This window comes from Planctomycetia bacterium (assembly GCA_021413845.1).
GTDB lineage: Bacteria > Planctomycetota > Planctomycetia > Pirellulales > PNKZ01 > PNKZ01.
This window is the reverse complement of record JAIOPP010000115.1, coordinates 1-57671: the sequence shown is the minus strand read 5'-3', so window position 1 is coordinate 57671 and position 57671 is coordinate 1. Positions and strand designations below refer to the sequence as shown.

The following is a 57671-nucleotide window of genomic DNA, read 5'->3' as shown; positions in this document are numbered from 1 at the left end:
TTCGAGCGTGTTGCGCAGCGCCATTTCCGACCGCCACGGCTTGTCGGTGAGATGCACGACCGTCGGCTCGACTTTCTTCCCGGTCTTTTTGGCCTCGGCATTCGCAGCGGCTTGTGCTTCGCGTGCCAGCTTGATGCGCTCGTGTTCTTTTTCGAGTTGCGCGAGCGTGCGGTCATCGGCGATCGAACCGGTCAACGCGCCGCGAACGATCTGGTCCCAGCCGATGTTGCGTTCGAAGCGATTTCGCATCCAGTCGTAGATGCGATACACCGACTGGTCGTACATCGTGCGATTGTCGGCACCCATCGCATCGCACATCTTGTTCGCCCAAACGGCGGCATGCAGCGGATCGACGAGCAGACGATCGATCTCCGCGCTCCGCTTGTTCGGCGACTTGTCGGACGTAAAACGGCGCACCTCGTCGGGAGACGGCAAGCGACCGACGACGTCGAGATAAACGCGACGCAGGAAATCGTTGTCGGAACAAAGATCGGCCGGCACGACATGGAGCCGACGTAACTTATCGACGATCAGTCGATCGACGGAGTCCGTCAGAGTTTCCGCAGGGAACTTCGTCGGCTTCTCGGCTACCGGAGCGAGGACGTTTGCGTAGCCGATCTGACCGGCGTAGTGTGCGAGGATGTGCGTGTCGCCGGGGCGGCGCGTCGAGATCACGGCGCCGTCGGTTTCGGCAAGGCTGGCGTCGAGCGATTCAAATCGTGCAAACGAGGAAACGTCACGCCGGGTGCCGTCGCTGAAGCGGGCCGTGACGCGTAGCGGCGCGCTCTTCGTCCCGACGGCAACTTCGAGGACGGGCGGATCGACTTCGACCGCCGTGACGCGCGGCGCGGTCGTGTGATCGGTCTTCGCACCGGCTTCGATCCACTTAAGCAACAATGCGTACTCAGGGCTATCCTTGCGAAGCCGGAGGCCGCCGCCGTGCGGCATGCCCATGGTTGGTTTTTTCAGCAGCAAGCTATCGGCCGGAGATTGGCGATCGATGCGTCGGTCGAAAGCGTCGTGGATCGATAAGTGGTCGGCCTCGGCGTCGGCCGCGAACAGCGAAAGGCGGAAGTTTCCTTTGCCGGAAAACGAGCCATGGCACTCGCCGGCGTTGCAGCCGAGCTTGTAGAAAGTCGGCACGATCTCTTGTGCGAACGAGGGGACGTGCGATGGCACGTTTGGCGAAGCGGCCGCGGTGACGTTGGGAAATACGACCGCCGAAAAGAACAAGATCGACAAACCAAGCATTGACTTGGAGCACCTAACGGAAGCCACGGGGCGTCGGCTACGCGCGACGCAGCCTGATTGGCTGTGCGCGCAGGTATGAAAAAGGGATGGCAAGTGGGCGGATTCCTGGGCGGGAGGCTCGCGAAGGAGCCTTGGTTCGTGGGCTTTTATCATACTCGAAATCGGCAAAACAGCCAAACACCGGAGCGTGCAGTTCGTCGGTATTTCGAACTATATATAATGCGCATCGTCGACCGGCTTGCGGTACGATCGACGCTCGTAGCACGCCGTCGCTCGCCCCTCTTGTCTGCCCGCTTGCTCCTCCATTTGACATCGGAGCCCCGCCCATGAAATCGCCGCTAAAAGTTCTCGTTTGGGCCTGTGTGCTCGTGCTCGCCGCGCAGGCATCGCAATCGGCCATCTCTGCCGAACCGGCCGTGGCGACCGCAACGAATACGGCTCCTGCACCGCGCAAGCCCGCGCCACGGCACGAATTCACGCGGATGGTCGGGCATTGGGCCGAGTATGCCGACCCTCGCTACATGCCGTTTATCGCGGATGCCAAGCCGGATCTGGCGCAATTTGGTTTCTACGGCGCACACTTCTGGTCGCTCGCGCACACACCGCAATACAACGGCTATCCGGCCCATCTCCCGGTGCAGGGTTTGAAGGAATGCGGTGCCTGGTTCGCCGAGAAGAATAAGGAGTTGCACGCAAAGAACGTCAAAGTAATCGGCCACATGAACGTGAAGTTCCTCGTCGGCGATCCCGATGGTCCGGAAGGACCGCGTGGCTTCTTCAAGTTCTATCGTGACCTGTGGGACGAAAAGGAACTCGGTCCTAAGCCGACGACCGATCTGCTCTCGATGCTCGAAGTCGATAAAGACGGAAAGCTCATCGCAAACAACAGCTACTCCATAGGCGGCATGAAAGAGTATTGGGCTTGCTTGAACAATCCCGACTGGCGGGCCGTGCTCAAGGCGTGGGTACGCTACGGCATCAAGCAAGGGGTCGACGGCTTCGTCGCCAACTATTTCTATCGCCACGATTGTCACTGTCGGCATTGCGTCGCCGGCTTCAAGCAACATCTTACCGAGCGCTACAACGCCGACCAATTGCGTGAGAAGTTCGCTATCGCCGATCTGAAGGGGCATAAGTTCGAGGAGATCGTGAGTTGGCATAAGCCCGAAGAGTCGACGCCGCTCCGGCGTGAGATGCTCGCGTTCTCGCAGATCGGCAACAAGCGCGCGTTCGACGAAGTGTTCATCGAGCACGGGCGATCGCTCAAATACGATCTAATGGCTGCGCAGTGGAACCATCTCGGAAACTTTTCGCAAATCAACGGCGATGAGCGCTGTTTGCTGCCGGGCGATCTTTGGGGTCGCAACGAAGACTACACCTGGTATAGCACCGGTGGTGCCGCTTGCTACAGCGATTTGAAAGCCCATTTCCTCGGCGAAGGAACGCTGCAAGCCCGTTACATCCGGGCTGCTCTCCAAGACAAACCTTATACGCTCGGCAAGTACGAGCATACGCGGATTCGCGTCACGATCGCGGAGCTTGCCGCAAACGGTGGCGCACCGATGGGCTTTTACACTCGCTTTACGGAACCGGAGGCGCGCGAGGTGATCGTGCGCTATTACAACTTCATTCGCGAGCTCGACGACGTCTTTCGCGGCAGCGGCTCGCATGCCGAGGTGGCGCTGCTATATCCTCGCACGCATGTCCACGCGGGTGATGTCGCGGCGGTCGAGAAGTTCAAGCAGATCGGCGCGCAGTTGCTCGACGATCACGTTTTATTCGACGTGCGAACCGACGATCTTCCGGCCGCGGCTTTGAACGGGTACTCGGCGGTAATCGATCCGACGAAAATCGATGCCGCCAAGTTGTCGGCAGTGCTGCCGCAGAAGCGAACGCAGCTCGATGCACCCTGGACGGTGCGGCTGTCGGCGAATCGTTCGTTCGGCAAGACGGGAGCAGGCGGCGAGTTGACGTTGCATCTCGTCAACTACGACCGTACCGAGCCCGACTTGGTAAAGAACAAGACCGGTCAAGGAGCGATGGACGAGAAGCCGATCGCTGCGAAGCCGGCGACGTTGCGGTTCGTCGTTCCGCCGGATACGCAGATCGGCAAAGTGACGGCGCACTCGCCGGAATGGAGCGAGCCGCGCGTCGTAGAGACGAAGCGCAGCGGCGACGTTCTCGAAATCAAAGTGCCGGAGTATCTCGTGTATTGCGTGCTTCGGTTGTCGGCGGCGAATTAAACGCAGCCGTTAATTGAAGACCGCTTGCAGGCGAGCGAAGCTGGTTGCGTTTTGGTATTCGCAGCCCATGAGAAACCGGTCTTCCTGTTGGATGACCCAACGGACGACGACGTCGACCCCTTCGAGTTCATCCATCGCAAAGCGAAGACGGAGCACTTCGGCGAGCTGAGCCGACTTCGTCATTTCCAAGCAGACGCCGCCGGCGGCATAGTTTCGAATCACCGCTTTTTCACGCGACCAAAGTCGGATGCCGCCGCGAGCGATTCCCACCTGCATCGACGTCGCGCGACGATCTTGATCGCGACGGTTGAGCCGGCCTCCTTGGGCGATGTGCTGCAGAATTCCTTCCGGGATATTCGGCGAAAGCTGACAGCCGACGATGCTGGAACTTTCCCCTTCCGGTGCCGCCCAGCAAACACGCGCCGACAAATAAAAGCTTAGACCGAGTCGATCGACGACGAGCTTGATGCGCACCGTCTTGTCTTGCTCGAGCGCCGTCGGCACGGCTAGCTTCGCACCGCTTGCCGATAGATTGATGAGCGTCGCTTCCACCTCGATCGGCGCGGAGCGATAGTCGTCGGGCTCGATAATGAGCGTTACGGCGAGTTCGCCATCGATTTCATAACGAGGTTCAACGCGCGATGCGACGGCGACCTGAGACATGGACTTATTCCTGCAAGCGACTTGAGAGCCCGCGGCAATGATTCGACGCGAGCAACCCTACGTCGCGGCTTACCACATGAGATTTGCAAAAATAAACAAACGGATCCGATTGTCCCGGTTATGCCGTCGGTACCGGCATCGAACTTCTTACGGCAATCGCTAGGCTACTCCTTTCGCGTCGCGACGATGTATTCGCCGACGCGGGCCGCGTAGTCTTGATCGATCTTGAGCATCGCGCTGACCTCGGTCAGGAATTCCACGGCTTGCGCACCGACAGCATCGACCGCCAAGACGGCGGCATGGCGCACGGCCGGGTTGTCGCTCCGAAGTCCTTCGACGTAGATCGGGCGCACCAGGGCGAGCGTCGAGGCATCGATGGTCCCATCGGCCGTGCGGCGCACTTCAACAAGCGATTGAGCCGCGGCGATCCTTACTGAAAGTTCCGACGCTCGAATCCCGTGCAGCAGCATGTCGCCGGCGTTGGGCAACTCTTTCCAAGGCCCACCGAGAAACTCGGCCGAACGAATACGCAGCGCCGTAAGTCCGGGACCATGATCGCGAGCCGCGCGCACGACCAACAGATCGTGAATGATCGAGCTGGGGTCGTGTTTGCGGGCCCACTCAGGGTCGAATTGAATTTTCCAAAGCGCATGAATGCGTTGCGCGGCGTTATGCATCTCGGAGTTCTCGCGCCAGCGCAAGCCTTGCCGCTGAAACGTGAGCAGAGAAGTCTCAGGGAGAAATCCGAGATCGTGGATTTCGTCGATCCAGCGTTCGTGGGCGCTGCGCAAGCGAGCGAGCGTTTCCTGATGCGTAGGATCTTTGGCGAGATTATTGATTTCATACGGATCGGCCGCACAGTCGTAGAGTTCTTCGCGAGGCTTTTCCGGCGACATGAAGAGCGTCTGTGCGCCGGTGAGCTTTCCTTCCGTAGCGAGCCTACGCCATTCTTGCATCGTCGGCATCTCGTTCATGTAGCCGATGTTTTGCGCATAAGGCTTCCACCATTGGTAGTTGCGGAGGTACTTGAATCGTCGATCGCGCACGGAGCGGATCAGGTCGACACGCTCATCCATCCGATCACGCGCCCCGTAGACGTATTCGCGAGGCTTCGAGGCTTGAGCGGTGCCGAGAAACGCTTGACCTTGCATGTGTGCAGGAATTTCGATGCCGGCAATCGACAGCACGGTCGGAGCCAAGTCGACGAAGGCTACGAGATCGTCGCAGACGGTAGCCGGCTTCGGCATTTCGGACTTCGTCGCTAAGTGCCGGAGCTTCTCCGGCCAACGCACGATGAGCGGGACATGCGTTCCGGAATCGTAGAGCCAGCGTTTTCCTCGCGGCAGTCCGCGGCCGTGGTCGCTATAGAAAAACACGATCGTGTTCTCGGCGAGGCCTGCTGCTTCGAGCTCTTTGAGGCGTTCGGCAAATTCGTAATCCATCGCCGTGATGTTGTCGTGGTAGCGAGCCCAGTCGCGGCGTACGGCCGGCGTGTCGGGATAATACGGCGGCAACTTCGCGAGCGCAGGGTCGTGTCGCTGCTTCGCGGTGAGGCGTGCCGTGTTTTTCTCATAGTCGTTTTCCGGCGTGCGAATCTGGCTTTCATGGGTCACGAGGAAATTGAAGACCGCGAAGAACGGTTGGCCTTTACCTCGATTGCGCCAATATGCATCTTTGCTCGATGCGTCCCAAGCGGTCTCCGGTGTCGGAAAGTTGTAATCGGTCTTCGAGTTATTCGTGCAGTAGTAGCCGGCCTCGCGGAGATACTCCGGAAAGCACTTCACGTTCGGCGGCAGCACGGTCTTCGAGCGCATGTTGTGCGATCCGATCGAGCACGGATACATTCCCGTGATGATGCCCGAGCGGCTCGGCGCGCAGACTCCGGCATGTGAGAAGCAATGCGTGAAGCGAACTCCTTCGGTCGCGAAGCGATCGATGTTCGGCGAGCGCGCATACGCATCGCCGTAGCACCCGAGATCGGGGCTCATGTCTTCGCACGTCAACCAAAGGATGTTCGGCCGCTCGACGGCTGGGAGCGACGAGGAAACAGCCGTGCAACCGGCCAAGAGCACAAGGAATAGGAGCCGCCCAAACGGAGAGTGGAAAGACGGCGAATGAGGCATCTGCGGTCTCCAAGCGGCAAGTTATAGGGGCGGTTGGTCAACGTAGTCGGCATCGGTTAGCACGACAACCGTCTCAGATCGCCTCCTGTGAATCGCAACGTCGGACCGCACCTTGCGGAAATCTGTCTTAAATCCTCTTGCAATCCATCGGCGACTTCCGATCTAATGGAAGGCGAGCGTTAACCCGCAGTTTTGTCCGCCTCCCGCCTGCTTTCAGCCCCCGCCCTGCTTCGCCTTCCTAGGAGTATCGCCATGCTTACGTTCAATGGTAACGGCAGTCGGTTTTGCAACGGTGTTTCACGGCGCGATTTTCTTAGTGCCGGTGCGTGGGCAGCCGGAAGTTTGACCTTGGCCGATTTACTGCGTGCCGATTCCGTTCCCGGCGCGAAACCACGGGCCAAGTCCATCATCAATATCGCCTTGCCGGGCGGGCCGTCGCATCTGGATATGTTCGACCTCAAGCCCGATGCGCCCGCAGAAGTGCGTGGAGAGTTTCGGCCGATTCAGACCGTCGTGCCGGGCTTCGATATCTGCGAACACTTCGGCGATCTCGCACGCGTAGCCGACCGGTTCGCGGTCGTGCGGTCGATCAGCGATGCTTCGAACGAGCATACCAATAACCAATCCGATACAGGCTGGCCGGCGAGCAGCTTGGCAAGCTTCGGCGGTCGTCCGGGCATCGGTGCCGTCGCGTCGAAACTGCTCGGTCGTGTCGGCGATTGCCCCGTCGCTGCCGTTTCGCTTACGGGACATACCTCGCCGGGATTCCTCGGCCAATCGTTGCGAGACTTCAACCCCGGCACCGCGGCCCGACAAACGCTGAAGTTATCGATGCCGGAATCGCGCTTGAACGATCGTAGTGCGCTGCTCGGATCGCTCGATCGCTTCCGTCGCGAGGCCGACGCGAGCGGCGCTATGAAGGCGATGGATCGTTTCACGCAAGACGCGATCGATGTCGTCACGTCTCCCATCTTCTCCGACGCCTTGGAATCGAATCGCGAGCCGGTTTCGTCGCGCGAACGCTACGGCAAAGACGACATGACACGCCAGATGAACGAGAAGATTCTCGTCGCCCGTCGGCTCGTCGAGGCCGGTGTTCGGGTCGTCAGCTTCACCTGGGGCGGTTGGGATACCCACTCCGCCAACTTCACCACGCTTAAACGCCAGCTCCCGATGCTCGGTCTCGGACTCACCGCACTGATTCGCGATCTCGAAGAACGGGGCATGCTCGACGACACGATCATCATGATGAGCGGCGAGTTTGGACGCACGCCTCGAATCAACGGCGGTGCCGGTCGCGACCACTGGCCGGCTGCCTCCTTCGTCTTCGTTGCCGGAGGCGGCTTGCGGACGGGGCAGTTTATCGGATCGACCGATCGACTAGGTGCGAAGCCCGCGGAACGACCGATTCAATTTCAGCAAGTCTACGCCACGGTATATCGGCAGCTCGGAATCAACGTCGACACGACGCAATTGATGGACCCGGCGGGCCGGCCGCAATATATCGTCGAGAACCGCGAGCCGATTTCGGAATTGATCTAATACGGCAGCGGATTCTAGAGCGGATCAAGCGGATAGATCGGGCGCGGCAATCGCTTCCAGCGGAAGGCCGTCAGGTCCGATTGCGTGGTTCCCGGCGTGTCGACCCGAATCAGTTCTTTGCGCCACCGGCCGAAGAACTGGAAGTTGCTTGCCGTCTTCACGACGACCATCTTCGCGTCGGACATGTCGAGCCCTAGGTGTGTATAAAGCACCGGATGGTTGACGGCGAAGCTGCGATGATCGAGCAGCGCAACATACACGTTGCCGATCCTGAGCAGCGCCGTCTGCTTAAGATCGCATACGCCTCGGTCGTAAAGATCGACGACGAAGCCCGCGGATACGGCAGCCACTTCGGCATCGACCGTGACCGGCTTGCAAAACTCACGGTCGAGCTTGCCCCCGAGCTCGATCGTGATCCGCGCGCCGACGCCGGCCGCGCTCGCAGCCTTTACCGCGGCAGCGTCGACCATCGGCACGAAGGCCGGAGCCGAAAGCGGTTGCGCGAGCAGAGCACTTAGGAGGCAAGTGTTGTCGCCGGGAGCGCCGCCGTATACCGAGTCGCCGGTGTCGGACAGGATCACCAGCCCGGCCTCTGCGGCAGATGCAAGCCGCACCGCTTCGGCCGGCGCGACGCGCTCCGAAGCCCAAAATCTCTCGCGCAAGTTCCAGGCAAGCTCTCCCATTTCCGCAGCGAGCGATTCGGCCAGGTCCATGTCTCCGTCGGTATGCACCACAACGGCCCAGCCCCCTTCGGCCACGTCGAGCCACGGCTGCATCGGGTACGGCGACACATCCAATACGCCGGGCTGCGCTTCAAGTCGCCGCGCGTGATCGAACCACTCTTTCATCGGGTCGACCGCGGTAAGGAACTGATCCTGCGGCGTGATCATCGGAATCTTCCGCCACGCCCTGGTCGGGTGAATTTCGCCGCGCAGCATCCGAAACAGAAGCCGCGCCGCCTTGCGTCCGGTAGCCGGCGGATCGTGCGGTTGCGTTTCATGGCCGACAAGCAAACTCGCGCACTCGACCATCAGCTGCGTAACGTTCGCGTGGTGATCGAACGCGACGACGATCGGAATGTCCTTGCCGACCACCTCGCGAGCCCCTCGCAGCACATAACCTTCGACATCATCCTCGCTCTCCGACGCCGCCGCACCGTGCAACGATAAAAACACGGCGTCGACCGGCAGCGACTGTTTTAATCCGGCGATGAATCGTTCGACGAGCTGGTCGAGCGTCGCGGCGGTGATCGTTCCGCCGGCGCTCCCCCAGGCCCGCATGATCGGCAGCACTTCGACATCGCGCTCTTCATTCTCGGCTACATCGAGAAATCCACCTAACGGCCCGACGCCGCGCATCCGTTCGAGAACTTCCTTGCCGTAGTAAAGCCCGTAAGCCTCGAAGTCGCTTAAGTCGGCGAGCATTGGGCTGAACGAATCGGTTTCTTGCGCAATCTCGGCCAAGGCGATGCGTAGCTTGGTATTCGTCATTGGATCCAGTTTCGAAAGGAGGTCTCATCGGCATTGCGCCCGCTCACCACGATCACGGTATCCCCATCGCCGCGCGCCTTGGCGGCTCCGCTCAAGAGCGCGGCGGTCGTGATGGCTCCCGACGGCTCGGTGCGAATGCCGTGATTATGGTAGAGCCATCGCATCGCTTGTCGCGTAACGTCGTCGTTCACGGCAACCGCCGTAGTTACATGCCGTTCGAGAATCGGCCAATTGTGTTCGCCGACATCGTACGACAACAGCCCGTCACAGATGCTTTTCGGGCGTTCGACTCGAACTCTCTTCTTCGCGGCGAACGATTGCGCGAAGTCGTCGGCGCCGCTCGGCTCGACACCGATGATCTCGGCCTCGGGAAAACCATCGGCGATCGCGAGGGCATGCCCCGCCATAAGCCCGCCGCCGCTCACTTGGCAGAGAAACTGCGCGATGTTTCGGTCTTGTCGGCGCAACTCTTCGACGACTTCCAACCCACCGACTCCGTTCCCCGCGATGACATCCGGATCGTCGTAAGGCGAGGCTTGCACCGCCCCTTCTTGTTCGGCGATCTCGCGCGTGAGTCGGTCGCGTTCGCCGGTTTCGTGATCGCGAGCGATGTCGTAGGTCCGAACCTCCGCACCGAACGAGCGGGTCAACTCGAACTTTGTCCGTGGCGCCGTGTCGGGCATCACGATGATCGTCCGCTTGCCGTAACGCATGCCGGCGTAAGAGATTCCCGCCGCGAAGTTGCCGGAAGAATGCGCCGCAACGGGGCGATCGCCGATACGGGCCAAGTTGCGATCCATCCAGTTCAGCGCGCCGAGCAGCTTAAACGACCCGACCGGCGTCCAACCATAATCCTTCAACCAAATTCGTCGCTCGGCGGACAACCCGAGCTCTTTCTGCAACGCATAAGACCTAATCAGCGGCGGCGGAGAGATATGCTTGGCTATCACCTCGGCGGCTGCGCGGATATGGTCGATCGTAACCGACAGAGTCGACATCGCGGATGGGTCTCGCATCGCATTCTTCGGTTAAATGTGGGATGCCGGGCTTGAGTGCGTATCGCCTACTTTTCGATACGCACTTTATCTTCGCCGATCAGCCGCACCAAGTCGGGAAGATCGTAAAGCTGCAACACTCCGTGAATGGAGCCTTCGAGAATTCCGAGTGGTGCCGATTGCTTAACCGTACTCGACCAATCGTGCGGCGAATTTCTCAACGTCACCGATGCGAACAACTCCGGTTGCAACGCCGCGGCATGCAATGCCGCGATTCCGGCATGTCCGACGCCGATGACATGCACGCGGCGCGGCGACGTTTTTTCTTTCTGGTAGTACGCTACGAAATGCGCCGCGGCGATTGCGTCTTCCGTGCGCACGCTCGTAAGCGAACGTCCCATGAGATAAGCGAGGTAGAAGTTTTTCCAGTCTCCAAGCAAAGGCTCACGTTTGCCGGACGCGGTCTCCCCTTGCCCGCTCAGATCGATCGAGACGACGGCGTATCCCTTCTCGACCAGTTGTTCGATTGCGCCGCCGGCTTCGGAATCGCCCGACTTACCTGAGTCGTGGAGATACAAATAGGCATCGTCTTTCGGTATCTTCGGATGAAAAGTAAGGCCCGACAATACCGCGCCGGTCGGAACATTCAAGACGAGCTTGTCGATATGATACTTCTCACGCTGTACGCGTCCGATGTCTTTCATCGTCGGCGGTGTGATCTGGTCGAGCGGTCGCACGGCGGCGACCTCGCGCACCTTCCCGCGCATCGCTTCTAAGGAGCCGGCCTTCCATTGGGCTTGCCGACGAACCGCAAGTTCGCTTTCATATTCCGCATTCAAATCGAACACCGAGCGCTCACCCGGTAATCGCAACACTTGACCATGTTCCGTGCAGAGCAAATCGTTCTCCGGATGCGTCGTAAATGTCGCAGCGGGCACCACATCGTCTTTGTCGAGCAACCAGCGCCGCATCCAGTAGACGATCGTCGCCAAATTCTGCGGTTGAACTCCGTGTACTCCTTCGATCTCGACCAAGTCGACCCGCTCGGGAAACCCCAATCGTCCGTAGATTCGCTTCGCTTGACGGTAGTTGTCCCACGAACCGCGAATATCGAAGAAGTCTCCGGTCGTCGAGCTGATCAACGTCGGCCTCGGGGCGCGCATCAACACATAGTCGGGCTGATCCAAGCCGAACGAGATTTGCCCGAAGATGTTTTGCTCGGCGTCTTGCGGACCGATCGTTTCGATCAGTTTGCGCATCGTCGAGAGATAACAAGCCGGCGCGGCGCAAGCGATCCGGTCGTCGAGCGCCATGACATAGCTCGTCATCGTGCCTCCGCCGGAGCAGCCCGTCATGCCGATGCGCTTCGGATCGATTTCCGGGCGAGTCTCGAGGTAATCGATCGTGCGCATCGCGTCCCATGCGCGATACGAGGCCGTGTTGCGGCCGACAAGAATCGAGCCGACACCGACGAGGAAGTGTTCCGTAACGGTCCCCGGGAATTGCGGTGCGCCGTTTTCATTGAGAATTTGTGAGCGCTCCCCCTGCCCGATCGGATCGAAGCAAATCGCGGCCATTCCGTTTAAGGCCATGGCGATGCCGAAGCGCTGATTGTAGTCGGCGGTCTTGCCGGTTCGGCTGTGTCCGCTGGAAACCAGCACGGCGGGAAACGGTCCCGGTCCATCCGGTAAATAGAAATTCGCCGCAACGGTGTGGTGCGGCCGACTCTCATACAACACGTTTTCGACTCGATAGCCCTTCGCTTTCAACGTCCGAACGGTTCGAGCGTTGAGCGGCGTTCGCTCGGGAAAGCCGCCGAGTTGCTTCGTGAAAAACGTTCGTAGCTTCGCCTGGTATTCCCGAATGTTCTCGGGCGACTTCAAGCCTTCGAACACGGCGGTGCGACCATCGAGCATGGTCAACGCCTGCGATTGAAGCCGCGCATAGAGTTTGCTAGCCGTCCGTTCGCTGTCGCTGAGACAATTCAAATCTTCGGCCGCGGAAGCGAGGCAGACATGCAATACAATCCAAACGCAAAGCGCAGGAACGATCCGTTTCATCCGGCCTGGCATGGCAGTCTCGCCTAAGTTGTGGAGTTTCGCGAAGTGCGTAGTGGAAGCGATGGCGTGCCGAAGTGCAATCCGCTTAGATGCACTGCCGAAAATAAATTGCGACGCCACCCCTCGGCTACGTCGTCACCATGTCGTCGCGGCGGCGCGGATTGAATTCCAACGAGACGGAGTCAATCCGCAGATACGCATCGCGCGAGTTGCCGTCCCCGGGAGCGACCACCAGAGGGCCGGCTGAAGATCGTTCGACGATGATGGCGACCCCGAGGCCGTTGCCGATCGAGAAGTTCACATTCGGTTGCGTCGAACCGAGAAACTTCGTGATCGAAAACTCCTGCGGCTTTCCCTTCTCGTCGAATACCGGAACGAACGTCTCGCTTCCGAGTTCATCGATGTCGGTCGGATCTTTCGCCATCGTCTTGTAACGAAACAGCACCAGACGACAGGCGAAATTCGCATTGAACGCTTGAGTGAAGAACTCTGCCGACTTGCCGCCGCCGGAGGCCTTCACTTTGAAAGTGAAATGCCCGGCCCGCGCGTTGCGTATTTCCTGCGCGACGACCGCCTTCGCACCGGTCGCGAACGGCAACTCTGCGGCATCGCCGCAAGCCGTGAAACCGATACGCAAATGGGGTGCCGAACCTTCGGCACGGTCGACCGCGAACATCGCCGGGTCGCTTGCGTCGCGAATCGGCTTCGCGCGCCAGCCCTTGTCGCGCGATTCCTTCGAGGCCGGTAAAAGGGGCGTACCGCTGCGGAAATCGGTATCGAACAAGAGCCTCGTATCGAACGGCGGCACGAACGCCGGGTCGCCGCCGGCTTCGCAACGCGCAGCGGTTACACAGCCGTTGCCGATGAGCCGCGACAACGGTGAGCCCTTGGTGATCGGATGCGGGCGATCGTTCAAGTCGTGGAACATGCCGGCAGGATCGACTCCCAGTAGATGGAAGATCGTCGCCGTCAGGTCGTGTGGGCGAATCGGATCGACCGTCGGGTGCGCGCCGTTCTTATCGGTTGCGCCGAACACTTGCCCGCCGCGAATGCCTGCGCCGGCCATTGCGAAACTGAACACGTTCCCCCAGTGGTCGCGTCCGCCGCTCTTATTGATCTTCGGGGTCCGGCCGAACTCGCCGATTGCCACGACGAGCGTTTCATCCAGCAGGCCGCGCGTTTCCAAGTCGTCGATCAGGGCCGTAAAGCCGACGTCGAATTGTGGGCAGAGGCAATCTTGCAACCGATCGGCGTTCTTCGAATGCGTGTCCCACATGGGATTGTCGACCGCGCTATCGCCGACTTCGCGCGGCCAATTCACATGCACGAGCCGCACGCCGGCCTCGACCAGCCGCCGCGCGAGCAACACCGTTTGCCCCCAAGAGTGCCGGCCGTAGCGATCGCGCACGGCATCGGTTTCCGTCGCAAGGTTGAAGGCGGCCCGAGCGCGGCCGGAGGTAACGAGATCGTATGCCTGCTGCGAGAGCTTGTTCCAGGAGTCGACTGCGCCGCTCCGTTCGATTTCGGCAAACTGCCGATCGAACTGGCGCACGAGATCGCGTCGGCGATCGACGCGCAATTGCGTGATGTCGTTCGGGAGAGACAAACCTTCGACGCTGTAGCTCGCCGCCGAAGGATCGCCCGTAAACCGCTCGGGCTCCCAGCGCCCGCCGAGAAAGCCGGCAGTTTGTCCGGCCGGCGTCACTCCTTCGTTGAGCCGCATCATGTCGGGCACCCAAACGCTGGTGAGCGCAGGAAGCTTTTCGCTGGGGCGAAGCATCTTCACGATCGAGCCGAAGTAAGGCCAATCGGTCGGCTTGATTTGTCGCGCGCTGCCGGGACCATACGGATTGCCTGTAAGCACCCAATAGCCGCTGACGTCGTGATTGTTGTCGTTCGTATGAAGCGAGCGGACGATCGCGAGCTTATCGGCAATGCGCGCCGTGCGCGGTAGCAACTCGCAGAATCGGATGCCCGGCACGTTCGTCGAGATCGGTTGGAACGGGCCCCGAATCTCGAGCGGAGCGTCCGGCTTAGGGTCGAATGTTTCGTGCTGCGGTGGCCCCCCTTGAAGCCAGAGAAAGATGACGCTCTTGGCCCGACCGAACGTCCCTCCGCCGAGACCTTGCGTGAGCTTCGGGGCTGCTACCTTAAGAGGATCTGCGGCTTGGGCGTCTGCGGCGAGGAGTTGGGGCAACGTGAGGCCGGCGGCGCCGAGGCTGCCGATGCGGAGCCATTCGCGGCGCGAGATTCCACCGACGCCGTGAGTGCCATCGGCTTCAGGTCTTCCGCCAGTTCGCTTGCCGTCCTCGAATGAAAACATGGCCCCTCTCCCGATAAGATCGCGAATCACGGACTACCCGGCCACGATCCTGTTCGCAACGCATCGGCTATTATCGATGAACTGCGGGGCCCTGTGCAAGAGGGAAATGCTCAACGGGCCGACGCCGATTTCGCGGGTCTCGGCGTCAAGGGTTTCTCCGCGGCATCGTACTTCGCGAACCAAGCCAACGCCCGACGGTAAACGTCTGCTTGATGCGGCAATTGATAGAGCCCATGCCGTTCGTCGTGATAGATGACCATCTCGGTTTCGACGCCGGCTTTTTTCAGGGCTTGATACCACATCCGGCCCATCGCGAGCGGGCAGCGGCGATCATGATCGGCATGCAGCACCAGCGTCGGTGTGCGCACTTGGGCCGCATAAGTGAGCGGGCTATGCGCGCGCATCTTGGCGGAGACGTCCCAAGGCAAGCCTCCCATTTCCCATTCGGTCCAACTTGGTAGATCGCTCAGCCCCCACATCATGTTGAGATCGGTGACCGAGTTCTGAGTCGCTGCGGCGCGGAACTGCGTCGTATGGCCTACGAGCCAGTTCGTCATGAAGCCCCCGTAGCTGATGCCGTATACGAATTGCCGCTGCGGATCGACGATCTTGCGGCGGACGAGCTCGTCGATGCCTGTAAGAATGTCTTGCATATCGCCGCCGCCGAAGTCGAAGCGATCGGCATCGAGAAACTTGCGACCGTATCCGGTCGAGCCGCGAAAGTTGGGCTGAAAAACAGCGTAGCCGTGAGCCGCGAAGAGCTCGGCCGTGAAGTTGAAGCCTTCCGCTGCACGACCGTGCGGGCCGCCATGCGGATAGACGAGCAGCTTATACGGCGGTTTCACTACGCTCGCGGGAGGCAACGTCAGGATGCCGTCGATGGCCGTGCCGTCCGTGCTTTTCCAAGCGATGATTTTACTTTCGCCTAACTCACGATCTTGCAGGTAGGCGTGGCTGGGTGGAATAAGCCGCTCGCGCGCCTGGCGTAGATCGGCGAGTTGCGTCGGCTCGGTTTCGTTTTCGGAATCGATCCGCGCGCCGTCTTTCAACGCGACCATCTGCCGCAGCGACTTCACGCCGGCGACTGTGTCGTAGATGATGCGCTCGTCGTCGAGCCATGGCTCGGCAGGGAGCGGAAACGTCGGCGACGAATGGGGCGGCTTCTCCGCTTCCGGCCCGTGATGATCGAACAACACGCGACTGCTGACGCCGCTCGGCGCGAGATCGACGACGAGCAAGTTATAGACGTCGGCATGCGGCCCTTTTCGCGGGACGGACAAGCACAACAGCCGCCGACCATCGCTGCTTAAACGCGGAGAAACTTCAGGGCCGGGGCCGGTCGTAAGAGGCGTAACGGATCCGCTCGCGACCTCGATGCGCCAGATGTCGTAATTTTTGTTGATGCTGAAGCGAACCGATTCTCGATCGGTCGAGCGATTGGCATGGGCGACGAGGAACGTACCATCGGGCGACCACTGCGGATCGCCGTACCAAGCGTCGTCAGTCGTCAAGCATTTCACATTCGTCGCGGCGACCGCGGTCGGCGTTTCCGCGAGTTCGGCGACCCAGATGCGTGCCGTACCGTAGCCGGTGTAGCCCTCCCCTTGATCTTCGCGGACGACGGTAATGCCGGCCGCATGCTCTTCAGGAGTGCGCGTATCGCGACCATCGTCGGCCACGAATACGAGGCGCTTACTATCCGGCGAGAAGGCGACGCGGCCGTAGAAACCGTCGCTGAAGACTCGCCCATACGGTTTGCCCTTCCCAGCGAGTGGAATCGCTTTATCCCCGTTGGCCGGCATGAGCCAGATATCGGTGGCGACGTCGGAATAGGGAGGGACCGGCGAGAAAGCCGGCGACCCGTCGGGAAAGGGACGCGTCGAAAGAAACGCGAGCCACCGGCCATCGGGCGACCAGACCGGCTTGCGACCGTCGGGTTCGCCGACTTCGAGCGGACGTTTGTGTTCGCTCGAGCCGGCGGCAGTCCAGATCGCTTGTCGGCGGATTTTCATTCCGGGCTCAGCCCAGTCGCGCGTATAGGCCACACGCTGCCGATCCGGGGCGAGGGCCGGATCGGTCGCGGCGTCGTAACGATAAAGGTCTTCGATCGCGAGCGGTCGCTTCTCTTCGGCAAACGTCGCTGTCACCGATGTTACGCTCAACAGTGTTACGAGCAACCAACGATGAACGAGCATCGGCGCGGTCCTTGAAGAAAGTGAAGGTATAAAAAGAGCCGCGGGGTATGCGCTCCCCGCGACTCGCTTCGTCGGTCGATTCGAGATTAGAGGAGCTTTAATAAACTGTCGACGATACCGCGGAACTTGCGGATGTTCGACTCGGCGGGCAGACGTTATCTTCGCAAAGATTTATCGAGCGGATGCTTGCCGATCGGAAGCCATTCGCCGGTCGGGCCCTTGCGGCGCGCGCCAGGCCCGGCGTCGGACGTGTCGGTGTTCGCGTCCGCGCTCGTTGCTTTCGCATCGGCATCGGCCAGCGGGGTCAACTCGGCCCAGTACTTAGCGTCGGGCTTCGTGCCGATCCATTGCAGGCGGTCTTGCTGAAGCCGCACGAGAGTTCCCTTCCCCGGCACGCGGAGACGGTCTCCCTTTTGCAACACGAGCTCATGCACGCCGGTCCAGCCGAACCAGTGGTAACAAGCCGTGTGGACGGGAATCCAATGCCCCGTTCCTGCATCGTCCGCGAGATAGAACTCGCTCCAAACATGGTTCGGTATCCAGACGAGCCGGGCCGGAATGCCGACGGCGCGACACAGCGCAACGAACACTCCGGCCATCTCTTCGCAGTCGCCGAAGCGATTTTCGATCGCTTTCGTCACACTCGTATACGCGCCGAGCTTCGGCTTGATGTTTTCACGAACCCAGGCGGCGAAAAGTTCGGCTTGTCGCCAAGGATGCTCTGCGGCGCTTGCCTTGGTGCCGCTTGCACCTTCTTCGGTGAGTTCTTTCACCAGCGCAAGCACGTTCGGCGATCGGGTCTGAATGCCCGGGCTATCGCCGAGGAACGCCGAGCGCACCTCGGGCGGAACCGTTTGCGCGGCGGGGAATTTCTCACGTGAGTAACCGAAATACTGCTTCTGCAATCGCAACTCGAACTCAGCGACAGCCGATGCCGTTTGCCCGCGGCTCAGTTGCGGCGCGAACATCTTCAACTGCCGCGCCAGCGGGGCAATCGATTCGAGCGTCGCTTCCGAACCGACGACCTTAATACTTTCGGAGACGATCTCCTGCTCGGGAACGCCGATCGGCACCGGCGTCGTCGCGGTGATTCCTTCGGCGTCGCCGCGCCCCGTTAGTTCGATGCCGACTTGCAATCGAAAACGGCGCGGCTCTAAATAGCCGGTTTCGTTCTCGGGAGGCTTGTTCCAGATCCAACGGCCGTCGCCGACGACAGGGATCACGCTAAACGTCGGCGGCTCCGGAGACCATTCATTTACGAGATGGTTCTCGGTCTGCTTTTCCGCCGTCGACGGATCTGTTGCCGACAGTGAACCGCCGCAATAAAGCCCCGCCGCGGCCGACTGCAAAAACTCTCGGCGTCGCACGGCATGGCTCCTCAACGAAGGTCGATCTTTATGGCTCAATACCTTTTTGAATCGGCGCCGCTTAGAACAAGTCTAAGATCGGATCCCCTTCGGCGAGCAGGTTGAAGATACGGCCATCTTTGTCGCGTCCTTCGAGATCGTCGATGCCCATGGCGTGGTACACGGTCTTGGCAATATGCGCCGGCGTGACCGGTTTCTCTGCCGGAAACTCGGCCCGGCGATCGGTCGTACCGTAGGCTTGGCCTCCTTGAATGCCTCCGCCGGCCATGACGATGCTCTGGCAATGCGTCCAGTGATCGCGTCCTGCACCGGCGACGCCGCCGGAGCGCCGGTCGCCGATCTTCGGCGTGCGTCCCATCTCGCTCGTGACCATCAGGAGCGTGTCGTCCAGCAGGCCGCGCTGGTGCAAGTCTTCTACTAGCGCGGAGAAGCCTCGATCGAATTCCGGCAGCAAGTCGTCTTTCAGGCAGTTGAAGTTATTTCCGTGCGTGTCCCAGCTTCCGGCGCTTTTGCATTTCTTGTGGAGCTTCTTCTCGTCTTCCATCCAAAAGACGGTGACGAACGGTACTCCGGCCTCGACCAATCGCCGGGCCGTGAGCAAGCTCATGCCGTTGACCGTCTGGCCATAACGCTCGCGCAGCGCTTCAGACTCGCCTGAGACATTGAACGCGGCCGTGGTTTGCGTTCCCCCGAGGAGCGACAGTGCGCGCTCTTGCAACTGCGACCACTGACGCTTATCGGCCGTGGCGTCGAGTTCGCGTCGGGCCTTGTCGAGCGACGAAAGCAACTGCTGCCGTGATGCCAGGCGGCTGCCGTCGACGTCTCCTTGCAACACCAGCGCGGGGGCTTGAAACTCCAGCGGCTTTTCCAAACTGCCGTAGACATACAGCGGATCGTGTTCGACGCCGAGCCGCGCGGCGAACTGGCCCGGCCGTGTGTAGGGAGCGCGGCTCGGCATGTGCGGCAGAGCGATGCAGTTCGGCAGGCCTTGGCCGGTCGGACGGCGCGAGCCGACGACCGTGCCGATATACGGCCAATCGTCGGGCATCGGTGTGCGATTATTGCCGAGCGAAAGGAAGCTCGCGTCGGCAGCGTGGCCGGTGAGGTTGTGATAGTAGCCGGCGTGGTGGTCGTTCGTGTTCACCGAACAGCGCAGCGAACGGATGATCGCGAGGTGCTTACCTTGTTGCGCCGTCAGCGGCAGATGCTCGCCGATCATCAAGCCTGGAGCACTCGTGGCGATCGGGTTGAACGGCCCGCGATACTCGACCGGAGCCTCGGGCTTGAGATCCCACATGTCGATGTGCGAAGAGCCGCCGCAGAGAAAGAAGAGGATCGTGCTCTTGGCTTTCGGGGCTCGGCGTCGAGCGGCGTCGGCTGTCTTCGCGGCTGCGGCCAAGCGTGGCGTGCCGAAGCGTAGGCCTGCAAAGCCGGCCGTCGAAGCGACGAGAAACGAACGTCGGTCGACGTGAGAAGAAGGGCGTGCGGCGGGAATCATCGTGTAGTAGTCCGTGCGGAGGTGGCGCGGTTCGACACGCAGGCGGGGGCGGGCAGTATCACCCATTGAGTTTAATCGGCGGGGAGGAATGGATCAATAGAAATGAATGCACAAGGAACGCTTTTCTAATTCGGATATTGCTTCGGCGATGTCTGCCGCGCCGTTCTGCGAGCCATTCGGCCCTGCGGTATCGCATCTTCGCAAATGCGAAGGTCGCTGCCCGGTTCCGCGGATTCTATCGCGCAGGACAGCTCTTTATGCAGACTGAGAACTAGCAAATCTGCGAATTTGGCAATCGCCCGAAGTCACGCTCCTTTCGATGTAGCGCATTTCGCGGCTCGACGAAGAAACCTCGCATCGGCGATGGATCCGTTCTCGAAAAGTCGCCGCGTCCGATTGCCGTCGGCGGCATGATCTGTTCACAGGGAGGTGGCTAGTGTCGAGTGCATCACTTCGCGTCGTACGTTTCAGTCTCGCGATCTGCGCGGCCGTTCTCACAACGACGGCTTCGTTCGCCGCCGGATCGCCCTTCGACGAATTGCGCACCGATCCCTTTACGAATCCTTCATCGGGTACGAGCTCGAGCGCCGGCAAGTTGGTCGACTTGACGAGCGGAAACGAGAAGCCGATCGAGCTATCCGAGGGGGCTCGCATCGTCGATGCCGCGCTCGTCGGCAACAACGGCAAGCTTCTCGGTATTTTCGCTTCGAGCGATCGTGCCTTTTCCGACTTCATCTCGCCGGCGAGCAACCCGCTGTTCTTCGAAGATCCCCGCACGCTCACCGAACTCCGATTCCATTTTGCGAATCAATGGATTCCGCATGCCAATCCGGTTTTTCAAGGTGGGACGGCGCAATTCCTCGCCGCGCAGATTCGCGTTGCGTTGACACAACGGTTGTCGATCATCGCCACGAAAGACGGCTACCTTTGGCTCAATCCCGGCAACCCGACAGTGCCCGGTACGGAAGGCTTCGCCGATGTGGCCGCCGGTTTGAAATACAACTTATTTCGCAATCCCGCATCGCAAACGATCGTAAGCGTCGGCGGCACGTTCGAGCTGGATACCGGTGCGCATCGCGTCTTCCAAGGCCGCGGAGACGGAGAGTTCCATCTGTTTTCGAGTGCCGGCCAATCGCTATTCGACGGTGTCGCACATTGGGTTACCGGCTCCGGACTTCGCCTCCCGACCGATACCGAAGCTCGTTCTTCGATGTGGTATTGGTCGAACCAATGGGACGTGAAGCTCACCGAACGCGTCTATGTTCTCAGTGGTGTGAACTGGTTCCACTGGTTCGACGCGGGCAATACAGTGCCGGTGAACTTCGAGGGACAAGACCTCATCAACCTCGGCGCCTCCGGCGTGGCTGGCCACGATGTCGTTACCGGCTCGCTCGGCATGCGCTATCGCTTCGGCCGGATGAATGAAACGGGGGTCTGCTGGGAATACCCCCTGACCGACCGCCGCGACCTTCTGCAATCGAGACTGTATGTCGATCTTTGCCTCCGGTTCTAGTGCCTGGAGCGAAGCGCAGGCGTAGTTCCTGAATGTGCGATGTGAGAGGCGGAAAGAGCCGCTGCGCATCGCTACAATGGCGTGCTTGCGGAATCGGGATCGATTTTGCGCTTCGTCCCTTCATGAAATCTCGGCTGATGAATACGACGTTTCTTCTCGATGGCGACTTACGCGTCCATCGGTTCGGCTACGGTGCCATGCGGTTATGCGCGCAGCCGGGAAATTTCGGTCGGTATCCCGATTGGGAAGCCGGCAAAAGGCTCCTGCGTCGGGCCATCGAACTCGGAATCAACTTCATCGACACGGCGCATGCCTATGGTCCGTCGTGCAATGAGGAGTTGATCGGTGAAGCGCTCGCTCCTTACGCAGCCGACGTCGTGATCGCAACGAAAGGGGGCGTCGAGAAGACGGCGCCCGACAAGGTCTTCGCCGATGGTCGGCCGGAGGTTCTTCGTCGTCGCTGCGAAGAAAGCTTGAAGTTGCTACGCATCGAACGGATCGATCTTTATCAGTTGCATCGCCCTGATCCGCAGGTCCCGTTCGCAGAGAGCGTCGGTACGTTGGCGGATTTGCGTCGCGAAGGGAAGCTGCGACACGTCGGGCTGTCGAACGTCTCACTGGCGCAGATCGAGGAAGCACGCGGCATCGTGCCGATCGTGTCGGTGCAGAATCGTTACAACTTGGTCGAGCGGGCCGACGATCCGGTCGTCGACTATTGCGCTCGGCACGAGATCGCCTATCTCCCCTGGGGTCCGCTTGCCGCCAAGCCCTTCGCCCCGCAAGCCCCGCTCGCCGGCACACGCGGCGCACTGGCTTGGTTGCTACGACGGGCACCCAATATCATCGTCATTCCCGGCACGACTTCGATCGCGCACCTGGAGGAGAACCTCGCGGCTGCAAGCGTCTCTCTTTCCGACGAGGAGTTTGCCCAGCTCTCGGCCGGCGTTTCATGAATCGACCGAGCTCGACTTGTCGCCCAGCATTCCGAATAAATCGGCTTTGACAGGCCTGCGGCGAAGGGTCGAGACGCGGAGCCGGAAAATACGATTGCTACGAAGGGGTGGATTAGATGATGATACAGTTCCCCGCTCGACTCCCGCCTGAATGCCTCCCTCTTCGGAATACTCGCCATGTTATCGATCTCCGAGCCGTATCGATCGCCGGGCGGCGGCGTACATCGCCGTGATTTTCTACGCGTAGGGGCGATGAGTTTGTTCGGAGCGGCGATGCCCGGCCTTGCAGGGCGCGATGCTTGGGCGGCCGACGTGCTTAAGCCTTACGCGACCGGCCGCTCGGTCGTGCTGCTGTTCTTAGGGGGCGGACCTTCGCATATCGAACTGTTCGACCCGAAGATGACCGCTCCGGCGGAATTTCGCAGCATCATGGGTGAAGTCGATACGGCCCATCCGGGTATCACCTTCGGCGGCACCTTTCCGCAACTCGCGCGATTGGCGAAGAAGTTTTCCGTCGTACGGACGTTTCAATCGAAGAACGGCGGACACGAATACGATTCCGTCACGACGGCCGGCAATTCGACCAAGGCCGCGCTCGGCGCACTCTACTCGCGCGTCGTCGGCACGAACCATCCTTATACCGGCGCGCCGACCCATACGCTCGTTCTGCCCGAAGCCGTCGCTCCGCCCGACTTCAAGATCGGACGCAACTTCGAGACCGGGCACCTCCCGGGCCTCACGCAGCCGGGCTCTTTGGGAGCGAACTATCAGGCCTTCAGCCCGAGCGGCGGCGGGCCCTTGCAGCAAGACATGCAGTTGGCGATTTCCGCCGATCGTTTCTCCGATCGTCGCGCGTTACTCACCGGCTTAGACGTGCTCAAGCGACGGATGGACGTGAGCGGCCGCATCGACGGCTTCGATCGATTGCAGCAACAGGCGTACGACGTCATCACAGGCGGAGTCGCCAAGGCGTTCGATTTGGCGAACGAAGATCCGAAGTCGCTTGCTCGTTACGACACGAGCCATTGCTTTCGCAACGAAGACGTGCGCCGCTGGGGCGATATGCAACGCTCGACGAATTTGCTCGGCCGGCAAATGCTGCTCGCTCGGCGACTCGTCGAATCCGGTTGCGGCTTCGTCACGGTCTCCGATTGCGGTTGGGACATGCACAGCAACGGCAACAGCCCTAAGGGACTGAACGGCATGAACTGGCTCGGCCCCCAAGTCGATCATGCCGTGGCCGCGTTCATCGAAGATTGCGAAGCTCGCGGATTGCAAGACAAAGTGCTGCTTGTCGTCACAGGCGAGATGGGGCGCACGCCACGCATCAACACCAACGGCGGACGAGACCACTACGGCGAACTCACGCCTCTGCTGGTCTACGGTGGCGGATTGAACATGGGAAAAGTGGTCGGCCGCTCCGACTCGAACGCTTCCCGCCCTGCCACGGAGCCGTATACCCCGTCGCATCTCCTGTCGACGATCATGCATACGATGTTCGACTTGGGACAACTGCGACTCGACAGAAACTTGCCGAGCGACGTCGCCGCCGTCGTGCAATCCGGCGAGCCGATTCAGCCGCTCATGGCATAGCCGCCTACGCAGTTGCAAAGTGTTCGTACACCGCTTGGCAGGCATGCGCCACGGCCAGGACGGGTGGATAATCGGACATGCTTTTCAGCCGGTGCGGTGGCGACTTGTGCGGCTTAAAAAACACGCTGAGCGACATCGTCAGTACGGCGCTCTTCACGATGCCGACTTCCACGCGGCACTCGCCGTAACCGGTTTTGTTCGCAATCCAGGTCGGGGCGTTGCCCCAGTCTTCGCCGACGGGAATGTATCTCGCGAGCATGTCGTTGCAACGCTGAGCGCGCAAGATGCGAATAATCTCTTCGCACGACTTCGCAGTCAAAATGTCTTTTCGATAAATCCGCGTGATGAGCGAACAGAGATCGTGTGCCGTGCTAACGGGCTGTTTCATCTGCGCGGCGCGAGAGCCGGCCGGAAGCCCCTCGAAGAAATCGCTGTCGTCCAGCTTCCAAGTCTTCATGCTCCGGCCGATATTGTCCGGACCGAGCAGGTCGACCAGCACGGCCGTTGCGATGTTGTCGCTCAAGACCGTCATCAGGATCGCCATGTTGTGAGCCGATAACTCCTGACCGGGAATCATCGCCCGCAACACCCCGTCGCCGGTGCGATGATGCTCCGGTTTCCATGTGAGGGGGGCATTTAGGTCGACGATGCCGGCTTCCGCTTGCCGAAACAGTTCGCAAAGCACGAACAGCTTGCAGGTGCTGGCGGTCGGCAGAATCGTGTTCGGTCGGAGTGCGAAATGGCCCGGCGCGTCGAGACGCTGCGCTTCGATCGAAAAGCTTCCGGCCCAGGTCTCTTCCAACTGAGCCAACTCTTTTTCCAATCCCGGCTTTGGAACGGCCGTGTCGTCGGCCGGCAGCTCGCTTGCCGCAAATCCGCAGGCGGTCAGCGCACCGAGACCGATCACATCTCGGCGAGAAACGAAGTTGGTAGCGATGATGAGGCTCCGATACGAGAACGAGGGCTCGGTGATTTCAAACGATGCCAGAACGCAATCCGATTACTTCGTCGGAGAAGGAACGTCCATGGCCGGATTGCGCTCGAAGAATCCATCGGGCTTGAGCATGAAGCCGATCGTCGAGACCGGCATGACGGGCCAATCTTCGGGACGAGGAACGTGGTTGTGCCCGAACACGTACCACACGACGAGGTCGGTGTTTTCGATCTGCCGATCGTTCGCGGTCCATTTCGGGAGCCCGTCGCCGCCGGGATTTTGATTGGGATACTCGCCAGAAGGATAACGTTCTTCCGTTCGATAGGGAGTGACCCACAGATTGCTGGCGAGAAAGCCCGCCCGTTTCATCACGGCGGCATCGGGCTGTACCAAGATCGGGCAATTCTCGCCCGTCACCAAGCGATAGCCGACCGAACGCCCTAGGCGATTCTTCTTGCCGGGATTGACGATTCGCCAGAAGCGGCCGGCCGCTCCGTTGACCATCCGCTTCGCTTGTTGCTCGGTTTTCAGCAGCGTTTCTTCGGCGCGAAATGCGTTGCCGTGCGGGTTGTCCGACCCGCGCGGAATGCGAACCGCGTTCACTTCGTATACCGAGTTCTCCGCGCCGTCGATGCTCATGTCGAGTCGTGCGGCAAACACATGCTGGTGAAAGGGGGCATTGAGTTGCGGGGCGATCTCGACGCCGTACTCCGGCTGCTCGCCGGGCTTCAGCGCCGTGGTGTTCATGATTCCCGTCAGCTTCACTTCGCATTGAAGCGAGCCGTCTTGATAGAGATACCAAAAGAAGCCGTATTCATAGTTGCCGACCGTGGCGATGAACGACGCTGAGAGCCGTCGCGAGCGGCGAGTTTCGCTCGAACCGGTGCGCCAGTCGGTGTGCTTCCATAGCAATCCGGAATCTTCCTCATGCAGGCAGATCGCGTTTTTGATCGTGAGCGGCTGCCCGCGACTGTCGGTCATATGTGCGTCGAAGTAGCGCATCGAGCCTAAGCAATCGCAGCCGAGTTGGAGCGAATTCGCCATCGTGCCGATACCGTACTCACCGATATCGAAAGCGTTTTTGCGAAAGTGGCGTTCGGCGGGATCTCCGTAAGGGACGACCATTTCGCAAACGCTCGCGCGAGCCAAGATCGCTCGTTCGCGATCGCCGTCGGCGTAGCTCAGCGTGTGGAGCACCAGTCCTTCGCGCGGCGTGAAGCCGATCCGGAACTTCCACTTCTGCCAAGCGACTTCGTAACCGTCGACCGTAAAGCTCGGCCCCTGCGGCTGCGTGATCTCCAGCGGTTTAAGATCTTGTCGCACGTCGCGAAGATATTCGCGCGCCCAGTTGCCGCTTTCGGGCGGCAGCGGCACGACGCCGTAATCTTCAATTCGCAAGACTTCCATCTTGTTGAGATCGACCACCGCAATCACACCGTCCAGCGGCCGAGCATATCCGTTGTCGTTCACTTCCGAACGAACCCAACAGAGAGCGCGAGATAAACGCTTGCCTGCGTCTTCGGGCAATTCGGTGCCGTAGATTCCGGCAGACCAAGGATCGACCATCACGAGTTTCACATCGTCGATGCCTCGTTTCTTGAGAGCCGCGAGAAACTCGGGCGAGCGTTTCACGGCCTCCTCGCACTCGGCGAACTCATCGGCCATGATCGGCGGTTGCACGGCATGGGGTAGCTTGTCGAACGACACGAGCTTCTCTTGTCGCAAGTCGACGATCGCTTCCATCGCTTTCCCGATGGAAGTATCGAGCAAGATCAAGAAGGCTTCTCTTGGAATCGCCTTTTTTGGACCGTGCTCCCTGACGATTTGCTTGCTGGGCTCGCGCAACGTCACGGTGACGAATCGCAAGTCTTTCGGTGTGGGATAACTCGCACGTACGATCTCCACCGCTCGCCCGATCTCCGTCGGCGACAACGGGTCGAGCGGATGCGGATTGCTCGGCTTCGTGTTCGTAGGCTTTATCGCTTCGTCGGCGGCATGCGTAGAATCTTCGTTCAACTCCGTGAGCGCTAACGCTCCGGCGGCTAGCAAGGAACCGCGAAAGAAAGTCCGGCGAGAAAGAATGCCATCGAGCGAGCGATCGCGATCCGGTTCGTGGTTCATTCGACGATTTCCTTTGGAGATGCCGACTGCGTCTTGTTAGCAAGCAGAGAACCGTGGAGAGTTCGAGTTATCCGCGGCCGACAAACGGCATTTGCGTAGCCATGACCGTAAGGAACAACGCATTCGCGTCGAGCGGAAGGCCGGCCATGTAAACGATCGAACGGGCCACGTTGTCGACGTTCATCGTCGGCTCCGGAGCGGTGCGGCCATCGGCTTGCAACACTCCGCCGCTCATGCGAGCGGTCATTTCCGTAGCGGCGTTGCCGATGTCGATCTGGCCGCACGCGATGTTCCACTTTCGGCCGTCGAGCGCCGTCGATTTGGTGAGGCCCGTGATCGCGTGCTTGGTCGCGGTGTAAGGCGCGGAGTTAGGACGCGGAGTATGGGCCGAGATCGAACCGTTGTTGATGATCCGCCCGCCGCATGGCGATTGCGCCTTCATCACGCGAAACGCCTCGCGAGTACAAAGGAACGGGCCCGTAAGGTTGACGTCGACGACGCGCCGCCATTGCTCGATCGTCAACTCATCGAGCGGTATCGGGGGAGCACCGGTCCCCGCGTTGTTAAACAGCAGATCGACGCGACCGAAACGCGCGACCGTTTGCTCGAACAATGTTCGAACTTCGGTGGGTTCGGTAACGTCGGTCGGAATCGCCAAGAGGCGTTCGATGTCTTTCGCCGTCGTGGTCGACGTTGCGGCCAGTGCGATGCTTCCCGCCAGCGCTTCGGCCCGGCGTCCGGCGAGGGCCACGCAATAACCTTCGCGAAACAATGCCAGCGCCGCGGCACGGCCGATTCCGGAGCCCGCGCCGGTGACGATCGCAACTTTTCGATCCATAGCATCAACTCGCTTATCGGTATAAATTCCTGCAGGCATACAGCAGGAGAGGTTTCTTGTTCGCCGTTAACTTACACGATGCGGCGTTCGATCTCGACCCGCCGGCTTGCGAGCGACGAATAGCCGGTGCAAGCCGAAAAGAAAAATCGCGACGAGCGGCCAACAGAACCAAGGCCAAACGCTAAGCCACGCCGGCAGCGGTTCCACGGTTTCCATCGTGAAACGCCCGACGATCCGTTCGCGGTCGACTTCACATTGAATTTCGACATCCCATTTATTTGCCGTCGGAAGGTCGAACAACGCGGCTCGCAAAAGCTTATTCGTCGCGGCTTCCGTCGTGGCCGGGCTTTGCGAGGAGGGGCCGACGCCGTCGCTCGGTGTCACGATGACCGTCGCTTGTGCCTCCGGCACGGGTTGCGCGGTGTCGGCCTCTTGCACGAACAGGCTGATGTCGACAGGTCCGGCTCGCAACGGATTCGGCGACGTGAAGATCGAGACTCGGTATTTCCCTTGTTGCTCGACGAGCCGGAGCGTCCCACCATCGGCCTGCAAGATGCCGCATAGCGGGCCGAACAAGATGCAAACCAAAATCGAAATAGAAGCCGGCGAGTGCATGGTATCGAACGAATCTAATTTGAAGACGCCTAGCCGCCGGCCGGAAGCGTGCCGCGCATCTGCATCGGCTGAAAGATAATCCACACACCTACCAAGAATAATAGCGAGATCAGCAGCGCCCAAGGCGCGAATGCCTTGATGGTTTGCGTGGCGCGGTTGTTATCAGTCGCATGAGCCTCGGTGATGCGCAGGCCTGTGTAAAGCGAAAGCAGCCAGCCGCAATCGAGCATGAGCGTTTCCAGTTGCGGAATCCACGCCACGGCCGGCCGGCAGCAAGAGTATTGCCACTGAGGTTCGCCGAAGTTGAACCAGCCGATGCCTGCGGCGAAACGCTGCGTCGTGGGAATGATCGTGTCGTAGCTGGTGAAGAAGTGAAAACTATAGTGTGCCAGCCACATCCCGAACCCGATCGGAACAAACGCATACGAATAGCGAACGATGAGGGTCGGGATACTTTCCTTCGATCGACTCAGCGTGCGGCTTAGCATAGCCGCACCGACGACGAGCCCTGACGGTATGGCGATGAGTGCCACCAGATAGTAAACGCTCGTCGCAAGCAATTGCGAAACGCCGCGGAGAGAGTCGCGCAACCGGTCTTGCCATTCGACCACCGGCGCCACCATTCCCCCGGCATTGGCGAACGCGCCGAACACGAGCACCAGCACGAGGGTTGCAAGGTCGGGCCGATGGCTAAGTCGGCCGATGCCCGAACGAAGCGGATCGCTCCAGAGCGTTCGGCCTGGAACGGTGGCTAAGATCCCGACATTCTCGTGGGGGCAAGCGCGCACGCAGTCGAGGCAGAACGTGCAATCGAGATTTCCGATCTTTCGTGGCTGAAACAAGTGCAACTCGCAACCCCCGGCGGCATCGTTGCCCCGAATGCAGTCGTGCGTGCGGCAAGAATGGCACAGCGACGGCTCACGAACAGTTACTTCGAGCGGCGAGACGAGCGATTGCACGAAGTTGAACTGACCGATCGGGCAAACGTACTTGCAAAACGGCGCTCCTCGAAACCAGGAGTCGATGACGAACGCTCCGACGAAGTAGGCAAGCGCGATCCAGGCCGTGAGCCAGGGGCTGTCCCATAAGGCGAATGCCTCGTAGCTCCATAAGAACAACAGAGTGAGCCCGACGGCAAGCCATTTACTGCGCAAGTAGCGCGGCCAGGTTCGACCGTTCGGCAGTAGTCGCCGAGCCAGCGCTCGTGGCAACGTGAAAGGACACGCGAAACAAAATACGTTGCCGACGATGAGCAAACCGAGAATCAAAACGCCGCGCCAATGAATCCACGGCAACACGCCGGCCAAGTTCATCGGCCCGATTTGCGGACCGTAGAGCCCCTCGTAGATAACCGTGATCGCTAAAAAAGCTAATGCCGCTTGCGCGGCGCGGCGCGTCGCTCGTCGACGCAATAACGAACCTAGAAATGGTATGCGCAGCAGATCCAGCGGCGTTGCCGGCGGCACGTGGAGAATCGGAAGTTGCAGTCGCGATTTTGATGCGGGCGATGTCGGAAAGAGCAGCCGTAGTCCGATCCAGAACAACGGCAACAGAAAAGCGACGGAGCCCGGCACCCACATGAGCACCCCGGCCGTTGCTTGATCTTCGAGCGCCGAGATGCCGGCGATACGCGGCACTTGCTCGTAGTAGGGATAGAGCACCTTGTCGGAAAAAGTGAGCCATGCCGCAAGCACCGTATTTTGAATATCGGCCAAGAGCAGATACGGCAGCAGCAGCCAAGTCGACCAGCGCGGCCGACTGGGATAAGGTCGCACGATCGGATACCAAAAAAACAGCGCACTCAAGATGAAGCAAACGTGCTCGGCGAAATGCCAATCATCGCGACTTAAAGCCAACTCGTAGCTACGTGGAAAGTGCCAGAACCAAGTTGTCGCAACGTACGCCGGCCCGGCGATCCACGGCGAAACCAACTTCGAGAACAAGCGTCGCAACCCCCGGTGACGCAGCAACGGCGCCGCCCAGTACGTGCGCACAGGCTCCGGCAGACCGCGCACGATGGGCAGCAACGGCGCACCGAGCCAAAGGAGCGGCGGAGCCACCATCATCAGCAGCAGGTGCTGCACCATGTGAACTTGCAACAACAGCGCCGCAAACGGTTCGACCGGCGAAGCGAGCGCGAGGTAGATCGCCGCAAGCCCGCCGAAGAAGGCTGTGAGCCGTCCGAAAGTCCAGCGGCGCGGATCGCGACGGCGCAGCACGCGCCAACCGCGAAGATAGAGCCCGGCATTCAGCAACATCGCGGCCGCGAGCCACGGATTCCACGGCCATGAACGAAGAAAAGCATCGAGCGTCGGGCTCATGGTTTCTTCGCGGCCTCCTTCGTTTCTACCGTCGGCGATAAGCCGTATGCTTCCGCCGGTGGTTGATTCGGAGACCGCAGGCCGACCATGAAGTCGACCAGCAGCGCCATCTCGGCCGGGTTGATTCGGCCCCCGTAAGCCGGCATGTTGCCGCCGCCGGGCGTGCCGTTGCTGACCTGATCGATAAGTTGATCGCGTGTCAAGCGCGTGCCGATGGTCGATAGATCAGGTCCGCGCGTGCCGCCGAGGCCGTCGAGCGCATGGCAGTTGCGGCAGTTCTTATTCTGAAACACGACCGCTCCCAGCAATCGTCGCGGCGTGCTTTGCAACACGATCCGTTCGGGAATCGGATCGCCGCTCCAAGCCGTCATCTTCGGCGACCAGGGAGACGTGATCCCTTCATAAGTGAGCGCGCCCAAAGCCGTGTACGTTACGATCACGATCAGCACCGCGATCGGTCGCCGACTTGGTGCTCGCTCTCCGCGGTTGCTGACGACCGGCACTAAAAACAAAGCCGCGATGACGAGCACCGGAAAGGCGAGAATGATAAACGTCTCTGCGCTAGGCGGACTTAGAGAAAGCAAGCCGAAGAGCCACAAGAACGGCCACTCTGGGCGCGGGTTCACGCCGCCGAGCGTCGGGTCGGGCGGGCCGCTCGGTCCCTTAGGGCCGAGAATCGCGGCGAGTGCCACCACCGCGATCACGGTCAGCGAAGAGAACAGTATGTCTTTCAGCAGCGCATCGCCGAAGAACGGAACGCCCGTCTTCAACTCCTTCTCATATTCCGCGTCATATGTTTTTGGGTCGACTATGATGCCAGGCACCGGCGGCGCGCTGATGCCGCACTTCAGCACCAGCCACAAATGCAACGCCAAGAACGCGAACAATGCCGCCGGGATCACGAACACATGCAGCGCGAAAAACCGGCTCAACGAATCTCCCCCGATCACGTCGCCCCCCAACAACCCATGCACTATTTCCGGGCCGATGATCGGCACGCGGCCCGCCATCGAGCCGGCAACCGCTAGGCCCCAGTAAGCGTCCGGATCCCAGCGGAGAATCTGGCCGGTAAAAAACATGCCGAGCGTGCAAAGCAACAGCACGACCCCGACGGTCCATGTCAATTCGCGCGGGTACTTATACGCACCGTGGAGGAATACTTGCGTCATATGGATGAGCAACATGACCACCATGCCGGAGCCCGCGTAGTAGTGCAGGGCCCGCAAAAACCAGCCGAGCGGCTGCCGGTAGTCGAGGAACAACAAGCTTTCGTAAGCTTGGTCCGCCGCGGGGACATAGACCAAGGCCAAGCCGATGCCGGTGACGATTTGAATCAGCAGCAGCGTCATCGACGCGCTGCCGAAGACATACCACCAGCCCATCGGACCTTCGAGCGAGCGCGGAACCGGATGCCGCAGCATCGGCCAGAACGTCTCGCGAAATCCGACACGCGCGTCGAGCCAGTTGCCGATCGTTTTGAGCATTCCGACCATCGATGCTTCTTCCTCGCGATAACGCTTTCGTTCGGCCCTCTGCTGCCTGGGCCTTCCCTCTCTTAGACCGTGCCGTCGAGCGTGTCTTGCAACGTTGGGTAGTGCGGGGCTTGAACCTGGAGTCGACCGTCTTGAATGCGCCAGACACAGTGAAACATTCCGCGCGGCGGAGGGCCCGACGCACGTTCTCCGTTCGCATGGTAAACGCCGCCATGACACGGACACATGAACAGGCCCGATTGCGGAAACCACGATACCGGGCAACCGAGATGCGCGCAATTCACGGCCAACACCAAGAACCGGTCGACGGACTGTTCGTCGCGACCTTCGTAGCGGACATAAACACCGGTGTGCGCCGTCATGCCGTCCCACGGCTGCCGCAACGGGCTATCGAACATAATCATGCGCGTTTCGTTCACCGGGAAGTCTTCGATCGAGCCTAGGCTGACCCAGGCGACTTCTCGTTTTCGTCGCGCGAGAAAGTAGCCGACCAGCGGTAGCCCTAAGACCGCGCTTGCCACGGTGCCGCAAAGGCCGGTGATCCAGCGCAGGAAGGAGCGGCGCGGAGCAGACGGCGGAATCGATGCGATGCACGGCGGCACCGGCGGCAGAGCGGATGTGAGTTGTACCATCTTGTAGTCCGTCATGCTTACTTGAGCTCGCTCTTGCTGAGAGGGCCGCGCCGCCATGCGGCGAGCAGCGCCACGACATCGTCAATGTCCGTCGATGTCAAAGGTTGGAAGTCGTCCGATCGACCCTCGGTGCCTGCATAGCTTGGCATCCCGAGATCGGAACGGCCGGTGATGACGATGCGCCGTAGAACTTGATCGCTGAGGAGCGTGAGAAAATCGGGATCGTGAATCGTAAGATCGACGTCTTTTCCGTCTGCTCCATGACATTCGGCGCAGGCCTTCGCAAAAAGTTGCGCCCCGCGCACCGGATCGCCTTTCTTGGTTATTCCGGCTTCGGCAAGAGGCGAGCGATATGGAGGTAGCACGCTTGTCGTCGGCATTGCGGAGGTGGGGGATGCAGGCTTCCACCGTTGCTTCAAGCCGGTCGCGAGTGCCGACACCTGAGCTTCGGTAAGGGGGCCGCCGTTGGCTTGTGCGAACGCAGGCATCGGCGTCCCCTTGTGGCCGCTACGAATTAAGGAAAGTAAATCGGCGTCGGGGATGATCGTGAGGAAGAGCTCGTCGTTCAGCGGCGGTGCCGGCCCCAGTTTGCCTTCGGCGCCGTGGCAGCCCGCGCAGTTACGCTGAAAGAGTAAGCCGAAATCGAGTTGTTGATCTTCCGGAATCGGTCGATCGGCCGGATCGGGTTGGCCTGGAAATTCACAGCCTGCGAGCGCTAGCGAAAGTAGAGCCGCAAGCGCACACGCTAGTGGTGCCTTGGCGAACCATCGCGATCGTCGTTCGTGGGAAGCGGTCACGCTTGCGCCTCGGGATCACTAGCGATGTAATCGGTCCGCTCGGCACCTCGTCCTGCCGGCGGAATGTGAACCTCTTCGCTCCGGACCACGACGATCGCCGCGACGACGCCGAATACGAATTGCGATACCACGAACCACGCCCAATCGACACGCTGCTGCAACACGGGATTCACGACCCCCATCAAACCGTAGCTGGAGGCGGTCCATAAGAGCGGCATGAGTAGTCCGCCCCAAGCAATCGGCCCGGGAATGGACGGCATTCGCGGCAACACCAACGCGAACGCCAAACCGAAGGAGATCGTCAACGCGAGATGTACGGCGACGCCGAAAGCCAGCCAGGTGGGATGAAAGCTTTCCAACTGTTCGATCGACAATTCGCCGGGGTTCGGATAACCCATCGCCGCCAGGAGATTCACCGGATACCAAATGCCGTGTTTCATGAGCAAGCTCCACAGCACAGCGGGGATCGGCATTATTGCGCCGCCGATGAGTCCGCCGAGGAAGCCGGCCATGTAACGATTACGGTGCGACATTCTCATGAAGACGATCGCCGCCGTGACGCCGAAGATCAATTGCGATAATACGAACCACGGCCATTCGATGTATCCGCGAATCGTCCGGTTGACGACGCCTAAAACGCTATAGCTTACCGCCGTCCAGAGCAAAGGCATGAGCAATGCGCCCCAAGCGATGGGCCTTGCCAGGTGCGGGAGCATCGGCATCAACACGCCATAGATCAAGCCGAGCATCAACGAGATCGTCGCATGGATGACGACGCCGATCAGCAAGAGCGACGGGCTGAATCGCTCAAGCTCGGCCACGCTCAGATCACCGACGTTCGGCAGCAGCATGCCCGAGAGAAGATTGATCGGATACCAGATACCGCGACCGCTCAGAACACCGTATACCAAAGCCGGCAACGGCATGACCAAGCCGCCGACGATTCCCCCTTTGACGCCTGCCGACAGCGGATGGACTTTTTCCGGCAACCGGAGCCGATAGCCCGGCATTCCGCGCCGCATCCGTTCGACGGCTCCCGGCTCGACGACCACCGGTCGTGGTCGGAGCGCCGGCTCGACGAGCGCCTCGCGGCAGTGTCCGCGATGGGGCAAGAGCTGCGAGATCCACCGGCCCAGACCGACGACGAACAACACGCCGCCCGTTAATAGAAACGCCATGTTCGTCGCCACGCCGGCCGCCATGAGGACGATCCCCAACGACAACACCAGCGGTGCCGCGGTCGGCGCAGGCATGTCGACTCCGGCGGATTCCTGAGCGGCGGGAGGTTCGAGAGTCATGCGCCGGTGCTCCTGCCGATCACGTAGACGAGCAGAAACACCGCGACCCACACCACATCGACGAAATGCCAATACCAAGCGATCAGCTGAACGCCGGTATGCCTTGGGCCGGCGACTTCGCCGCGCATCGCCAAGCCAAACACGATCAGCATCGCGATCACACCCATGGAGACGTGCAGAGCGTGGAAGCCGACGAGCGTGAAGAAGGAGGTGCCGAAGAGATTACGGCTAATCGTCAATCGCTTGTGGACGATCAGGTCGTGCCATTCGTAAGCGGTCCCTGCGAGGAACACGCCGCCGAGGATGATCGTCGCCAGCCACCAAAGTCGGAACTTCGTTTGGCTTCCGGAGTCGAGCGCTTTCTCGGCGTGATGAATCACGACGCTGCTCAACAACAGGCATAAAGTGTTGCCGACAACCAGCGGCAGCGACAACGCTTCGGCCGGCGTCGGGCCGTGGGTGTCTTGCCCCATGAACGTGACGTACGCGACCAAGAGCGTGCTGAAGAACGCGAATTCCGAAACTAGAAACGCGACCATACCCCATTGCGGGCCGTTCAGATTCGGCTCCGACGTAATCGACGGCGGAGTGGGAAACACGGCGATATTCGGCGGCGCTGCGCTCATTCGTACAACCAATCGGGATCGTCGGGATGTTTTATGTCCCACAAAGGACGCCGGCTATAGACGGTTGGAATTTCCTCGAAGTTGTAAGACGGCGGAGGGGACGTCGTCGCCCATTCCAAAGTCCAGGCGTTCCAGGGATCGTCGCCGGCTGGTTTCCCGTTCCATAGAGAAGCGACGACGTTGTAGACGAAGATCGCGTAGCTCGGCACTTGGACGAGCGCGCCGAGCGTCGTTAGTTGGTTCCAAATCGTCCAGCCACGATCGGCGTCGTAGGTGTAAATGCGCCGCGGCATGCCGAGGAAGCCGGCCACATGCATCGGGCCGAACGTCAAAATAAAACCGAAGAAAAGGAACCAGAATTGCCACTTCGCCAACCGCTCGGAAAGCATCCGTCCGGTCACTTTCGGATACCAATAAAAGATGCCGGCGAAAGTGCCGAAGAGGGTGCCGCCGATGAGCACCCAATGAAAGTGGCCGACGACGAAGTAGCTGTCGGAGAGTTGGAAGTCGAACGGTGCGACGGCGAGCATGATGCCGGTCAACCCGCCGATGAGAAACAGCGACAGGAAACCGCAGACGAACAACATCGGCGATTGAAAACGAATGCGGCCGCCGAACATCGTCGCAAGCCAGTTGAAGAACTTGATGCCGGTGGGAATCGAGACCAGCAAACTGGCCGCGGCGAAGTAGAGATCGAGCGTACGATTCATCCCGACGCAAAACATGTGATGCGACCACACTCCGAGGCTGATGAACGCGATCGCCAACGTGGCCGCGGCCATGAACTCGTAGCCGAACAGCACCTTGCGCGAGAAGACGGGAATGATTTCCGAAACCATGCCGAACACCGGCAAGATCAGAATGTAGACTTCGGGATGGCCGAAGAACCAAAACAAATGCTGCCACAGATATGCGGAGCCGCCGTTTTGGACATCGAAGAAGTGCGCCCCCAACTGGCGATCGAGCATGATCATCGAAAGTGCGGCGGTCAGCGGCGGCACTGCGATTAAGATCTGAAACGACGTCCAAAGCATCGTCCAAACGAAGAACGGAATCTTCCGCATCGTCATGCCGGGCGCGCGGAGCGCGAGAATCGTGGCGATGAAGTTGATCGCCGCGGTCAGCGACCCGATGCCGCTGACGATCAATCCCAGCGCCCAAAAGTCGGTCGCCGCGCTGCGCGCGAAGGTTCGTTCCGTCAGCGGGGCGTAAGCGAACCAGCCGATCGCCGGAGCGCCTCCCGTGGCATAGCTGGAGTACACAAGCAAGCCGCCGAACAACGTAATCCAAAAGCCGAAGGCGTTCAGGCGAGGGAACGCCATGTCGCGCGCTCCGATCATCAGCGGTACCAGATAGTTGCCGATTCCGATCAGAATCGGCATTCCCACGAAGTAGACCATCGTGGTGCCGTGCATCGTGAACAATTGATTGAATGTGTCCGGCCCGAGGAAATCGCTACGCGGAGCGAGCAGTTGCCAACGCATCAACAGCGCTTCAATGCCGCCGATCACGAGGAACACCAGGCTCAGCAGCACATACATGATCCCGACGCGCTTGTGATCGACCGTCGTGATCCATTCATGCAATACCGTCGTCGCTGTCGGCCTAGTTGCCGTGCCCACCGGCAACCGCGACTGTTCGAGCGAGCGAGATGGATCGGCGAGAGACATGATCGACGACTACGATATTCGAGAAGACGGAAGGTGAGCTTTACTGCCGCGACTATTAATGCAACGAATTCAAATAGCGAACGATTAGGTCGTGGTCGCGAGTCGGCAAGCCGAACGCCGGCATCAGGCTGCCGGGCTTGATCTGCTGCGGGTCGCGTACCCAATGGTTTAAGTCTTCCGGCGTATTCTTAATCTGGCCCGAAGCCAACGTCTGTCGACTCATTAGATGAGTCAGATCCGGTGCGTAGCCCCCTTGTGCCGGCGTGCCTCGCACGCGATGACAATTGATGCACGATTGTGCGAGAAACGCCTGTTTGCCTTCGCTCATCGCCGGATCTTCGCGCGCCGGCAGACTTTGATTCGCCAGCCAAGAATCGAAGTCGGCCGGGTTCTGGGCGACGACGCGGATCAACATGTTGGCGTGTTGCGTTCCGCAGTACTCGGCGCACTGACCGAGGTAGGTCCCCTGCTCTTCGGCAACGAGCGTCAGTCTGTTCGTGCGGCCGGGGATCAGGTCGACTTTTCCCGCCAGCCGCGGCACCCAAAAGCTATGGCAGACGTCGGCTGATTCCAACTTCAGATAGACCGGTCGTTCCGTTCCCGGTTCGCTTGCCGGTATGTGCAGTTCATTGGCTGTGACGAAGCCGAGCGGCCGACCATCGTAAGTTTCGTAGCGATATTCCCACCACCATTGCCGGCCGACGACCGTAACGAATAATGCGCCGTCGTTGGGGTGCGGCAGCGGCGGATCGGCATTCACGTCCCACAATGTGCGCGTCGTGATGAGCACCAGAAAGAACACGATGAGCGCCGGAGCGACGGTCCACGCGACTTCGATCGGTTGGCTTCCATAAACCTGAGCCGGCTCCGTGCTCGGGTCGTCGGGCCGACTACGAAATCGCCAAAGCGAATAGAGCAGAATTCCGCAGACGACGATGAAGATCAATCCCGTGACGGCGAACACCAGGTTCGACAGGTTCGCAATCGCCCGCGCATGAGGCGACACCGGATCGAAGATCGAGAGATTCTCCGTCGTGCAATCGTCTGCCAGAAGCATCCATGGACCGACGGCATCCACGTTTAACGCTCCCTCATTTCGCGGCATCGCAATCGAAGCGTCCGGTAGTATATCGTTTCGTCGCTCCGTCGCCAGCGAGCGCACGATAGGCAGTGAGGTGACCGACGAATTCATGGCGCTCGGTGCGGACGAAATCCGAGAAAGTTCATTTGACACGACAGTCGCTATGCGCCTTTACCTCGACTGGTGTCACAAACGTCGGCCGGCCGCCGCTCGGCTATGCAGTCGTTTGGGGGATGAAGTAGATGCTCCTCGCGAGCATGGAATAATCCGGCCGTTCGCTTTATAAAGTCGTGCTGGTCGTGCGGCTTATCCCCACGCAATTCGAGTAAGCCGTCCCGCTTTTCGCCGATATCTAGGTAACCGCTCGATGAATCAAAGCCAGAGAAGATCGCTGCGGGGATACGGCATCGCGATCTCCTGTTGCGTCGTCGCCGGACTCGCGTGGTACGGCACCGGACTATGGATCGGAAACCGAGTTACCTCTTCGTACTTTTTGGTGGCCGTGATCGTGGCGTCGCGCTTCGGAGGCCGTGGCCCCGGCGTACTCGCTCTGCTCAGCGGCTTGTGCTTCGTCACCTATCAGCAGTATACGTTGTCGACTCGATTTACGACGGCCTTCTATGTCCTCATCGCCCTCTATTTCGTATTAGCGCTCATCCTTGTTCTGATCACCGAACTGGAACGTCGCGCACGCGACAAGGCGACCGATATCGAAGCCCGGCTTCTCTTGGCTCTGGAAGCGGGACGCATGGGCTATTGGTCTTGGGATCTGACGACGAATCGAGTTCGCTCCTCGGAAACTCAGGCCAAGATTCATGGACGTCCTCCGGAGCTTACCGAGACGCGAATCGAAGACTCGGATCGGAACATCCATCCGGAAGATAGGCCAATCGTGCGAGAAGCGATCGGGCGAGCAATAAAAAACGATGCGCCGGAACGGACGACGTACCGAGTCGTGTGGCCCGACGACAGCATTCATTGGATCGAAGCGGTCGGGCGCGTATTTTGCGATGCGTCGGGAAAGCCGAATCAGGTGATCGGCGTGTGCGTCGACATCACCGACCGAAAAAACGCGGAAGATAATTTACGAACCAGAGAAGCGCAGCTTACCGGAATCCTCGACAACACGACGGCGGTCATTTATCTCAAGGATCCGGAGGGGCGCTATCTGATCGTGAACCAAATGCATCGTAATCTTTTTCAAAAAGGAGACGAAAGCCTCATCGGGAAACAGGACGCCGACATTTTCCCTGAGGAAGTCGCTCGCAGGTTTGTGGATTCCGACGCGGCGATTTGGCGAGCGCAAGCTCCGCTCGACTTCGAGGAAGACGCGCCGCATCCCGATGGGTTGCACACCTATCGATCGATCAAATTCCCGGTGCGCGACGAAGCCGGAAAAATGATCGCGCTCGGAGGCATCTCGACGGACGTTACCGATTTGAAGAAGGCCCACGAAGCGCTTATCGCCAAACAAAACCTGCTGCGGAATCTTATCGAAGTCCAAGAGGATGAGAAGCAGTTTCTTTGCCGTGAATTTCACGATGGATTGATTCAGTACGCCGTCGGTTCGCTGATGTTGCTGGAAAGCCGCCAAGCTCTGCTTTCCGACGGTCCCGCTGCACCGACGATCCAAGCCGTGATCGATAATCTGCGGCGCGGCGTCGAAGACGGGCGGCGCGCTATTCGAGGGATACGACCCGCCGTGCTCGACGACTCGGGTCTCGCGGCTGCGATCGAAGACTTGATCGGCCAGTTCGAGAATTCTGGAATCCACGTGACTGCGAAATGCGATACCGAGATCGGCCGCTTACCCGAGACGATTCAAACGACCGTTTATCGCGTCGTACAAGAAGCCTTGAACAACGCCAAGAAGCATAGCGACACCGACGTTATCAGAATCGAAATGAAACAGGCAGACGGAAACCTGACCCTCGAAGTTCGAGACTTCGGCTGCGGGTTCGACGTGGCGAAGTCGCGCAACAAGGGCTTCGGATTGCTTGGCATGACGGAACGTGTGCGCCTCCTCGGAGGCGAATGTATCATCGAGAGCGAGCAAGACGCAGGCACCCGAATCTCGGTAAGAATACCGCTCCCCTCGAACTCCGATTAAATTCGCCGGAGCACAGTAACGGTTCATTCACGCGACTTCGACTTCATCACTACTTCGGCTCGGTTACCGCCTTCGTCTTAGGGATTTCCCAGCCGACGGGCTGCGTCCACGCTTGCTTCCGTTGTCCTTCGAACGACGGATCATCGGCCGCTTGGCTCGAAGTGACCACGGCACGCACATAAAGCTCTTGGCCGGTGAACACATAGCGCGCTTTCGGCCCCGTAGCCGTGGCGAGCACCTTGCCGATTTCATCGGAGTATTTGTGCGAACGACGGGTCGGCTTCTTTTCCTTCGAGTTCGCTTCCGGAGGGGGCGCGGCAATCGGCCTGCCTACGACATCGACGCCGCGAAGCGTGCCGATGAATTGCGTCGTGAATACGGCGTCGCCGTGCGGCTCGATCTCCAATTCCAGCGATTTATGTTCGGCATCGTAGCGCGCCTCGGTCAGTACGACGCCGCTCGAGGCGTAAAAATCGCCGGCCTTAATCGCACGCACGATGTATTCGGGTGTGAGGTGTGTCGAACGGACCATCACCCAGCCTCGCCCCGGATGCGATGCTTCCGGTTTGCCGTGATAGCTGTGGCTGTCGTCCGTCGCCATGCCGAACAACGGCGCGGCCTTAAGGTCGACGAGGCGAATCGTATTGCAGATGTCCCAAATCCGATCGACGCTCGGGTGATGATCGTCGCCGAGTTGATGCACGCCGGGATGACCGTTATAGACCTCGAAATGCCGTTCGAGCACGGCATGCGCCAAATCTTCCGCCGTGACGGCATAGCCGAAATTCGGATGATTCAAATGCGCTAGTATTTCGCGGCCCGAGCGTTCGGCTTGGTCATGCAGGTTGCGAAGATTATTCGTGATCGCTTCCGTGACGGTAGCGCCTCCGAGCGGTTGCACCGCTTCGAGAATGTTCGTGGCGTTGATGTGCAACGGCGCACCATCGACTTTGTCACTGATCTCCTCCGAGGGAATCATCAGAAACTTCCCTCGCTCCTCGACCAGCGCACGAAATTCATCGAGCGGCTTCAGACGAACTTCGGTCGCATCACCGGAGCCGCGTGTTTCGACCCAAGAAGAACCGTACCGAGCGAGATACTTCTCGACAACGGTCGGTCCTCCGCGCTTGAGGATCGAGTCGCGTGCCTTCCAACGCTGCCCTTGTGCAAGGATGTTATGGTCCGAGAGCCCGAGAAAATGATAGCCTTGGGTCCGATACCATTCGGCGACCATCTCCGGAAAGTCGTCGCCGTCGCTCCACAGCGTATGAGTATGCAGGTTTCCCTTCCACCACCGCGCCGGCGAATTCGCGGCGACTGGGTCGTGTTCGTCATGTTCATCTGGCTCGACTCGGACAACTCCGCCGCGTTGCTTATCCGCCGCTTTGCGTGACGGGTCGTGGGCCGCGGTCGAATGCACGAGAAGCAGGAGCAACACGATGGGAAAAAGTCGTTTCATGACTCTGCATTTCCTTAGTTGCGCCGCGTCGGTGCGGCGGGGCGTATTTTATTAACGTAGCGTCGAGAGAAACTCCATCAGATCGCGCACCTCGTTCGGCGTAAGAGCCCGTTCGACGCTCGGCATCGCCGAGGTCGGGCTCGTGCGATCTTCGATTTCCGCGGTCGGAACCGTAACCTTCTCTCCCGTCGGGGTCTCGATCGTCACCGACTTGGCATCCTCGTGTTTTACGACGCCGGCGACCAACGTTCCATCGCCGCGTACCAACGTTACCGTAGCAAAGCCGAGCGCGATCTTCGCATTCGGGTCGAGCATCGAGTGCAGCAGTTCGAGCCGCGTATTACGCGTGGCGACTTGCGTCAAGTCGGGCCCCGCCGTTCCTCCTTCACCGCGAATCTTATGACAGCGGATACACTGTGCGGTCGCGTTGCCGGTGAAGATCGCACGCCCCCGTTCGGCATCGCCGCCGACGAGCGACATACCGAACTTCGGAAACTTCTCGGGCATCGTTTTTTTGAACTTTGCCAAGGCCGCGACGATCGCCGGCTGCGTATGCGGTGCGAGTGCTTCCGACACGTCGAGTTGCAGATCCGCAGAGACTTTGCCTTCTGCAAGCTTCTCGGCCCAAGCAATCAACAGTGGTTCAGCTACCGACGCTTTGAACGCGCCCAAAGTGGTGAAAGCTCGTTGACGCTCGATCACCGTAGCAGACGCGTCGTTCAACAGTGTGTTTAGTTTCTTCACGGCGCTTTCTGGTTCGATCGTCGCTAATACATCGCGCCCCTCGGCACGCAATCTCGGGCTCTCGGCGGCCAGCGCCGTTTCGATCGCTTGTGGCAGCTTCGCATGACGCCGTGCGGCAAGCAGCCGCAATGCTTCGATTCGGGTATTCACGGGGCGTGCGGGATCGTTCACCATCGCGAAAAAGGAATCGTCGTCGGTTTTAATCTCCTGTCGCACGATGAGCTTGATCGCTGCCGCTTGCAGGTCTCCCGATGTTCGAGCGAGAAGCAACGCTACCGACTCGGCAAGCACACCTCGGACGATGCTCGGCTCGCGCGGTGGGAGAGGTCGCCAGAAACCTGTGACCCGATCGCGCGGGCCGGGCGTCGTCCAATCGCCGAGCGCCGCTAAGGCCTCGGCGCGCATCAGCGGAGTCGCTCGCTCGTCGCTTACGACTTTGACGATCGCTTGCGCATTCTCCGTCGTGCCGAGGCGAAAATGGGCATTGATCGCGCGGCGCATGAGTGGTTCGTATTCGGCACTCGCCGCGCCGCGCGGGAGGGCCTTCGCAAGAGCCGGAGTCGCTTGGTCGAGCGATAAGTCGTTGATGGCTCGTGCCGATTCCATCACGAGTGGCATCTCGGCGTCGTCGAGAAACATCGCCACGCGCGCATCGCTTCGTCGGCGCATCGCGAGCAACGCCGCCATGCGAACCGCCGGGCTCGGATCGCGGGCCGCCGTAAGAATTCCATCGGTGTCGGTGCAGCCGACGAGGCCCATCACACCCGCATGACGCAGGTACAGGTCTCGGTTATCATTCGCTCGCAGCATGGCCGTGAGCGGCCCGACCGCGGCGCGATGTTCGAGTCGCCCCAGCCCGATCGCTGCGAAGAAGCGAACCCGTGGAGCTGAGTCGGCCAGCAGCGCAACAAGCTTCGCGGCAGTAGGTTGATAACGGACATCTCCTAACACGCGTACGACTTGGGCGCGCACTTCCGGATCGGCATCGTCGAGGAGCGGCGGCAAGTGCTTCGCAACCTCGGGTGTCTTGCGCGCTTGTTGCCACAAGCCCCAAATCGCATGCAGCCGCGAGAGCGGGTCTTTCGACGATGCGTGACGCTGAAATATCTTCGTCGCTTCGTCGCCCCGCGCAGCCAGGGCGAATTGCGCACGCTGGCGCACTCGAAGATCGGCGTGAGATAGCAGGCCCGTCAGCTCTTCGCTTGAGCGTTGCTTGAAGCCGCTTTGGAATAGTTGTCTTGTTTGTTCGACGATCGGCGCCGCGCGTAGCGCCGGATCGAACACCGTATAGACTCGCCCCGATGGTTTGCCGCCGTTCCAATCGAGGTTGGGCAATTCCGAGACGTACAGCTTGCCGTCGTATCCGAATTCGACGTCGGTCGGACGAAGCGGCTCCATGAATCGATGATCGTCGACCATACGGAAGCTTGCGCCGTCGGGCTGGACCGCGAACGACTCCAGTCCGCCGTTGCCCGTATAGTCGGCCATGAAGAAGTGGCCGCGGTAGCGCTCCGGCAAGCCGACGCCCGGATAGTAGGCGAAGCCCGAGGGGCCGGCGCCCAAGTGTCCGACCGGCGGCACGATCCAAGCCGGCTGTTGTTTATCGGCGAGCGACCAAGTCTTCTCGGCATGCCACGGGCCGGTGAGATACGGTGCGACGAGCGTTTGGTTCGCCATGTTCCAACCGCTCTCACCCCCTTCGACGACATACACCAGCCGCGAGCGGTCTCCCTTGTCGCAGTTGTTGTCGTCCGCGAAGAGGTTGCCGAAGTCGTCGAACGCGAGCTCCTGCGGGTTTCTCAGACCGCGATGAACCACTTCGAGGTGGCTGCCGTCGCTCTCGCAGCGAAACACCGCACCGGTGCGAGGGCCGTGCAAGGTTTTTCCCTCGCGCGTCTCGACGTGAAAGCCCCGATCGCCGACCGAAAAGTAGAGCCGACCATCAGGCCCCCAAGCGAGCCCATGTAGGTCGTGGCCGAGAAATGCCGCGTTGACGCCGAAGCCGCGATGGACGACTTCGCGCTGCTCGGCCCGACCGTCGCCGTCTTTGTCGCGCAGCCGCCAGAGGTTGGGAATGCAAGTCACATAGATGTCACCGTCGAAGGGGAGCACGCCGGCGACCAAGCCGTCGAGCGGCTCTTGGAACTCGGCGAAGGTTTGGGAATGGTCGGCGCGGCCGTCGCCGTCGCGGTCTTCGACGAGTTGCACCCGATCGGCATGTTTGGTGAACCAAGCCATGCCTCCTTCGAAGCGATCGGCGAACTTGCGATACATCGCCAGCCGATCTTCGATCGTCTGAAGTTGCAAATCGTCTTCCAATAAGAACGGTCGGGTGCGATTCTCTTCCGTACCGAGATTGAAGCGGTATTCCTCGGCGACGAACAATCGCCCTTGCTCGTCGAGCGCGATGGCGACCGGATTGCCCACCTGCGGCTCGACGGCGAACAGCTCGGCCTTCACTCCCTTGGGAAGCTTGAAGGTCGCGATCGCGGCCTTCGCGGCGCTCGCTGCTTTCTCAGGTTCGACGGCAAGAACCCACGACGGACAGGCGACGATCCACAAGGCAAGCAGCCGACGAAACATGGGGAGGATCACTTAAGGAGGGGCGAAAAGCGTGTGACGACGGAAGCACGGCATACCGGTGTCTCAAGCGACAGCGGTTCCGGATCGTCATCTTAACCACGCAGCCCGACCGGTAAACCTCCCCGGAAAATCAAATCGGTTTTCATGCCGATTTCGACCGGCTTCTCGCCCACGCCGAAATGCAAAATGGCGATGGCTCGAAGCGGATGCGCGCCGTTGCGAAAGCTATTCCACTGCGACGGTTCTCGCCGAAAAACCTTCAGTCTTCGGCGCACCCACGGACAACGGGAGTGTCTGCATCAGACCGATCGCGGCCCAGCCGGTGCCGTAGTGCGAAAGGGCTCGGCCGGAGTTTTTCTGAGCGCGGAACGGGACCAGCCAAGAGCCATCTTTCGTCTGCGTGCGGACGAGATAAGCCTGGGCACGTTGAATCGCCGGCTGTTTCGGGTCGACTCCCGCCACGATCAGGGCGTAGATCGTTTGGCCCGTCGCTAAGGCGTCGCTGCCTCGCACTTGGGCTTCGACAGGCCCGCCGGCCGGCTTCTTGCCGTCCCCCTTTTTGTCGCCGGTCTCGGGAACGTCGCTTTTCTCCAGATGCGCCTTCGGCGTCTTCACGATTTCGGTCGCTGGTTTCGTTGCCGTTGCGGTGGCGTTCGCGGCGGGCTTTTCTTCTTCGTATTCCTTCAGGTCTTTCTTGGGTGCTTCCTTCGTTTGGCTCCAGCCTCCGTCGGCTTCCTGCTGCGCGAGGAGTTGCTTCACCAGCGGCTCAAGGTCGGCCGGCTTACCGAAACGCTTTGCCGTGAGCACTTGCAGATTCAACGATTGGTTTTGCTCGAGGAACTTACGACCGCGCAACCATACCAGGGCCCGATCGCGCGCCGCCGTGAAGCGAGCCTTGTCGACGAGCCCTCGGTCGTCGGCCGTCGCGAGCGCCAAAAGTACCTGCATCGACCGGACTTCCGTATTATCCCCAACCGGCGGCAACTTCGCCGACGACATCCAAGACCCATCGGGCTCTTGAGCATCGAGCAAGTGCAGCGCAAACTTCTTCAACGCTTGGGTCGTTGCATCGTCGAGCTTCTCGGTCGGCGTCACGGCTTGAATCAGATAGATCGTGTTCAAGCTCAAGCCTTTCTCTTCACCGTCTTGAGCGACCGGTTTGAGCTTCGGATGTTTATCGTACGAGGGAACCGCCCAGTCGCGTAATTGTGCGAGCGATTCGACGTTAACCGCCAACCCTCGGTTCTTCGCTTCGGTCATGCTCCAAATGCTCATCGGCACGTGATGGCACGAAGCGCATTTGGTCTTCGTCCACCACTCGGTGCCGCTTTTATCTAAGAACGTGAGGCTGCGCTCCACCGTTTGAACCATCTGTTGTTGAGTCGGCGGAGCGGAAGAGTCCGACGTTGCGGACACGGGGGCGGGTGCCGCGGCAACGGCGAGGGCGACGAAAAGAATCTGCAACATGGCTTATTTCTCTTAAGAACCAGCTTAAGAGTCCGGGTGGGCGATGGTCGATAAAAGTATAACGCCGGGGCGTTACACTTGATTGCCGGCGCGGTATACAAACGGCCGAAAGAGCCGCATTAGGCCCGTTTCATGCAGGCTGCTCATCGCCCGATGTCGCTAGCTCACACCCCGCGCGGTGTTCCCCAGTGTTCTCGGTATTGCCGATGTACCAGAGCGTCGGCTTCGTCGTCCTTCACGATCCGCTCGGTCACCGGATCGAACGACAACATCCGGCTCAGCCGGGTCGCGATATTCCCGAGATGACAGAGCGAGGCGGAAAGATGCCCGACTTCGGCCGGGGCATGCGTCGGCTCGCCGGAACGGATGCAGGCGAAGAAGTTGCGATGGTGCGCCGCGAGATCCGGGCTGCCGGTCATCGAATCGATCACCTTGTTGCGCGGGCCCAAGAGTTGCCAGCCGGTAGTATGTCCCATGATCAAGCAGCCCTTCGTGCCGTAGAACGCGTTGCCGTTCTCGTAGCCTTCCTGTCCGTACGGCGACCAGATGCGCTGTTCGAAGAGCAGCTGCTTCTTCTTGCCCGTCTTTTCGTCGGCATACTCGAACAGAACGTTTTGCGTGTCGGGAAATTGTTGGTCATCGTCGAAAAAGTATTTGCCGCCGATGGCTGCAATGGTCGTCGGATGCGTCTCGACGCCGAGCCCCCAACAAGCGATGTCGAGGTTATGAACGCCGTCGTTGCCCATGTCGCCGCAACCGAAGTCGTACCACCAGCGCCATGAGGCGGGGAGTAGATTGGCCTGATACTTTTTCAGCGGCGCCGGTCCGGTCCACGTGTCATAGTCGAGGGTCGGCGGCGGATCGCTCGGTTGCAGATGTCCGATGTCGCGCCGTTTCTGACTGTTCCAAACCTTCGCCGAAATGATTTCGCCGATCGCCCCTTCTTTCAGCAGTTGCATCGCCTTCATCACATGTGCCGAACTGCGGCTCTGCGTGCCGATCTGCACGATCCGCTTGTTCTTCCGGGCCGCTTCGATCATCAGCCGGCCTTCGCGAATGTTGTGGCAACAAGGCTTCTCGACGTAAACATGCTTGCCCGCATCGCAAGCCAAGATGGTCGCCGGTGCATGCCAATGATCGGGTGTGGCGATGAAGACCGCGGCGACCGACTTGTCGTCGAGCACTTGCCGCATATCCGCGACGACTTTCGGCGCGGTCCCGGTCGCCGATTCGACGAGCTTCGCGGCGGCAGCGGCGCGCGTAGCGTCCACCTCGCAGATATAAGCGACGTCGGCCTGTTTGTTCGCCAGCAACGTCTTGAGGTGATATGTTCCCATCCCTCCCGGCCCGATCAGCCCGACGACGAGACGCTCGCTCGGCTTCGACTCGCCGGACTTGGCATCTTCGGCGGCCGAGAGAGCAGTCGACGTCATCGCAAGGGCTGCGGTGGCAGCGGCGCTTTCCAGCAGAAACGTACGACGATCGGCGTTCGACATAGCAATACCTCGGCTGAGATTAAGGGCGGTGGCGAGCATGTCGACCCATTCGGATCGGCGGCGCCTCACGACTAAAGCATATTGAACTCACTTTGGAATGTCGATTAGAATAGCAGCCCCGCCTTCGAGTAAGTCTCCCGCCGCCGTGGAAGCAAAAGCACACCATGCTCGAACTTGTGTCCGATCCCCTCCGTCGCAATCGCGTGATTACCAGACGCGACTCGCTGCGCGTCGGCATGCTCGGCGTCGGCGGATTAGTCCTCTCCGATCTGCTTCGCTTGCGCGCCACGGCCGCCGAACAGCCTAAGCGGGCGACATCCGTGATCTTGCTCTTCGTGCATGGCGGCCCGAGCCATCTGGAGACGTATGACCTGAAGCCCGACGCTCCGACAGAGATTCGCGGGCCGTATGGACCGATCGATACCAGCGTGCCGGGGATGCAGATCTGCGAGCATCTGCCGCTGCAAGCGAAGATCGCCCATCGCTTCTCGTTGATCCGCTCTTGCTGCCACGACCAAGCCAACCACTTCGAGGGTCACACGCGGTTTTTGAGCGGCTATCGCAGCATGAAGGCCGGCACCGCCGAATCGCATCATCCGATGATCGGATCCATCGTCAATCGATTCAACGAAGGTCGGGTGCCGGGTCTTCCGACCGCGGTGGCGATCAACGGCGTTTGCCTGAACGGCCCCGACTACAGCCCGGGAATCGCACAAGGCTTTTGGCCCGCGCAATATCGCGTGCCGATCGTCAACGGCGGGTTTCGCGATACGAGCCTCACGGTGAAGAAGACGCGTCTCGACGATCGGATGAGTTTGTTGAACGAGTTCGACCAGATGCGGCGCAAGCTCGATCAGAGCGGCTCGATGGACGCGATGGACACGTTCAATCGCCAAGCGGTCGAGATCATGACGACCGATAAAACCCGCCGGGCCTTCGATCTGTCGCTGGAAGATCCAGCCACGCGCGCTCGCTACGGCGACGATTCGTTCGGGCGAGAAGCGTTGTTGGCGCGGCGCTTGGTCGAGGCGGGTGTCGGCTTCGTTTCGGTGCGCGTGCCCGGCAGCGCGCCGGGTTCCAAAGCGAGCGACTGGGACGATCACGCGGTCAATTGGGACATGCTGACGGCGATGAACGCGCGCCTTCCGCGTTACGACCATGTCGTCGCTACGCTGATCAACGACCTTTACGATCGTGGTCTCGATCGCGACGTGCTATTGGTCGTGACCGGCGAGTTCGGCCGGACACCGCGACTCGAGCAACGGGACGGCCGCATCGGTCGCGACCACTATCCGGGCGCCATGTCGATTCTCGTTTCCGGAGGGGGAATCCCGACCGGGCAAATCATCGGAGCGACGAGCAAGTTCGGCGCGTACCCGACGGACCGCAAGCTCGATCCGCACGATATCTTGGCGACCATCTACCGACACTTAGGAATCGACCATCGCCGCGAATACTCCGATCCCCAAGGCCGCCCCTTCCCGCTAACGCAGGGAACTCCCATTACAGAGTTAACGGCCACGACCGCAACCTAATAACGGTTTCGGACGTCGCTTAGATGGATCACGCCACGATCCCGGTATGGACTTTCCCTTTCGTGTCCGTGAGGCGGAAGTCGCGGCCGGCGTATTTGAAGGTCAATCCTTCATGGTCGAGGCCGAGGAGATACAAGATCGTCGCATGGAGGTCGTGGATGTCCATGTTTCCTTCGACGGCATTCTCTCCCATTTCGTCGGTCTTGCCGTAGCGCATGCCGCCGCGGACTCCGCCGCCGGCCATCCACATCGTGAATCCGCGATTGGCGTGCCCGCGCCCGTCGCCGTCTCCTTTGTCGTCGCGTGCGGTTCGACCGAATTCGCCACCCCAGACGATGAGCGTGTCGTCGAGCAGTCCACGCTGCTTGAGATCGGCGATTAGGCCCGCGATCGGCTTGTCGATCGATTGCGCATTGCGCGTCAAATTTTCGCGCATGTTATTATGATGGTCCCAACCGGGGCTCGTGAGTTGAATGAAGCGGACCCCTTTTTCCGCAAGTCGGCGGGCCATTAGGCATTGCGTGCCGAAGTTGCTTGAAGCACCGTCGTCGAGACCGTAGAGCGTGCGCATCGCCGCGGGCTCGTCGTCGAGGTTGAGGGTCTCAGGGACCGAGGTTTGCATCTTGTATGCTAACTCGTACGACTCGATCAGCCCTTCCAATTCCGGATTGCCGGGCATTTGATCGAGCAGCTTACGATTCGTCGCCTGCACGAAGTCGAGTTGCGTTCGTTGATCGGCATCGCTGAGTCGACGATTCGCGATATTCGGCACCGTCCCACGACCGCCGCCGAGGCGGGTGCCTTGGAACGTCGCGGGAAGAAATGCCGAGCCGTAGTTCGCAGCACCGCCGAGATCGTTAATCGGATTGATCGTGACGAAGCCGGGCAAATCTTGCGCGACCGTGCCGAGGCCATACGTGACCCACGCACCGACCGATGGGCGTACGAAATTTTCGCTGCCGGTATGCAGCGCGACGGTCGCTTGCTGATGGCCCGGATTGCCGGTCGCCATGCCGTTCAAGAGGCACATGTGATCGGCCTGTTCGGCCAGATTCGGAAAGATTTCCGAGATCATGATCTTGCTCTTCCCCGCAGGATTGAACCGAAAGATCGGCGCGAGATATTGGCTCTTTCCTCCACGTCCCGCCTTCGCGAGTTGCGGCTTCCAATCGAACGTGTCGAGATGGCTCGGCCCGCCGGCCATGAACATGAAGATCACACGCTTGGCGCGGGCTTTGAAGTTCGGCGCCTTCGGCGCGAGCGGCGATTGAAAGACCCGCTGTTGCGCTTGCACGGGTTCGGCCAGAAGCGCTTTCGCGGCAAGCCAACCGAATCCGGTGGCTGTATTCCGCAGCATCAACCGGCGCGAAAAACCGAACGACGGGAGAGAATGGCTTGGCATGGCGATCGACTCGAAAGAAGACGGAATCATGAGCAGACGCAGCTAACGAACCTTCTTAACGGACGTAACGGAACTCGGCGCTGCACATCAGCGCTTGCGCCAACGTAGACCAACGCTCGGGAATCGATGACGTCAGCTTAGTGAGCATCTGTCCGGCCGAGCGTACCTCGTCGGCAGTTGCATTGCGGCCGAGAAGTCGGCGATAGAGCAGGCGGACGCGCGCGGAATCGTCGGCCAATGTTTCGTTGAGGAGTTGGTCGATGGTGCGATCCGCGCAATCGGTCGCCAGGCTGCCGTTCATAAAGAAGAGCGCTTGCGGCGCGACCGTCGTCACATCGCGCCGGCCGGCGATTTGGCAAGGGTCCGGAAAATCGAACGTGCCGTACGATTCGGGCAAACGGGAACGCACGACCGGCAGATAAATCGTGCGGCACGCGTCGTCGACGTCGAGCAATCCGGCAACCGACGTCTTGTTGCTCTTGCCGCCGATGCCCGCCACTTGAATGCCCGTGGGAGGATCGAGCGAGAGCTTTCCGGAAGCGGCGAGCATGGCGTCGCGCAGCGGTTCGAATTCGAGACGACGAAGGTTCGCCCGCCAATAGAGCCGGTTGTCGGGATCTGATTTCGCCGCGGCGTTCGAGGCAGTATCGGCACTCAGGCGGTAGGTGCGGCTCAATACGATCGCGCGGATCAACTGCTTGATCGACCACCCGTTTTTCGTGAGCCGAACGGCTAAGTGATCGAGAAGCTCCGGATGGGTCGGGCCCTCGCTCGTGGCGCCGAAGTCGTCGGGGGTCGACGCGAGCGGAGATCCGAAAAGATGCTGCCAGACGCGGTTCGTAACGACGCGCGCCGTGAGCGGATGCGTCGGCGTTGCGATCCAGCGCGCGAGTTCCAACCGGCCGCTGCTCTTCGACGGAATCTTCGCGGGCTTCGCGAGATTCGGGATGCGTAGATCGCCGCGCGGCGGCGCCGGTGCCCGATCGTGCGGATCTCCTTTGATGCAGATCTCGCAGTCGGCGATCTCGTCGTCTTCCACGCCGACGCACAGGTTCGGATCGGTCGTGTAGCGAATGTCGCGTCGGCCGGTGCTCCAGATCGCATTGAAGTCGTTCGTCGAGTGAACGCCCGGGACCAGCGTCGGCGTGATCGTGCGGCTCCCTTGCGCCACCGGCAAGACGATAAGCTTGTCGTGATCGACGTAGCCGTTTCCTGCGCCCCGATACGAAACTCCCGCTCGAATGCGCGAGCTGTAGAAAATGCCCGCCAGGGCATAGTAATCGCGCGTCGAGATAGGATCGTATTTGTGATCGTGGCAGCGAGCACAAGCGATCGTCAGGCCGAGCATGGCGCGACTCGTCACATCGATCTGGTCGTCGACGCAGTCCATTTCGAACTGCGATTGATCGCCTCCTTGTAGATCGTGCGAGCCGAGGGCCAGCATTCCGGTCGCCGTGAGATTGCGACGGCGCTCTTCCACGGTTTTATACGGCAACAAGTCGCCGGCGAGTTGCTCGGTAATGAAACGGTCGTACGGCGTGTCGCGATTGAAGGCGTCGATGACGTAGTCGCGATAACGCCACGCATAGGTGAACGGCGGATTATAGGTGCGACCGACGCTGTCGGCATAGCGGACGACATCAAGCCAGTGCCTTGCCCAGCGCTCACCGAATTGCGGCGACGCGAGCAGAGCGTCGACGACGCGCGCCACGGCAACGGGCTCCGAACTCTTATCACCGAGGAATGAAACGAGCTGTTGTTCCGTCGGCGGCAAGCCGGTGAGGTCGAATGTGAGTCGTCGGAGGAGCGTCGTGCGGTCGGCGTCGGCATTCGGCTTTAGGCCCGCCGACTCTTGGTCGGCGAGAATGAAGCGATCGAGATCGTCGCTCGGCCAGGTGGTATTAGCGACGGTCGGCGGCGCTTTCGCCGTAAGAGGCTTGAATGCCCAAGGAATCTTTTTTGCCGACACCGGCGGAGCGGCTAGAGCAGACGTCGCGATCAGTAACGCGACCGAAACGGCGACGGCAAAGAAGGATCGCATATTGCGAGGGCTCCCGAGATATCCCCACGACTCGCACGACAACAAAAGACAAACGAGGCGGCACGCCGGCGGATCGGCTCGCGCATTCCGGAATGGAATGATCTCGGCAACCGCTCTTCGCAAAGTCGAGAAATGAACCGGTTCAGCACCGGCCGTTCGCCATATTAGCAGCGAATTCCGAATTCGTACCTAGCAGAGTACGAGTTTCGTCGTTTTCATCAGGTGCCGCGGCTACCCCGTCGGCATGCCGACGGGGAAACAAGAATAGCGACCGGCACACCGGCATTTCGAAATCGTTATACTTCCATGACTTCCGCCAGTTCCACCAAGCGGCTCTTTTCCTTTAGCGATTTCGAGGCGGCGTAGAGGACGGCCGTGACTTCGAGGATCTCTTGGTGCGGCACGGGCTCGATTCGCGTACGGACCATGCGGCGGAAGATGTCGGCCATGCGGAAGATTTGGTAATGGTGGCCGAGCCAGTAGTGCTCGTTGATCGCCGGGCTCCAGTCGTAGGTTCGCTTCTCGAATACCGCGGTGGCAAAACTGTAAGTCGGCCGCTTGTCGGGCCGGCCGAACCAAACCTCGGCGGGTTTCCGATCTTCGTAGGTCATCAAGGCATGGGCCGTCGTGCCTTGGGCGACCATGTTCACCGCTTTCACGCCGGGGCCGCGTAGCGTCATCGCCAGCCAGACCGGATGATGGCCGAAGACGTGCCATACCGGCAGCGACCAATCGCCGGCCGTGCAGGCGATGACGTATTCGAGGAGTCCGGATTCGCCGGAGTCGCGAATGCGCAGCGCTTCTTCGGTTCCCCATTGATGGCGATAAAGGCTCGACGACATCAGCGGCGCTTTGTGCTTTCGCGCGAATTCGAGAATCTTCTTCGTCTGCGCCACGGTGCCGCCGATCGGCTTGTCGCAGAAGGTCGGCAAGCCGCGGGCGAGGCCGGGTGCGGCGAGATCGAAATGGTCGGAGCCGTCGCCGACGGCATCGCCGAGCCAGATCGCGTCGACCTCTTCGGCCATCTTCTCGAGCGACGTCGCGACCTGAACGCCCGGAAACCCCTCGGCGAACATCGCGGCCGACTTCGGGTCGGCGTCGTAGTAGTGCGTGATCTTGGTGTCGGGGAACGGAAGCTTAGCAAAGTTGAAATTCGGATTGCGGAAGTATTTGTCGTAGAGATCCAACTGCCCAAGCGAGAGATGCTTCCGGATGAAGTCCATATTGACCGTCGGATGGAAGCCTTGGGCGAAGTTCCAGGTATGGCCGTTCTTCATCTGCGGCTTGCCCCCCGCCGAGGCCGAGATCACGCCGATCCGCAAGATCTTCTCAGGCGTCGTCGTTTCCTCGGCCGCTTCCGCTACGGAGGCCATGCTCGCCACGGCGGCCGCGCCGGCGGCGGCAAGCAGATCGCGACGGCTGGAACGGAGAGGATCACTCATCGAAGGGAGACTCGATTAGCAGGAAGCCGCGAAGTCGTCACGGCGGGGACCAATACAAAACATGCGATCTTCGCGATACGAAACATCCAAGCTCGTCGAGCCGCGAAGCGTGGAGGCTTTATCTCTTAATCCATTCGATCTTGCAATTCGGAAGGGCCTTTTGCAGGGCCGCGACCGGCGTAATCTTCGCATTGACGAACCTCAACTCGGTCAAGTCCTTGCATGCATAGAGGGGAGAATAGTCGGTAATGCGTGCGGCATCACACCAGAAGACCTTCAGAGGCATTCCTCGCAGCGGCGACAGATCGGCGACATCGCCGCACTCGATACGCGTGAGCGGCATCCCTTGGAATGGGGTGAGGTCGGTTCTTCCGTTGGGGAGGATCAGGAGATCGAGTCGCAGATTTTTGAGCGGCGTCGTATCCACCATACCCGTTCCCAAAAGATCGAGTTGCTTCAACGGCATCCCTTCGATCGCCGATACGTCGACAAGATTCCGCAGTCCGCGGCATATCAACTTCTCAAGTCGCAAACCCTTGAGCGTAGAAAGGTCGGTGAGTTCGAACGCCATTCCCGGCAACGTCAAATCCGTGACTTGCATTTCCGCAAGCGGAGACAAATCGGTCAGCTTCCCCACGGGTGAGCCGGACCCGCCGAAACTCAATTGCTTGAGCCCCGTGAACGCCCGCAGCGGCGAAATGTTCGTGATGCTTGGGCCGTTCAATCGCAAGGAGACCACCTCGCCGTTCTCGGTCGTCGGGACAGAGTTTTGTCTCGGGCCGTTCATCAGACCGTCGAAGCCGGGATTAAGCTCCATCATCTTCTTCGAGACCGCCGCGATCTGCTCTTCGGCCGGCTTGGCGGCCGTGTCCTTCAACCATTGCTCGAAAGCGGGATCGGCCGCGCTCGTCTTTTCGGGCGGAGCGGTCGGCTCGATCACCCATTGCTTCGTATGGTCCCCGTCGAGGCCGACGAACGTGACCCGACACCAGGGGTTCGCCGCGATGAAAGGTTTCGCCGCGGTCAGCCGCTGCGGGTGATGGTCTTGGTAACCGGCGAAGCGCAGGCTGATCAGTCGGGGCCGCACGCCGAGTTGATCGAGCTTGGCGCCGTCCACAGTATAGAGCGACAAGGCTGAGAGGTTCGCCATGCGCGCGACGCGCGGTTCCCAGCCTTGAAACGGCTCGTTCACCAGTTCGAGCGACTCTAGTTGCGGAAACGAATCCAAAATCGCCGGATCGGCATCCGGTGGAGCGAGTCGGCCCACTTGCAAGTGGCGCAGGTTCACCAGCGATTTCAACTGCTCGAGCCCCGCTTTCGTAACCGTCGTCCCTTCGCGAGGGAAATTGCAAAGAAACGTCTCCAAATCGACGAGCCCGGCGATCCGCCCGAGCGCCTTATCATCGATTTTCGATCCGCTGTCGCGGTGGAGTTCGACGCCGACGACCGTCCAAAGGCCGGGCGGAATCGTGGCTTCGTTGAACGGCACGATGCGATCGCCGGAGGTGCCGTTGCGTAAGATAACCCGCGCGTTGAGGCTCTTGAGCCAGGCGATCTCTTGCGGCTTGGTGTTGGCGAGCGGCCAGCGCACCGCGGCGGGCTGTGAGGCGATATTCATGCTCGTCGTCGTTGTCGTCGGCGCGCCGTCGTTGCGAATCCAAGTCGCCGCCGCGAGCTTCGCTTCGTACCCGGCGGGCGAGGCGTCTTTAAGCACCGTGCCGGCCCCCTCGTCGCAGTGAAACAGGGCTAGGGTGTCGGCGTCGGGGGTGAACCGGGGCTGTGGCGTGAAGTCTTGGACATAGCGGGCCGACTTCGAGATGCGGATTTCGTCGATCCGCATCTGCGAACTTCCTCCGCCGATTTCCAAGGCCTCGCGCGTCATCGGCCCTTGAGGGCCGTCGGCCGTGGAATACGGTTGGCGAGCGACGAGCTTGCCGTCGACGAACAAGCGCAGCTCGTTCTCCGCTCGCACGGCGGCAAGATGATACCAGCGTCGGTACTCGATCGGAGTTGGCCGCGTCAATTCGAGGCCGGGGGCGGAAATGTTCCACTGGGCGGAACGAAACCTTAGCCGGAGGTCCGCGGTACCCAAGACTCTTCCCTCATTGTGACCGTACGGCCATACCCGCGCTTCCAACGTGAGCGGTCCGCGAGCGTCGACCATCAATGTCGGAGCCACGACGTGCGGCGATACGAATTGCGGCCCATCTCCTTGGCAATTCAATGCATAGTCGCCCGGCGGCGGTGGAGTGGCAGACGCCGAAGCGGTCGTTGCGGTCGCTGTTTTCGTCGGATTCGGCGAACTTCCGCCGCGGACCCATGTCGCGCCGATGATCTTGCCGTGGTAGCCGTTGCCCGATGAATCCTTGAGCACATTTCCTTGCCCCTCGTCGAAGTGATATAAGGCGAAGGTCGCTTTGTCGGGCGTAAACTTCTCGGCCGGCGTGAAGTCTTGGTCGTACCTCGCTGAAGAAGAAATGCGCATGGAGTCGATCACGCCGCGGAAACGAACGGGATCGCTAATCCGAATCGGCAGTGACTTATTGCGGTCTCCGGGATTCGGGTTGCCGGCAAAGTCCGATTGAGTTGCGAGCTTCCCGTTCAAATAAAATCTGCGCCCTTTGCCGTCGTTCACCGCGGCGAGGTGAATGCGTCGGTTCGTTACAGCTGGAATTCCCGCAGGATTCCCTCCGTGAAACGTGTACATATAAAACTTGGAGTCGGCGTAGTTGATGTTTCCATTCGGTCCGCCGACGAAAAGCACCGGCGCGTTCGTCTGATCGGACTCATTCGTCAGCCAAAGCTCCGTCGTGACGACGGTCGTCTCGCGGTGCGGCGCGGGACCGGCCTCGACGTATTGCCCCGGCTCGAACCGCAAGCCCCACTTGCCCGCCGGCAAGTTCTGCTCGCCGGGCGAAACGCTCGACGGCACGAACGACGGGGTGATAAACGAAGGTGACGTGGGAGGCGCCGCTTTCTGTGGGAGCGGCGTTGCGGCGATCAGCCGTGGATTCGTTTGCGGGACGACCTCGACCGTGGCGCCGTTCGGGACGTTCACTTCCGCGACGACGTTGCCGTCTTTGTCTCTCACTTTCACGATGATGCCGGCCAGGAGCAGCAAGCCGGCGAGGGCTCCGGCGGCGATGTATTTCGTGCG

37 protein-coding genes (1 of these 37 running past the window's edge) are annotated in these 57671 nt (G+C 60.3%); 7 read left to right on the top strand and 30 right to left on the bottom strand.

What is annotated here, in order from left to right; genetic code table 11:
• On the bottom strand, positions 1 to 1251 hold the 5' portion of the coding sequence (locus K8U03_20680) for a DUF1549 and DUF1553 domain-containing protein (protein ID MCE9607309.1). The gene continues 1164 nt to the left of window position 1, outside the view; only the first 1251 of its 2415 coding nucleotides appear in the window; the start codon lies at positions 1249 to 1251; its stop codon lies beyond the left edge, outside the window.
• 326 nt (positions 1252 to 1577) lie between these two features.
• On the opposite strand from K8U03_20680, the gene K8U03_20675 reads away from it, so the two are divergent.
• Positions 1578 to 3494 (top strand): hypothetical protein, encoded by a 1917-nt coding sequence (locus K8U03_20675; GenBank protein ID MCE9607308.1) that lies wholly within the window; start codon positions 1578 to 1580, stop codon positions 3492 to 3494.
• A gap of 9 nt (positions 3495 to 3503) precedes the next feature.
• On the opposite strand, the gene K8U03_20670 is transcribed toward K8U03_20675, so the two are convergent.
• Positions 3504 to 4157 carry a PilZ domain-containing protein gene (locus tag K8U03_20670; protein ID MCE9607307.1) on the bottom strand — a complete coding sequence of 218 codons (654 nt, stop codon included), beginning with the start codon at positions 4155 to 4157 and terminating at the stop codon, positions 3504 to 3506.
• Positions 4158 to 4321: 164 nt separating this feature from the next.
• Complete coding sequence (locus tag K8U03_20665) at positions 4322 to 6145, bottom strand: sulfatase (protein MCE9607306.1); 1824 nt, start codon at positions 6143 to 6145, stop codon at positions 4322 to 4324.
• Between the two features lie 387 nt (positions 6146 to 6532).
• Here K8U03_20665 and K8U03_20660 point away from each other — a divergent pair, with 387 nt between their 5' ends.
• Positions 6533 to 7822: a DUF1501 domain-containing protein gene (locus tag K8U03_20660; protein ID MCE9607305.1), complete on the top strand. Its 1290-nt coding sequence runs from the start codon at positions 6533 to 6535 to the stop codon at positions 7820 to 7822.
• A 14-nt stretch (positions 7823 to 7836) separates the two neighbouring features.
• On the opposite strand, the gene K8U03_20655 is transcribed toward K8U03_20660, so the two are convergent.
• The 7 genes from K8U03_20655 to K8U03_20625 all read right to left on the bottom strand — a co-directional run bounded on the left by K8U03_20655 (position 7837) and on the right by K8U03_20625 (position 19750).
• Positions 7837 to 9312 (bottom strand): M81 family metallopeptidase, encoded by a 1476-nt coding sequence (locus K8U03_20655; protein MCE9607304.1) that lies wholly within the window; start codon positions 9310 to 9312, stop codon positions 7837 to 7839.
• The gene (locus K8U03_20650) at positions 9309 to 10310 is read right to left on the bottom strand and encodes a threonine/serine dehydratase (GenBank protein ID MCE9607303.1); all 1002 of its coding nucleotides are present in this window, start codon (positions 10308 to 10310) and stop codon (positions 9309 to 9311) included. Before K8U03_20650 ends, K8U03_20655 begins: the two co-directional genes overlap by 4 nt.
• 65 nt (positions 10311 to 10375) lie before the next feature.
• Positions 10376 to 12379: an acetylxylan esterase gene (locus K8U03_20645; protein ID MCE9607302.1), complete on the bottom strand. Its 2004-nt coding sequence runs from the start codon at positions 12377 to 12379 to the stop codon at positions 10376 to 10378.
• A gap of 115 nt (positions 12380 to 12494) precedes the next feature.
• Positions 12495 to 14690, bottom strand: a complete 2196-nt coding sequence (locus K8U03_20640) for a DUF1501 domain-containing protein (GenBank protein ID MCE9607301.1) — start codon at positions 14688 to 14690, stop codon at positions 12495 to 12497.
• A 110-nt stretch (positions 14691 to 14800) separates the two neighbouring features.
• On the bottom strand, positions 14801 to 16885 hold the full coding sequence (locus tag K8U03_20635) for a S9 family peptidase (protein MCE9607300.1): 2085 nt from the start codon (positions 16883 to 16885) through the stop codon (positions 14801 to 14803).
• Between the two features lie 155 nt (positions 16886 to 17040).
• A complete protein-coding gene (locus tag K8U03_20630) occupies positions 17041 to 18252 on the bottom strand; it encodes a transglutaminase-like domain-containing protein (GenBank protein MCE9607299.1) in 1212 nt (403 codons plus the stop codon).
• Positions 18253 to 18313: 61 nt separating this feature from the next.
• Entirely contained in the window at positions 18314 to 19750 is a 1437-nt protein-coding gene (locus K8U03_20625; GenBank protein MCE9607298.1) for a DUF1501 domain-containing protein, read from the bottom strand.
• A 436-nt stretch (positions 19751 to 20186) separates the two neighbouring features.
• On the opposite strand from K8U03_20625, the gene K8U03_20620 reads away from it, so the two are divergent.
• The 3 genes from K8U03_20620 (at position 20187) to K8U03_20610 (ending at position 23809) form a co-directional block, all read left to right on the top strand.
• Entirely contained in the window at positions 20187 to 21263 is a 1077-nt protein-coding gene (locus K8U03_20620) for a hypothetical protein (GenBank protein ID MCE9607297.1), read from the top strand.
• A gap of 122 nt (positions 21264 to 21385) precedes the next feature.
• Entirely contained in the window at positions 21386 to 22216 is an 831-nt protein-coding gene (locus tag K8U03_20615; protein MCE9607296.1) for an aldo/keto reductase, read from the top strand.
• A gap of 177 nt (positions 22217 to 22393) precedes the next feature.
• The gene (locus K8U03_20610; GenBank protein ID MCE9607295.1) at positions 22394 to 23809 is read left to right on the top strand and encodes a DUF1501 domain-containing protein; all 1416 of its coding nucleotides are present in this window, start codon (positions 22394 to 22396) and stop codon (positions 23807 to 23809) included.
• A gap of 4 nt (positions 23810 to 23813) precedes the next feature.
• Here the strand turns inward: K8U03_20610 and K8U03_20605 are convergent, their stop codons facing one another.
• The 12 genes from K8U03_20605 to coxB form a co-directional block, all read right to left on the bottom strand.
• A complete protein-coding gene (locus tag K8U03_20605; protein ID MCE9607294.1) occupies positions 23814 to 24716 on the bottom strand; it encodes a class A beta-lactamase-related serine hydrolase in 903 nt (300 codons plus the stop codon).
• A 93-nt stretch (positions 24717 to 24809) separates the two neighbouring features.
• Entirely contained in the window at positions 24810 to 26864 is a 2055-nt protein-coding gene (locus K8U03_20600) for a primary-amine oxidase (GenBank protein MCE9607293.1), read from the bottom strand.
• Between the two features lie 67 nt (positions 26865 to 26931).
• Positions 26932 to 27702: an SDR family oxidoreductase gene (locus tag K8U03_20595; GenBank protein MCE9607292.1), complete on the bottom strand. Its 771-nt coding sequence runs from the start codon at positions 27700 to 27702 to the stop codon at positions 26932 to 26934.
• Positions 27703 to 27768: 66 nt separating this feature from the next.
• Positions 27769 to 28278, bottom strand: a complete 510-nt coding sequence (locus K8U03_20590; GenBank protein ID MCE9607291.1) for a hypothetical protein — start codon at positions 28276 to 28278, stop codon at positions 27769 to 27771.
• Between the two features lie 68 nt (positions 28279 to 28346).
• Positions 28347 to 30638: a cytochrome c oxidase assembly protein gene (locus K8U03_20585; protein ID MCE9607290.1), complete on the bottom strand. Its 2292-nt coding sequence runs from the start codon at positions 30636 to 30638 to the stop codon at positions 28347 to 28349.
• The gene (locus K8U03_20580; GenBank protein ID MCE9607289.1) at positions 30635 to 32122 is read right to left on the bottom strand and encodes a cytochrome b N-terminal domain-containing protein; all 1488 of its coding nucleotides are present in this window, start codon (positions 32120 to 32122) and stop codon (positions 30635 to 30637) included. Before K8U03_20580 ends, K8U03_20585 begins: the two co-directional genes overlap by 4 nt.
• Before the next feature lie 71 nt (positions 32123 to 32193).
• Complete coding sequence (locus K8U03_20575; protein ID MCE9607288.1) at positions 32194 to 32778, bottom strand: Rieske 2Fe-2S domain-containing protein; 585 nt, start codon at positions 32776 to 32778, stop codon at positions 32194 to 32196.
• 2 nt (positions 32779 to 32780) lie between these two features.
• A complete protein-coding gene (locus tag K8U03_20570; protein MCE9607287.1) occupies positions 32781 to 33560 on the bottom strand; it encodes a c-type cytochrome in 780 nt (259 codons plus the stop codon).
• Positions 33557 to 34858 (bottom strand): hypothetical protein, encoded by a 1302-nt coding sequence (locus K8U03_20565; GenBank protein MCE9607286.1) that lies wholly within the window; start codon positions 34856 to 34858, stop codon positions 33557 to 33559. The genes K8U03_20570 and K8U03_20565 overlap by 4 nt, the downstream gene beginning before the upstream one ends.
• Positions 34855 to 35484: a cytochrome c oxidase subunit 3 gene (locus tag K8U03_20560; protein MCE9607285.1), complete on the bottom strand. Its 630-nt coding sequence runs from the start codon at positions 35482 to 35484 to the stop codon at positions 34855 to 34857. Before K8U03_20560 ends, K8U03_20565 begins: the two co-directional genes overlap by 4 nt.
• Positions 35481 to 37154, bottom strand: a complete 1674-nt coding sequence (gene ctaD, locus K8U03_20555; GenBank protein ID MCE9607284.1) for a cytochrome c oxidase subunit I — start codon at positions 37152 to 37154, stop codon at positions 35481 to 35483. Before ctaD ends, K8U03_20560 begins: the two co-directional genes overlap by 4 nt.
• Positions 37155 to 37209: 55 nt before the next feature.
• Entirely contained in the window at positions 37210 to 38211 is a 1002-nt protein-coding gene (gene coxB, locus K8U03_20550; protein MCE9607283.1) for a cytochrome c oxidase subunit II, read from the bottom strand.
• A gap of 391 nt (positions 38212 to 38602) precedes the next feature.
• On the opposite strand from coxB, the gene K8U03_20545 reads away from it, so the two are divergent.
• Positions 38603 to 40345, top strand: a complete 1743-nt coding sequence (locus K8U03_20545) for a PAS domain-containing protein (protein MCE9607282.1) — start codon at positions 38603 to 38605, stop codon at positions 40343 to 40345.
• Positions 40346 to 40394: 49 nt separating this feature from the next.
• Here the strand turns inward: K8U03_20545 and K8U03_20540 are convergent, their stop codons facing one another.
• The 4 genes from K8U03_20540 to K8U03_20525 form a co-directional block, all read right to left on the bottom strand.
• Positions 40395 to 41804 carry a hypothetical protein gene (locus tag K8U03_20540; GenBank protein ID MCE9607281.1) on the bottom strand — a complete coding sequence of 470 codons (1410 nt, stop codon included), beginning with the start codon at positions 41802 to 41804 and terminating at the stop codon, positions 40395 to 40397.
• A gap of 51 nt (positions 41805 to 41855) precedes the next feature.
• On the bottom strand, positions 41856 to 45131 hold the full coding sequence (locus tag K8U03_20535) for a HEAT repeat domain-containing protein (protein MCE9607280.1): 3276 nt from the start codon (positions 45129 to 45131) through the stop codon (positions 41856 to 41858).
• A gap of 225 nt (positions 45132 to 45356) precedes the next feature.
• Positions 45357 to 46598, bottom strand: coding sequence for a hypothetical protein (locus K8U03_20530; protein ID MCE9607279.1), 1242 nt, complete (start codon positions 46596 to 46598; stop codon positions 45357 to 45359).
• A gap of 164 nt (positions 46599 to 46762) precedes the next feature.
• A complete protein-coding gene (locus K8U03_20525; protein ID MCE9607278.1) occupies positions 46763 to 48094 on the bottom strand; it encodes a Gfo/Idh/MocA family oxidoreductase in 1332 nt (443 codons plus the stop codon).
• A gap of 164 nt (positions 48095 to 48258) precedes the next feature.
• On the opposite strand from K8U03_20525, the gene K8U03_20520 reads away from it, so the two are divergent.
• Positions 48259 to 49629: a DUF1501 domain-containing protein gene (locus tag K8U03_20520; GenBank protein MCE9607277.1), complete on the top strand. Its 1371-nt coding sequence runs from the start codon at positions 48259 to 48261 to the stop codon at positions 49627 to 49629.
• A 28-nt stretch (positions 49630 to 49657) separates the two neighbouring features.
• Here the strand turns inward: K8U03_20520 and K8U03_20515 are convergent, their stop codons facing one another.
• From K8U03_20515 to K8U03_20500, 4 genes are all read right to left on the bottom strand, one after another.
• Positions 49658 to 51031, bottom strand: coding sequence for a DUF1501 domain-containing protein (locus K8U03_20515; GenBank protein ID MCE9607276.1), 1374 nt, complete (start codon positions 51029 to 51031; stop codon positions 49658 to 49660).
• 55 nt (positions 51032 to 51086) lie between these two features.
• Positions 51087 to 53072 (bottom strand): DUF1549 and DUF1553 domain-containing protein, encoded by a 1986-nt coding sequence (locus tag K8U03_20510; GenBank protein MCE9607275.1) that lies wholly within the window; start codon positions 53070 to 53072, stop codon positions 51087 to 51089.
• 296 nt (positions 53073 to 53368) lie between these two features.
• Positions 53369 to 54514, bottom strand: coding sequence for a Gfo/Idh/MocA family oxidoreductase (locus K8U03_20505; protein ID MCE9607274.1), 1146 nt, complete (start codon positions 54512 to 54514; stop codon positions 53369 to 53371).
• A 118-nt stretch (positions 54515 to 54632) separates the two neighbouring features.
• Positions 54633 to 57671, bottom strand: a 3039-nt coding sequence (locus K8U03_20500) for a hypothetical protein (protein ID MCE9607273.1), incomplete at its 5' end; no start/stop codon positions are given.

Bases quoted from the DNA above. Each gene is read 5' to 3' on its own strand.
- K8U03_20635 (MCE9607300.1), bottom strand. From the start codon at position 16,885: ATGCTCGTTCATCGTTGGTTGCTCGTAACACTGTTGAGCGTAACATCG.
- coxB (MCE9607283.1), bottom strand. From the start codon at position 38,211: ATGCTTCTGGCAGACGATTGCACGACGGAGAATCTCTCGATCTTCGAT.
- K8U03_20640 (MCE9607301.1), bottom strand. From the start codon at position 14,690: ATGTTTTCATTCGAGGACGGCAAGCGAACTGGCGGAAGACCTGAAGCC.
- ctaD (MCE9607284.1), bottom strand. From the start codon at position 37,154: ATGTCTCTCGCCGATCCATCTCGCTCGCTCGAACAGTCGCGGTTGCCG.
- K8U03_20575 (MCE9607288.1), bottom strand. From the start codon at position 32,778: ATGACGGACTACAAGATGGTACAACTCACATCCGCTCTGCCGCCGGTG.
- K8U03_20610 (MCE9607295.1), top strand. From the start codon at position 22,394: ATGTTATCGATCTCCGAGCCGTATCGATCGCCGGGCGGCGGCGTACAT.
- K8U03_20655 (MCE9607304.1), bottom strand. From the start codon at position 9,312: ATGACGAATACCAAGCTACGCATCGCCTTGGCCGAGATTGCGCAAGAA.
- K8U03_20670 (MCE9607307.1), bottom strand. From the start codon at position 4,157: ATGTCTCAGGTCGCCGTCGCATCGCGCGTTGAACCTCGTTATGAAATC.
- K8U03_20560 (MCE9607285.1), bottom strand. From the start codon at position 35,484: ATGAGCGCAGCGCCGCCGAATATCGCCGTGTTTCCCACTCCGCCGTCG.
- K8U03_20580 (MCE9607289.1), bottom strand. From the start codon at position 32,122: ATGCTCAAAACGATCGGCAACTGGCTCGACGCGCGTGTCGGATTTCGC.
- K8U03_20515 (MCE9607276.1), bottom strand. From the start codon at position 51,031: ATGCCAAGCCATTCTCTCCCGTCGTTCGGTTTTTCGCGCCGGTTGATG.
- K8U03_20520 (MCE9607277.1), top strand. From the start codon at position 48,259: ATGCTCGAACTTGTGTCCGATCCCCTCCGTCGCAATCGCGTGATTACC.
- K8U03_20645 (MCE9607302.1), bottom strand. From the start codon at position 12,379: ATGCCAGGCCGGATGAAACGGATCGTTCCTGCGCTTTGCGTTTGGATT.
- K8U03_20675 (MCE9607308.1), top strand. From the start codon at position 1,578: ATGAAATCGCCGCTAAAAGTTCTCGTTTGGGCCTGTGTGCTCGTGCTC.
- K8U03_20565 (MCE9607286.1), bottom strand. From the start codon at position 34,858: ATGACTCTCGAACCTCCCGCCGCTCAGGAATCCGCCGGAGTCGACATG.
- K8U03_20505 (MCE9607274.1), bottom strand. From the start codon at position 54,514: ATGAGTGATCCTCTCCGTTCCAGCCGTCGCGATCTGCTTGCCGCCGCC.
- K8U03_20660 (MCE9607305.1), top strand. From the start codon at position 6,533: ATGCTTACGTTCAATGGTAACGGCAGTCGGTTTTGCAACGGTGTTTCA.
- K8U03_20595 (MCE9607292.1), bottom strand. From the start codon at position 27,702: ATGGATCGAAAAGTTGCGATCGTCACCGGCGCGGGCTCCGGAATCGGC.
- K8U03_20665 (MCE9607306.1), bottom strand. From the start codon at position 6,145: ATGAGCCCCGATCTCGGGTGCTACGGCGATGCGTATGCGCGCTCGCCG.
- K8U03_20530 (MCE9607279.1), bottom strand. From the start codon at position 46,598: ATGTTGCAGATTCTTTTCGTCGCCCTCGCCGTTGCCGCGGCACCCGCC.
- K8U03_20650 (MCE9607303.1), bottom strand. From the start codon at position 10,310: ATGTCGACTCTGTCGGTTACGATCGACCATATCCGCGCAGCCGCCGAG.
- K8U03_20540 (MCE9607281.1), bottom strand. From the start codon at position 41,804: ATGAAACGACTTTTTCCCATCGTGTTGCTCCTGCTTCTCGTGCATTCG.
- K8U03_20625 (MCE9607298.1), bottom strand. From the start codon at position 19,750: ATGATTCCCGCCGCACGCCCTTCTTCTCACGTCGACCGACGTTCGTTT.
- K8U03_20585 (MCE9607290.1), bottom strand. From the start codon at position 30,638: ATGAGCCCGACGCTCGATGCTTTTCTTCGTTCATGGCCGTGGAATCCG.
- K8U03_20545 (MCE9607282.1), top strand. From the start codon at position 38,603: ATGAATCAAAGCCAGAGAAGATCGCTGCGGGGATACGGCATCGCGATC.
- K8U03_20525 (MCE9607278.1), bottom strand. From the start codon at position 48,094: ATGTCGAACGCCGATCGTCGTACGTTTCTGCTGGAAAGCGCCGCTGCC.
- K8U03_20510 (MCE9607275.1), bottom strand. From the start codon at position 53,072: ATGCGATCCTTCTTTGCCGTCGCCGTTTCGGTCGCGTTACTGATCGCG.
- K8U03_20600 (MCE9607293.1), bottom strand. From the start codon at position 26,864: ATGAACCACGAACCGGATCGCGATCGCTCGCTCGATGGCATTCTTTCT.
- K8U03_20535 (MCE9607280.1), bottom strand. From the start codon at position 45,131: ATGTTTCGTCGGCTGCTTGCCTTGTGGATCGTCGCCTGTCCGTCGTGG.
- K8U03_20615 (MCE9607296.1), top strand. From the start codon at position 21,386: ATGAAATCTCGGCTGATGAATACGACGTTTCTTCTCGATGGCGACTTA.